The organism is Streptomyces sp. NPDC005752, assembly GCF_040630715.1.
Taxonomy (GTDB): domain Bacteria; phylum Actinomycetota; class Actinomycetes; order Streptomycetales; family Streptomycetaceae; genus Streptomyces.
On sequence record NZ_JBEXYB010000003.1, the window covers coordinates 112,372 to 169,802 of the forward strand.

Annotated in this window: 49 protein-coding genes, 1 pseudogene and 1 riboswitch (2 of these 51 only partly in view); of the genes and pseudogenes, 26 read left to right on the top strand and 24 right to left on the bottom strand. The window is 72.1% G+C overall.

Features of this window, described 5'->3' with window-relative positions:
- Window positions 1-321, top strand: partial view of a hypothetical protein gene (locus tag ABZ441_RS03700; protein WP_358967853.1) — the 3' portion only. It extends 90 nt beyond the left edge of the window; the window shows 321 of its 411 coding nt (coding positions 91-411); its start codon lies beyond the left edge, outside the window; its stop codon occupies window positions 319-321.
- A gap of 80 nt (window positions 322-401) precedes the next feature.
- Here the strand turns inward: ABZ441_RS03700 and ABZ441_RS03705 are convergent, their stop codons facing one another.
- Together ABZ441_RS03705 and ABZ441_RS03710 are read right to left on the bottom strand one after the other, a co-directional pair.
- Entirely contained in the window at window positions 402-1,196 is a 795-nt protein-coding gene (locus tag ABZ441_RS03705; RefSeq protein ID WP_358967856.1) for a tyrosine-protein phosphatase, read from the bottom strand.
- Between the two features lie 106 nt (window positions 1,197-1,302).
- Entirely contained in the window at window positions 1,303-1,797 is a 495-nt protein-coding gene (locus ABZ441_RS03710; protein ID WP_358967857.1) for an SHOCT domain-containing protein, read from the bottom strand.
- A gap of 371 nt (window positions 1,798-2,168) precedes the next feature.
- Between ABZ441_RS03710 and ABZ441_RS03715 the strand changes: the two genes are divergently transcribed.
- The 4 genes from ABZ441_RS03715 to meaB all read left to right on the top strand — a co-directional run bounded on the left by ABZ441_RS03715 (window position 2,169) and on the right by meaB (window position 9,803).
- Window positions 2,169-4,553, top strand: a complete 2,385-nt coding sequence (locus ABZ441_RS03715; RefSeq protein ID WP_358967860.1) for an excinuclease ABC subunit UvrA — start codon at window positions 2,169-2,171, stop codon at window positions 4,551-4,553.
- Window positions 4,554-4,717: 164 nt separating this feature from the next.
- Window positions 4,718-6,574, top strand: coding sequence for a methylmalonyl-CoA mutase small subunit (gene mutA / locus ABZ441_RS03720; RefSeq protein ID WP_358967862.1), 1,857 nt, complete (start codon window positions 4,718-4,720; stop codon window positions 6,572-6,574).
- A complete protein-coding gene (scpA, locus tag ABZ441_RS03725) occupies window positions 6,574-8,802 on the top strand; it encodes a methylmalonyl-CoA mutase (RefSeq protein WP_358967865.1) in 2,229 nt (742 codons plus the stop codon). Before mutA ends, scpA begins: the two co-directional genes overlap by 1 nt.
- Before the next feature lie 11 nt (window positions 8,803-8,813).
- On the top strand, window positions 8,814-9,803 hold the full coding sequence (gene meaB / locus ABZ441_RS03730) for a methylmalonyl Co-A mutase-associated GTPase MeaB (protein ID WP_358967867.1): 990 nt from the start codon (window positions 8,814-8,816) through the stop codon (window positions 9,801-9,803).
- A gap of 34 nt (window positions 9,804-9,837) precedes the next feature.
- On the opposite strand, the gene pgm is transcribed toward meaB, so the two are convergent.
- Window positions 9,838-11,484 (bottom strand): phosphoglucomutase (alpha-D-glucose-1,6-bisphosphate-dependent), encoded by a 1,647-nt coding sequence (gene pgm / locus ABZ441_RS03735; protein ID WP_358967870.1) that lies wholly within the window; start codon window positions 11,482-11,484, stop codon window positions 9,838-9,840.
- A gap of 618 nt (window positions 11,485-12,102) precedes the next feature.
- Between pgm and ABZ441_RS03740 the strand changes: the two genes are divergently transcribed.
- The 9 genes from ABZ441_RS03740 (at window position 12,103) to ABZ441_RS03780 (ending at window position 21,869) form a co-directional block, all read left to right on the top strand.
- A complete protein-coding gene (locus tag ABZ441_RS03740) occupies window positions 12,103-13,278 on the top strand; it encodes a glycosyltransferase family 4 protein (protein ID WP_358967873.1) in 1,176 nt (391 codons plus the stop codon).
- Window positions 13,275-14,765: a sugar transferase gene (locus tag ABZ441_RS03745; RefSeq protein WP_358967876.1), complete on the top strand. Its 1,491-nt coding sequence runs from the start codon at window positions 13,275-13,277 to the stop codon at window positions 14,763-14,765. Before ABZ441_RS03740 ends, ABZ441_RS03745 begins: the two co-directional genes overlap by 4 nt.
- 3 nt (window positions 14,766-14,768) lie before the next feature.
- On the top strand, window positions 14,769-16,130 hold the full coding sequence (locus ABZ441_RS03750; RefSeq protein WP_358967879.1) for an O-antigen ligase family protein: 1,362 nt from the start codon (window positions 14,769-14,771) through the stop codon (window positions 16,128-16,130).
- An 83-nt stretch (window positions 16,131-16,213) separates the two neighbouring features.
- The gene (locus ABZ441_RS03755; RefSeq protein ID WP_358968195.1) at window positions 16,214-17,743 is read left to right on the top strand and encodes a lipid II flippase MurJ; all 1,530 of its coding nucleotides are present in this window, start codon (window positions 16,214-16,216) and stop codon (window positions 17,741-17,743) included.
- Window positions 17,733-18,503 carry a polysaccharide deacetylase family protein gene (locus ABZ441_RS03760; RefSeq protein ID WP_358967882.1) on the top strand — a complete coding sequence of 257 codons (771 nt, stop codon included), beginning with the start codon at window positions 17,733-17,735 and terminating at the stop codon, window positions 18,501-18,503. The genes ABZ441_RS03755 and ABZ441_RS03760 overlap by 11 nt, the downstream gene beginning before the upstream one ends.
- Window positions 18,500-19,651: a glycosyltransferase gene (locus ABZ441_RS03765; RefSeq protein WP_358967885.1), complete on the top strand. Its 1,152-nt coding sequence runs from the start codon at window positions 18,500-18,502 to the stop codon at window positions 19,649-19,651. Before ABZ441_RS03760 ends, ABZ441_RS03765 begins: the two co-directional genes overlap by 4 nt.
- Complete coding sequence (locus ABZ441_RS03770; protein ID WP_358967888.1) at window positions 19,648-20,316, top strand: lipopolysaccharide biosynthesis protein; 669 nt, start codon at window positions 19,648-19,650, stop codon at window positions 20,314-20,316. The genes ABZ441_RS03765 and ABZ441_RS03770 overlap by 4 nt, the downstream gene beginning before the upstream one ends.
- Window positions 20,313-21,476: a GNAT family N-acetyltransferase gene (locus tag ABZ441_RS03775; protein ID WP_358967890.1), complete on the top strand. Its 1,164-nt coding sequence runs from the start codon at window positions 20,313-20,315 to the stop codon at window positions 21,474-21,476. Before ABZ441_RS03770 ends, ABZ441_RS03775 begins: the two co-directional genes overlap by 4 nt.
- Before the next feature lie 111 nt (window positions 21,477-21,587).
- A complete protein-coding gene (locus ABZ441_RS03780) occupies window positions 21,588-21,869 on the top strand; it encodes a chaplin (protein ID WP_358967893.1) in 282 nt (93 codons plus the stop codon).
- A gap of 87 nt (window positions 21,870-21,956) precedes the next feature.
- Here the strand turns inward: ABZ441_RS03780 and ABZ441_RS03785 are convergent, their stop codons facing one another.
- Together ABZ441_RS03785 and ABZ441_RS03790 are read right to left on the bottom strand one after the other, a co-directional pair.
- The gene (locus tag ABZ441_RS03785) at window positions 21,957-22,817 is read right to left on the bottom strand and encodes a tyrosinase family protein (protein ID WP_358967896.1); all 861 of its coding nucleotides are present in this window, start codon (window positions 22,815-22,817) and stop codon (window positions 21,957-21,959) included.
- Window positions 22,818-22,835: 18 nt separating this feature from the next.
- Window positions 22,836-23,309, bottom strand: coding sequence for a tyrosinase family oxidase copper chaperone (locus ABZ441_RS03790; protein ID WP_358967897.1), 474 nt, complete (start codon window positions 23,307-23,309; stop codon window positions 22,836-22,838).
- A 190-nt stretch (window positions 23,310-23,499) separates the two neighbouring features.
- On the opposite strand from ABZ441_RS03790, the gene ABZ441_RS03795 reads away from it, so the two are divergent.
- From ABZ441_RS03795 to ABZ441_RS03820, 6 genes are all read left to right on the top strand, one after another.
- Window positions 23,500-24,789, top strand: a complete 1,290-nt coding sequence (locus ABZ441_RS03795) for a cytochrome P450 (RefSeq protein ID WP_358967900.1) — start codon at window positions 23,500-23,502, stop codon at window positions 24,787-24,789.
- 111 nt (window positions 24,790-24,900) lie between these two features.
- Window positions 24,901-26,094, top strand: coding sequence for a glycosyl hydrolase (locus ABZ441_RS03800; RefSeq protein WP_358967903.1), 1,194 nt, complete (start codon window positions 24,901-24,903; stop codon window positions 26,092-26,094).
- A gap of 348 nt (window positions 26,095-26,442) precedes the next feature.
- The gene (gene dhaK / locus ABZ441_RS03805) at window positions 26,443-27,435 is read left to right on the top strand and encodes a dihydroxyacetone kinase subunit DhaK (protein WP_358967906.1); all 993 of its coding nucleotides are present in this window, start codon (window positions 26,443-26,445) and stop codon (window positions 27,433-27,435) included.
- A 34-nt stretch (window positions 27,436-27,469) separates the two neighbouring features.
- Window positions 27,470-28,087, top strand: coding sequence for a dihydroxyacetone kinase subunit DhaL (gene dhaL, locus ABZ441_RS03810; protein WP_358967909.1), 618 nt, complete (start codon window positions 27,470-27,472; stop codon window positions 28,085-28,087).
- On the top strand, window positions 28,084-28,494 hold the full coding sequence (locus ABZ441_RS03815) for a PTS fructose transporter subunit IIA (protein ID WP_358967911.1): 411 nt from the start codon (window positions 28,084-28,086) through the stop codon (window positions 28,492-28,494). The genes dhaL and ABZ441_RS03815 overlap by 4 nt, the downstream gene beginning before the upstream one ends.
- A gap of 389 nt (window positions 28,495-28,883) precedes the next feature.
- Complete coding sequence (locus tag ABZ441_RS03820; RefSeq protein ID WP_358967914.1) at window positions 28,884-29,354, top strand: ATP-binding protein; 471 nt, start codon at window positions 28,884-28,886, stop codon at window positions 29,352-29,354.
- Window positions 29,355-29,574: 220 nt separating this feature from the next.
- Here the strand turns inward: ABZ441_RS03820 and ABZ441_RS03825 are convergent, their stop codons facing one another.
- Window positions 29,575-33,066 carry a phosphodiester glycosidase family protein gene (locus tag ABZ441_RS03825; protein ID WP_358967917.1) on the bottom strand — a complete coding sequence of 1,164 codons (3,492 nt, stop codon included), beginning with the start codon at window positions 33,064-33,066 and terminating at the stop codon, window positions 29,575-29,577.
- A gap of 208 nt (window positions 33,067-33,274) precedes the next feature.
- Between ABZ441_RS03825 and ABZ441_RS03830 the strand changes: the two genes are divergently transcribed.
- Entirely contained in the window at window positions 33,275-33,781 is a 507-nt protein-coding gene (locus ABZ441_RS03830) for an NUDIX domain-containing protein (RefSeq protein ID WP_358967920.1), read from the top strand.
- On the opposite strand, the gene abc-f is transcribed toward ABZ441_RS03830, so the two are convergent.
- The 3 genes from abc-f to ABZ441_RS03845 form a co-directional block, all read right to left on the bottom strand.
- The gene (gene abc-f / locus ABZ441_RS03835; protein ID WP_358967923.1) at window positions 33,760-35,430 is read right to left on the bottom strand and encodes a ribosomal protection-like ABC-F family protein; all 1,671 of its coding nucleotides are present in this window, start codon (window positions 35,428-35,430) and stop codon (window positions 33,760-33,762) included. The genes ABZ441_RS03830 and abc-f overlap by 22 nt on opposite strands.
- Window positions 35,431-35,740: 310 nt before the next feature.
- A complete protein-coding gene (locus ABZ441_RS03840) occupies window positions 35,741-36,913 on the bottom strand; it encodes a PP2C family protein-serine/threonine phosphatase (RefSeq protein WP_358967926.1) in 1,173 nt (390 codons plus the stop codon).
- A 24-nt stretch (window positions 36,914-36,937) separates the two neighbouring features.
- The gene (locus ABZ441_RS03845; protein ID WP_358967929.1) at window positions 36,938-37,780 is read right to left on the bottom strand and encodes a GNAT family N-acetyltransferase; all 843 of its coding nucleotides are present in this window, start codon (window positions 37,778-37,780) and stop codon (window positions 36,938-36,940) included.
- A 534-nt stretch (window positions 37,781-38,314) separates the two neighbouring features.
- Between ABZ441_RS03845 and ABZ441_RS03850 the strand changes: the two genes are divergently transcribed.
- The 4 genes and pseudogenes from ABZ441_RS03850 to ABZ441_RS03865 all read left to right on the top strand — a co-directional run.
- The gene (locus tag ABZ441_RS03850; protein WP_358967931.1) at window positions 38,315-39,187 is read left to right on the top strand and encodes a SigB/SigF/SigG family RNA polymerase sigma factor; all 873 of its coding nucleotides are present in this window, start codon (window positions 38,315-38,317) and stop codon (window positions 39,185-39,187) included.
- 205 nt (window positions 39,188-39,392) lie between these two features.
- Entirely contained in the window at window positions 39,393-40,754 is a 1,362-nt protein-coding gene (locus ABZ441_RS03855; RefSeq protein ID WP_358967934.1) for a bifunctional o-acetylhomoserine/o-acetylserine sulfhydrylase, read from the top strand.
- Window positions 40,751-41,899 (top strand): homoserine O-acetyltransferase, encoded by a 1,149-nt coding sequence (locus tag ABZ441_RS03860; RefSeq protein ID WP_358968197.1) that lies wholly within the window; start codon window positions 40,751-40,753, stop codon window positions 41,897-41,899. Before ABZ441_RS03855 ends, ABZ441_RS03860 begins: the two co-directional genes overlap by 4 nt.
- A 126-nt stretch (window positions 41,900-42,025) precedes the next feature.
- Window positions 42,026-42,247: pseudogene (locus ABZ441_RS03865) on the top strand (sulfite oxidase); the annotation flags it as partial.
- 4 nt (window positions 42,248-42,251) lie between these two features.
- On the opposite strand, the gene ABZ441_RS03870 reads toward ABZ441_RS03865, so the two are convergent.
- Window positions 42,252-43,139, bottom strand: a complete 888-nt coding sequence (locus tag ABZ441_RS03870; RefSeq protein ID WP_358967936.1) for an NAD(P)-dependent oxidoreductase — start codon at window positions 43,137-43,139, stop codon at window positions 42,252-42,254.
- A 47-nt stretch (window positions 43,140-43,186) separates the two neighbouring features.
- A complete protein-coding gene (locus ABZ441_RS03875) occupies window positions 43,187-43,840 on the bottom strand; it encodes an adenosylcobinamide amidohydrolase (RefSeq protein WP_358968199.1) in 654 nt (217 codons plus the stop codon).
- Window positions 43,841-44,150: 310 nt separating this feature from the next.
- Here ABZ441_RS03875 and ABZ441_RS03880 point away from each other — a divergent pair, with 310 nt between their 5' ends.
- On the top strand, window positions 44,151-45,164 hold the full coding sequence (locus tag ABZ441_RS03880; protein WP_358967939.1) for a PRC and DUF2382 domain-containing protein: 1,014 nt from the start codon (window positions 44,151-44,153) through the stop codon (window positions 45,162-45,164).
- A 57-nt stretch (window positions 45,165-45,221) separates the two neighbouring features.
- Here the strand turns inward: ABZ441_RS03880 and ABZ441_RS03885 are convergent, their stop codons facing one another.
- The 13 genes from ABZ441_RS03885 to ABZ441_RS03945 form a co-directional block, all read right to left on the bottom strand.
- Window positions 45,222-46,067: an ABC transporter ATP-binding protein gene (locus ABZ441_RS03885; RefSeq protein WP_358967942.1), complete on the bottom strand. Its 846-nt coding sequence runs from the start codon at window positions 46,065-46,067 to the stop codon at window positions 45,222-45,224.
- A complete protein-coding gene (locus ABZ441_RS03890; protein WP_358968201.1) occupies window positions 46,064-47,113 on the bottom strand; it encodes an iron chelate uptake ABC transporter family permease subunit in 1,050 nt (349 codons plus the stop codon). The genes ABZ441_RS03885 and ABZ441_RS03890 overlap by 4 nt, the downstream gene beginning before the upstream one ends.
- Window positions 47,114-47,148: 35 nt before the next feature.
- Complete coding sequence (locus tag ABZ441_RS03895; RefSeq protein WP_358967945.1) at window positions 47,149-48,195, bottom strand: ABC transporter substrate-binding protein; 1,047 nt, start codon at window positions 48,193-48,195, stop codon at window positions 47,149-47,151.
- A gap of 57 nt (window positions 48,196-48,252) precedes the next feature.
- Window positions 48,253-48,440: riboswitch (cobalamin riboswitch) on the bottom strand.
- An 82-nt stretch (window positions 48,441-48,522) separates the two neighbouring features.
- Window positions 48,523-48,693 carry a hypothetical protein gene (locus ABZ441_RS03900; RefSeq protein WP_358967947.1) on the bottom strand — a complete coding sequence of 57 codons (171 nt, stop codon included), beginning with the start codon at window positions 48,691-48,693 and terminating at the stop codon, window positions 48,523-48,525.
- On the bottom strand, window positions 48,690-50,540 hold the full coding sequence (locus ABZ441_RS03905) for an acyl-CoA dehydrogenase (RefSeq protein ID WP_358967949.1): 1,851 nt from the start codon (window positions 50,538-50,540) through the stop codon (window positions 48,690-48,692). Before ABZ441_RS03905 ends, ABZ441_RS03900 begins: the two co-directional genes overlap by 4 nt.
- A gap of 45 nt (window positions 50,541-50,585) precedes the next feature.
- Complete coding sequence (locus ABZ441_RS03910) at window positions 50,586-51,536, bottom strand: carbohydrate kinase (protein ID WP_358967952.1); 951 nt, start codon at window positions 51,534-51,536, stop codon at window positions 50,586-50,588.
- 113 nt (window positions 51,537-51,649) lie between these two features.
- Window positions 51,650-51,910: a type B 50S ribosomal protein L31 gene (locus ABZ441_RS03915; RefSeq protein ID WP_358967955.1), complete on the bottom strand. Its 261-nt coding sequence runs from the start codon at window positions 51,908-51,910 to the stop codon at window positions 51,650-51,652.
- A gap of 201 nt (window positions 51,911-52,111) precedes the next feature.
- On the bottom strand, window positions 52,112-52,993 hold the full coding sequence (locus ABZ441_RS03920) for an ABC transporter substrate-binding protein (RefSeq protein ID WP_358967957.1): 882 nt from the start codon (window positions 52,991-52,993) through the stop codon (window positions 52,112-52,114).
- A 164-nt stretch (window positions 52,994-53,157) separates the two neighbouring features.
- Window positions 53,158-54,069 (bottom strand): YihY/virulence factor BrkB family protein, encoded by a 912-nt coding sequence (locus ABZ441_RS03925; RefSeq protein WP_358967960.1) that lies wholly within the window; start codon window positions 54,067-54,069, stop codon window positions 53,158-53,160.
- Window positions 54,070-54,196: 127 nt separating this feature from the next.
- Entirely contained in the window at window positions 54,197-54,514 is a 318-nt protein-coding gene (locus ABZ441_RS03930; RefSeq protein ID WP_358967963.1) for a cupin, read from the bottom strand.
- 32 nt (window positions 54,515-54,546) lie between these two features.
- Complete coding sequence (locus ABZ441_RS03935) at window positions 54,547-56,181, bottom strand: glycoside hydrolase family 13 protein (protein ID WP_358967966.1); 1,635 nt, start codon at window positions 56,179-56,181, stop codon at window positions 54,547-54,549.
- A 109-nt stretch (window positions 56,182-56,290) separates the two neighbouring features.
- Window positions 56,291-57,241, bottom strand: a complete 951-nt coding sequence (locus tag ABZ441_RS03940; protein ID WP_358967969.1) for a carbohydrate ABC transporter permease — start codon at window positions 57,239-57,241, stop codon at window positions 56,291-56,293.
- A gap of 16 nt (window positions 57,242-57,257) precedes the next feature.
- Window positions 57,258-57,431 carry the end of a sugar ABC transporter permease gene (locus tag ABZ441_RS03945; protein ID WP_358967972.1) on the bottom strand. Its footprint extends 789 nt past the window's final position, so 174 of the gene's 963 nt are visible here — the last part of the coding sequence; its start codon lies off the right edge, out of view — the gene reads right to left on this strand; the stop codon is at window positions 57,258-57,260.

Here is a 57,431-nt window from a genome sequence, read left to right on the forward strand (position 1 = left end):
GGCGCTTCGCATGCCGAGCGGGCCGGCCACCACGAGGCCCACGGCGCCGGACAGCCCCTGGTCCCCCAGGGTGCACGGGACCAGCTGGCGCAGCGCATGCAGCAGGCGGTCACCGACTTCGTCGAGAGCCCCCGCCGTGCGGTCGAGGAGGCCGACAGCACGTTCGACGAGATCGTCGCGGGACTCACCCAGGCGCTCACGGAACGCAGGCGGGTCCTGCGCGCCGGGTGGCAGGGACAGGACACCGAGGCGCAGACCGAGGAGTTGCGCGTGGCGCTTCAGCGCTACCGCGACGTCAGCGAACAGCTGCTGAGGATCTGAGCGCCACCGCCGCAGCTCACCGGCCCGGGACCGCGTCACTACGACGCGGTCCCGGGCCGGGCCGCGTCCCGGGCAGTCCGTCAGACGGCGACGGACAGGTCGGCACGGAGCCGGTCGGCCACCGCCGGAGGGAGGCGCAGCGCCTTGCTCAGATAGCCGTCGAGCCCGCCCCAGCGCTCGTCCATCGCGTCCAGGGCCGCCTCGAGGTAACGGGGCCGGGCCTCGATGACCGCGTAGGCGATGTCCGGGTCACCGCCGTCGTCGAGGAAGCGCCGTACGGCGGGCCCGAAGGCGGCGCGCACGGCCCGGTTGACCGCGAGGAACTCCGCGCGTACGACCTCACGTGACGCGCCCGCCATCATCAGCAGCAACGTGGTGGCCCAGCCGGTCCTGTCCTTGCCCGTGGCGCAGTGGAAGAGCAGCGGTCTCGCCCGGGGATCGGCGACGGTGTCCAGGAAGGCACGGTAGGCCGCCGCCGCGCCCGGCGAGAGGACCATCCGCCGGTACGTCTGCGCGAACAGGTCCTCGGCCCGCCCGCCACCGAGCACGCGTGCTGCTCCGTCCGGGTCATCGAGCAGCGCCTTGAGCCGCGCGGGTGTGACGCCGGGATCGTCGCCGAGGACGTCGGCCACGAAGAGCCGCGCGCCCGCAGGAAGCCGGTCCGGCGCCCATCGGCGCTCGTCGGCGGTGCGCAGGTCCACGACGGTGCGCAGGCCGAGTGCGGCGACCGCCATGTCGTGCTCCTCGAAATCGCTCAGCTGGCCCGAGCGCAGAAGGATGCCCTGACGCAGTCGCCTGTGGCGGCCAAGGGCGATACCGCCCAGATCGCGCAGGTTGACGACGGTTGACGCGGGGACGGCCCGGGCGGTCTGCACGATGAACTGCCTCTTTCCCGACAGACTGCAGGTCGGAATCAACGTCGCACGACGTGCGGATATCGACAAAGGGAACGTGGGGTACCAGGGCACCGGCCGAGGGGGATCAGTCGGCGAGGATCCGTGTCTTCTGCTCCGCGAACTCGGCGTCGGTGAGGACCTCGCGCTGCCTCAGGTCGGCGAGCCGCTCCAGCAGCGTGATGACATCGTCCCCGCCGTCGGCCGGCACCCGCTCGTGCGCCAGGAGCCGCCCGCCGGCTGCCTGCACCGCCCGGGTGAGAGGTACCGACCACAGGTCCTCCCACACGATCAGCGCGGCGGAGTTCTCCTCCGGCAGACGGTCGAGCGCGTCGAGGTCCGTGATCCGCGGCATTCCTGGCGGAGTGTCGTCCGGCGGGTCGAACGACACCAGCCCCTGCGGGTCCATCTCCCGCAGACCGACAGGTTCCGGCGCGCCGCCCGCCGCCCTGCGGGCGAAGGCCAGATCGAGGATGCGTACCGTCTCGGACGCGACGGCCTCGGCCAGTACGGGCGCGATGACGTCGGCGAAACGGCCGCCGGGAAAGGTGACGACGAGGTACTCCACGGGTCCCACGGCCACGATGCGTCCTTCCCCTGAGGTTCTGGATCAGCAGCAGCTTAACTTCGGACGATCAGTGACGCACTGTGAGAAACAAGGACAGAAGGGATGCGCTGCCGGGGCGTATGCCCTCCCGGACCCGGAGCGGCCTTGTGCGGCGGGCCGGATTCCGCGCGGGGAGGCCGGCGACCGGTCAGGAATGAAGAAGCGAAAGCTTCCCGTCGCCCGTAGCGTCGTTCGTACGGAGATCAACGACGTCGGGCCGGCGCAGGGTGATTGCGCCCCGGAGGGCACCGCTGGTCTGCTGAACGACGATCGTCTCCGCGAGCGCGCGGGCGACGCCGACGGCGACCGCACAGGCGGCCCCGTGAACGGATGGAGAGACGACGAGCATGACCACGAAGCCGGACACGCGGTCGACCGCGCCGCATGTTTCCGACAGCCACGACCTGATCCGCGTGCACGGTGCGCGCGTCAACAACCTCAAGGACGTCAGTGTCGAGATCCCGAAGCGCCGGCTGACGGTGTTCACCGGCGTCTCGGGCTCGGGCAAGAGTTCGCTGGTGTTCAGCACCATCGCGGCGGAGTCGCAGCGGATGATCAACGAGACCTACAGCGCCTTCGTCCAGGGCTTCATGCCGACCCTGGCCCGCCCCGAGGTCGACGTGCTCGAGGGGCTCACGACCGCGATCATCGTCGACCAGCAGCGGCTGGGCGCCGACCCGCGCTCCACGGTCGGTACCGTCACCGACGCCAACGCGATGCTGCGCATCCTCTTCTCCCGCCTCGGCACACCGCACATCGGGCCGCCCGGGGCGTACGCCTTCAACGTCCCGTCGGTCAGGGCCAGCGGGGCGATCACCGTCGAGCGGGGCGACAGGAAGACGGTGAAGGCGACTTTCAACCGCACCGGTGGCATGTGCACCCGCTGCGAGGGCCGGGGCACGGTCTCCGACATCGACCTGACGCAGCTCTACGACGCCTCCAAATCGCTCGCCGAGGGCGCTTTCACCATTCCCGGGTGGAAGTCGGACAGTTTCTGGACCGTGCGGGTCTACGCCGAGTCCGGCCTGCTCGACCCGGACAAGCCGATCAGCGAGTTCACCGAGCAGGAGATGCGGGACTTCCTCCACCGGGAGCCGACCAAGGTCAAGGTCGAGGGCGTCAACCTGACCTACGAGGGACTGATCCCCAAGATCCAGAAGTCGTTCCTGTCCAAGGACAAGGAGGCGATGCAGCCGCACATCCGGGCGTTCGTGGAGCGGGCGGTCACCTTCACCACCTGCCCGGACTGCGGAGGCACCCGGCTCAGTGAGGGCGCACGGTCCTCGAAGATCAAGCGGATCAGCATCGCGGACGCCTGCGCGATGCAGATCAGCGATCTGGCGACCTGGGCAGGCGGCCTCGACGAGCCGTCGGTGGCACCACTGCTCGCCGCGCTGCGCCACAGCCTCGACTCCTTCGTGGAGATCGGCCTCGGCTACCTGTCGCTCGACCGGCCGTCGGGCACCCTCTCGGGCGGCGAGGCGCAGCGCGTCAAGATGATCCGCCACCTCGGTTCCTCGCTCACCGACGTCACCTATGTCTTCGACGAGCCCACCATCGGACTGCACCCCCACGACATCGAGCGGATGAACAGGCTGCTGCTGCGGCTGCGGGACAAGGGGAACACCGTGCTCGTGGTGGAACACAAGCCGGAGACGATCGTGATCGCCGACCACATCGTCGATCTCGGCCCCGGCGCGGGCTCCGCGGGCGGCACCGTCTGTTTCGAGGGCACCGTCGAGGGGCTGCGGGCGGGCGACACCGTCACCGGCCGTCATTTCGACGACCGGGCGTCCCTCAAGGAGGCGGTACGCGAACCCACCGGCACGCTGGAGATCCGCGGCGCCGACACGCACAACCTGCGGGATGTCGACGTCGACATCCCGCTCGGGGTACTCACCGTCGTCACCGGTGTCGCCGGTTCGGGCAAGAGCTCCCTGGTGCACGGGTCGATCCCTCCGGGCGAGAACGTGGTGTCGGTCGACCAGGGTGCGATCCGCGGCTCACGGCGCAGCAACCCCGCGACGTACACCGGGCTGCTCGACCCGATCCGCAAGGCGTTCGCGAAGGCCAACGGAGTGAAGCCGGCGCTGTTCAGCGCGAACTCCGAGGGAGCCTGTCCGGAGTGCAACGGTGCCGGCGTGGTCTACACCGACCTCGGGATGATGGCCGGCGTCACCACGACGTGCGAGGAGTGTGAGGGCAAGCGGTTCCAGCCGGCGGTGCTGAAGTACCGCTTCGGCGGCCGCGACATCAGCGAGGTGCTCGGGATGTCCGTGACCGAGGCACAGGAGTTCTTCGGCGAAGGCGAGGCGCGCACACCCGCCGCGCACCGCGTCCTCGGCCGGCTCGTCGACGTGGGGCTCGGCTATGTCAGCCTGGGGCAGCCGCTCACCACGCTGTCGGGGGGCGAGCGGCAGCGGCTCAAGCTGGCCACCCACATGGCCGACAAGGGCGGTGTCTACGTCCTCGACGAGCCGACCGCCGGCCTCCACCTCGCTGACGTCCGGCAGTTGCTCGGCCTGCTCGACCGGCTCGTCGACTCGGGCAAGTCGGTCGTCGTCGTCGAGCACCACCAGGCGGTCATGGCGCACGCCGACTGGATCATCGACCTCGGTCCCGGTGCGGGTCACGACGGGGGCACGGTCGTCTTCGAGGGCACCCCTGCCGGCCTCGTGGCCGGCCGCTCCACCCTCACGGGCGAGCATCTCGCGGCCTACGTCGGCGCCTGAGCGAGGCGGCCCGACGCCAACGGCCCTGCCGGGCGTCGGGCTTCGCCTCCGGCACCGGTGAAGGACAAGGCCCCTCCACCCAGGGGATTCCGCTCATTTCGGAGAGTGCAAGGTCACAGCCGGTGGCCCTGCTGCTCGTCAGAGTGCTGACCTAGCATCTGACCATGACGGTCCAGCCTGCTGACGGGCTTTCCCCGGCCACCGAGTTCCCCGCTCCTTCCCACGACCAGTGGCAGAGCCTCGTAGAAGGCGTACTGCGCAGGTCGGGCAAGGACGTGACGGGCACGGACGCCGAGGAGGCGCTGTCCACCGCGCTCGGGGACGGGCTCACAGTCCGCCCTCTGTACACCTCCGCCGACGCGACGGCGGACCCGGGTCTGCCCGGCTTCGCGCCCTTCACCCGGGGAAGCAGGGCCACGGGGAACACCACGGACGGCTGGGACGTGCGTCAGCACCACCAGCTGGCCGATCCCGTGCGCCTGAACGAGGCCGTACTCGGGGACCTGGAGAACGGCGTCACATCGCTCTGGCTCGCCGTCGGCGGGCCCGGCGGGGTTCCGGTCTCCGGCCTCGACCGTGCGCTCCAGGGTGTCCATCTCGACCTCGCGCCCGTCGCGCTCGACGCGGGCGCCGATCCCGGTCCCGCCGTCCGGGAGTTGCTCGGGCTCTACGCGGCCCGGGGAGTCGCCAAGTCGGCCGTGCGGGGCAGCCTCGGAGTGGATCCACTCGGTCAGGCCGCACGCACGGGCACGGAGCCGGAGACGGCGGACGCCGTCCACTGGGCGCGGCTGTGCTCCCGCGAGTACCCCGGGCTGCGTGCCCTGGCCGTGGACGCACTGCCGTACCACGAGGCGGGGGGCTCCGCCGCCGAGGAGCTCGGGCTCTCGCTGGCCACCGGTGTCGCCTATCTGCGAGCGCTGACGGCTGCGGGCCTCTCCGTCGAGGATGCCTGTGCACAGCTGGAGTTCAGGTACGCGGCGACCGCCGACCAGTTCCTGACGATCGCGAAGCTGCGCGCGGCACGGCGGCTGTGGGCCCGTGTCGCCGAGGTCTGCGGGGCCCCGGACGCCGGGGCGCAGCGGCAGCACGCCGTGACCTCGCCGGTGATGATGACGCGCCGCGATCCATGGGTGAACATGCTGCGGACGACGCTGGCCTGTCTGGGCGCTGGTGTCGGGGGCGCCGAAGCGGTCACCGTACTGCCGTTCGATCACGCACTGGGCCTGCCGGACGCGTTCGCCCGGCGGATCGCCCGCAACACCTCGACGATCCTCGTGGAGGAGTCGCATCTGGCCCGGGTGACGGACCCCGCGGGCGGTTCCTGGTACGTCGAGCGGCTGACCCACGAACTCGCCGCGGCGGCCTGGGCGTTCTTCCAGGAGGTGGAGCGGGCGGGCGGTCAGGCCGCCGCCCTTCGCTCCGGCATGGTCCAGGAACGGCTCGCGGACACCTGGGCGGCCCGGAGCAGGGATCTGGCGCGGCGCAAGGAGCCGGTGACCGGGGTCAGTGAATTCCCGACCCTCGACGAGCGGCCGGTGGAGCGCGAGCCCGCGCCCGCCGCGCCGTCGGGCGGCGGGCTGCCCAGGGTCCGGCGTGACGGGGCGTTCGAGGTGCTGCGGGCCCGGTCGGACGCGCACCTGGCGGCCACGGGGAGCCGGCCCAAGGTGTTCCTGGCGGCGCTGGGGCCTGCCTCGGTGCACACCGCGCGGGCCTCCTTCGCGGCGAACCTCTTCCTGTCGGGTGGCATCGAGCCGGTCCACGAGCCGGTTTCCGTGGACGCGTCGACCGCTGCCGCGGCCTTCGAGGCCAGCGGGGCGGCGATCGCCTGCCTGTGCTCGACGGACACGCTCTACGCCGAACTGGCCGACGACGTCGCCTCCGCCCTCAGGGCAGCCGGCGCGGACCGGATCTTCCTCGCGGGGCGGCCGGGCGAGTACGCCGGCGCGGACGTCCACGTGTTCGCCGGCTGCGATGTGGTCGCCGTCCTCTCCTCCGAACTCGACCGCATGGGAGTGGCGTGATGCAGAACCCCGAGACAACCGCCGGGACCCCCGTACCCAACTTCTCCGACGTCCCGCTGACCGGGGGCGCCTCCACCGAGGTCTCCGAGGAACAGTGGCACGCCGCGGTGAAGGAGTCGGGCGGCAGGTCCGAGGACGAGCTGCTCTGGGAGACCCCGGAGGGCATCGAGGTCAAGCCGCTGTACACCGGGCGCGACCTGGAGGGGCTCGACTTCCTGGGGACCTACCCGGGCATCGCGCCGTATCTACGCGGTCCGTACCCGACGATGTACGTCAACCAGCCCTGGACGATCCGTCAGTACGCGGGTTTCTCCACGGCGGAGGAGTCCAACGCCTTCTACCGGCGCAACCTCGCCGCCGGGCAGAAGGGTCTGTCCATCGCGTTCGACCTGCCCACCCACCGCGGCTACGACAGCGACCACCCCAGGGTGACCGGCGACGTCGGCATGGCGGGCGTGGCGATCGACTCGATCTACGACATGCGTCAGCTCTTCGACGGCATCCCGCTGGACAGGATGTCGGTGTCGATGACGATGAACGGCGCGGTGCTGCCGGTCCTCGCGCTCTACATCGTGGCCGCCGAGGAACAGGGCGTGGCACCCGAGAAGCTGGCCGGGACCATTCAGAACGACATCCTCAAGGAGTTCATGGTCCGCAACACCTACATCTATCCGCCCGGCCCCTCGATGCGGATCATCTCCGACATCTTCGCGTTCACCTCGCAGAAGATGCCGCGCTACAACTCGATCTCGATCTCCGGCTACCACATCCAGGAGGCCGGCGCGACGGCCGACCTGGAGCTGGCGTACACGCTGGCCGACGGGGTGGAGTACCTGCGGGCGGGTCAGGCCGCCGGCCTGGACGTGGACGCGTTCGCCCCGCGCCTCTCGTTCTTCTGGGCGATCGGCATGAACTTCTTCATGGAGATCGCGAAGCTCCGGGCGGCGCGGCTGCTGTGGGCGAGGCTGGTCAAGGAGTTCGGTCCGAAGAACGCCAAGTCGCTCTCCCTGCGCACCCATTCGCAGACGTCCGGCTGGTCGCTGACGGCACAGGACGTGTTCAACAACGTGACGCGCACCTGTGTCGAGGCGATGGCCGCGACCCAGGGCCACACCCAGTCACTCCACACCAACGCACTCGACGAGGCACTGGCCCTGCCGACGGACTTCTCGGCGCGGATCGCCCGCAACACCCAGCTGCTGCTCCAGCAGGAGTCCGGCACCTGCCGGGTCATCGACCCGTGGGGCGGAAGCGCGTACGTCGAGAGGCTGACGCACGATCTGGCGCAGCGGGCCTGGGAGCACATCGAGGAGGTCGAGGCGGCCGGCGGTATGGCCAAGGCCATCGACGCGGGCATCCCGAAGCTCCGGATCGAGGAGGCCGCGGCGCGTACGCAGGCCCGGATCGACGCCGGGCGCCAGCCCGTCATCGGCGTGAACAAGTACCGCGTGGAGACCGACGAGAAGATCGACGTGCTCAAGGTCGACAACTCCTCGGTACGCGCCCGGCAGCTCGAGAAGCTGCGCCGGCTGCGCGAGGAGCGCGACGAGGCGGCCTGCCAGGACGCGCTGGCCGCACTGACCGCCGCGGCGGAGCGGGACCCCGGGCCGGGGCTCGAGGGCAACCTGCTGGCGCTGGCCGTCGACGCCGCCAGGGCGATGGCCACGGTCGGGGAGATCTCGGACGCTCTGGAGAAGGTGTACGGCAGGCACGCGGGGCAGATCCGTACGATCTCCGGGGTGTACCGAAAAGAGGCAGGAGAGTCTCCGTCCGTGGACCGCACCCGTACGCTCGTCGATGACTTCGAGGAGGCGGAGGGGCGGCGTCCGCGCATCCTCGTCGCCAAGATGGGCCAGGACGGGCACGACCGCGGCCAGAAGGTGATCGCGACGGCCTTCGCCGACCTCGGATTCGACGTCGACGTCGGCCCCCTGTTCCAGACGCCGGGCGAGGTCGCACGGCAGGCGGTCGAGGCGGACGTGCACATCGTGGGCGTCTCCTCGCTCGCCGCCGGCCACCTCACGCTCGTACCCGCGCTGCGGGAGGAGCTGGCGGCCGAGGGCCGGGAGGACATCATGATCGTGGTGGGCGGGGTGATCCCGCCGCAGGACATCGACGCGCTGCACGAGGCCGGTGCGGCCGCGGTGTTCCCGCCGGGCACGGTGATCCCGGACGCCGCCCACGACCTGGTCACGCGGCTCGGCGCCGCACTCGGCCACGAGCTGTGAGCCGCTGACGGATGGCGCGCGACATCGACACCGACGCTTACGTCAAAGGTGTGCTCGAAGGGAAGCGGGCGTTCGTGGCCCGCGCGATCACTCTCGTCGAGTCGACCCGGCCCGATCACCGGGAGCAGGCGCAGCGGTTGCTGAGCGAGCTGCTGCCCCACTCGGGGCGGGCCCGGCGTATCGGTATCAGCGGGGTGCCGGGGGTGGGCAAGTCCACGTTCATCGACGCGCTGGGCACCCTGTTGACGGGCCTGGGGCACCGGGTCGCGGTGCTGGCCGTGGACCCGTCGTCCAGCCGGACCGGCGGTTCCATCCTGGGTGACAAGACCCGGATGGAGCGGCTGGCGGTGGACCCACGGGCGTTCGTACGCCCCTCCCCCACCGCGGGGACGCTCGGCGGGGTGGCCAAGGCGACCCGCGAGTCCGTCGTGGTCATGGAAGCGGCGGGCTACGACGTGGTGCTGGTGGAGACGGTGGGGGTGGGGCAGTCGGAGACGGCGGTCGCCAACATGGTCGACACCTTCCTGCTGCTCACCCTGGCCCGTACGGGCGACCAGCTGCAGGGCATCAAGAAGGGCGTCCTGGAGCTGGCCGACGCGATCGCGGTCAACAAGGCCGACGGCCCGCACGAACGCGACGCCCGTGCGGCGGCGCGCGAACTGGCCGGCGCTCTGCGGCTGATGCACCCCGTGGACGCGGCCTGGACTCCACCGGTGCTGACGTGCAGCGCCAGGGAATCGACGGGACTGGACGCACTGTGGGAGCGGCTGGAGCAGCACCGTACGCTCCTCGAGTCCACCGGACGGCTGGCCGCCAAGCGCCGCGAGCAGCAGGTGGACTGGACCTGGGCGATGGTCCGCGACGAACTGCTGGACAGCCTGCGTGGCCACCCGGCGGTGCGCGCGCTCACTCCGGAGCTCGAACAGCACGTCCGTGAAGGCGAGTTGACGGCGACGCTGGCCGCCGAGCGGATCCTGCGGGCGTTCCGCGGCGAAGGCTGAGGGCGGGCGGGCCGTGGCCCGCCCGCCCTGCGGGTCAGCCCGTGGCACCCAACGCGTCGGAGACCAGGGCCCGGGCCTCGTCCTGGACCCTGGCCAGGTGTTCGGCGCCCTGGAAGCTTTCCGCGTACACCTTGTAGACGTCCTCCGTGCCGGAGGGGCGGGCGGCGAACCAGGCGCTGTCGGTGCAGACCTTCAGACCTCCGACGGCCGCGCCGTTGCCCGGCGCCTCGGTGAGCACGGCGGTGATCGGCTCACCGGCCAGGGTGTCCGCGGTGACCTGCTCCGGGGAGAGTTCGGCCAGCACCGCCTTCTGCTCGCGGGTGGCCGGTGCGTCGATGCGGGCGTAGGCCGGATCACCGAACCGGGCGGTGAGTTCGCCGTAGTGCTGGGAGGGGGTGGAGCCGGTGACGGCCGTGATCTCGGAGGCGAGCAGGGCGAGGAGGATGCCGTCCTTGTCCGTGGTCCACACCCGGCCGTCGCGGCGAAGGAACGATGCTCCGGCGGACTCCTCGCCGCCGAAACCCAGGGTGCCGCCGAACAGCCCGTCGACGAACCACTTGAAGCCGACCGGGACCTCCACCAGCTGCCGTCCGAGGTCTGCGGCGACCCGGTCGATCATGGAGGAGGAGACCAGGGTCTTGCCGATGCCGGCGCCCGCCGGCCAGTTCTCGCGGTGCGAGTAGAGGTAGCGGATGGCCACGGCCAGATAGTGGTTGGGGTTCATCAGCCCGCCGTCGGGCGTGACGATGCCGTGCCGGTCGGCGTCGGCGTCGTTGCCGGTGGCGATGGTGTACGCGTCGCGCCGTTCGATCAGGGAGGCCATGGCGTAGGGCGAGGAGCAGTCCATGCGGATCTTCCCGTCCCAGTCCAGCGTCATGAAGCGCCAGGTGGGGTCGGCGAGCGGATTGACCACCGTGAGGTCGAGCCGGTGCCGCTCGGCGATCCGCCCCCAGTACGCGACCGAGGCGCCGCCGAGGGGGTCTGCGCCGATGCGGACCCCGGCGTCGCGTACGGCGTCCAGGTCCAGGACCGCCGGGAGATCATCGACGTAGCCGGTCAGGAAGTCGTGCCGCCCGGTGGTGTCGGAGGCGAGGGCACGGGCGTAGGGGATCCGCCGGACCTCTTTCAGGCCGCTCTCGATCAGGGCGTTGGCCCGGTCCTGGATCCAGGAGGTGGCGTCCGACCCGGCCGGCCCGCCGTGGGGCGGGTTGTACTTGAACCCGCCGTCGGCGGGCGGGTTGTGCGAGGGCGTGACCACGATCCCGTCGGCGAGACCGCCGGTGCGGTCCCGGTTGTGGGCCAGGATCGCGTGCGAGACGGCCGGGGTGGGGGTGTAGCCGTCGTCGCTGTCGATCAGGACGGTGGCACCGTTGGCCGCCAGAACCTCCACGGCCGTGATCCGGGCGGGTTCGGACAGTGCGTGGGTGTCCGCGCCGAGGAAGAGGGGCCCGTCCGTCCCCTGCCGCTCCCGGTAGTCGCAGATCGCCTGGGTGGTGGCGGCGATGTGGTCCTCGGTGAACGCCGCCGCGAAGGCCGAACCGCGGTGCCCCGAGGTGCCGAAGGCCACCCGCTGGCCGGGCTCGGCCGGGTCGGGGTGGGCCGTGTAATAGGCCGTCACCAGCCGTGCCACGTCCACCAGGTCTCCCGGCTGCGCCGGCTGCCCGGCCCGTTCGTGAACCATCGCTTCTCCTCTGTCCTCATCGGCCGTTCGCGGACCGCCACAGGGCGGACGATCATCACGAGTTGTACCCGATAGTGCCTCTTCGACCGCCCTTGCGGGTGCGCGGCCCGGACCGGCAGTACATCGGGCGCGCGGCGGATCCCGGGGTCGTTTCGCCACGGTTGGCCGATTCGCACGGAAAGGGTGCGCCGGGACGACGGGGCCGGCGAATGACGCGCCGGGCATCCGGAACACGGGAAGTCAAAATCCCGGATGCCAACTCGACGGAAATGGATACCCATTTCGTCGGGCACATCCGGGGACCTCGGGACACGTTCCCCGACCCACCCCCGGGATACGCCCCGAATGGGAGCAGGGGCGCACGGCACGCCATCATGCGACACACCGGCAGACAAAGGGAGTCATGCTCGTCTGACACGCCGCAGAATTCGAGGAAACCTCGATCGGCGGCCCGGCCGAGGGTAATTCACCGGGACACGAGCGCGAGTAGGCGTGTTTTCGTACGCACGGTCTGCGACAGTTCAGTTCGGTTTCACCCACTTGATCTCCGCCGCCATATTCAACGCCGCCGGTGTTTACCGGAACCGGTCTTCGGGGGCATGCGAAAGAGAGCCGTGTGTGCTGCAGAAGAGTTTCACCGACGGAAGTCGCCTGACGGTCCTTCACCTGGTCCAGCCGGTGGAGGGGGGAGTCGCACGGGTCGTGACCGATCTCGTCGCGGCGCAGGTGCGGGCGGGGCTGCGGCCCGTCGTCGCCTGCCCGCCGGACGGGCCTCTGGCGGCGGGGGCCCGCACCGCCGGAGCGCGGGTGTGCGCCTGGCCGGCGGAGCGTTCCCCCGGTCCGCGACTGGCACGGGAAGTCCTCACGGCGGGCCGTCTGATCCGCGCGTGCGCTCCCGATGTCGTTCACGCCCACAGCTCCAAGGCGGGGCTCGCCGGGCGCCTGGCCGTGCGCGGCCGGGTTCCCACGGTCTTCCAGCCGCACGCCTGGTCGTTCGAGGCCCTGGAGGGCAGGGCGGCCGGGCCGGCGATGGCGTGGGAGCGGTTCGCGGCGCGGTGGAGCGACCGCATCCTCTGTGTCAGTGAGTCGGAGCGCCTGACAGGGCAGCGTGCGGGCATCACAGCACGCTGGTCGGTGGTCCACAACGGCATCGACCTCGGCCGCTTCCGGCCCGCGTGCGAGGATGCCGCCGCGTCGGTCCGGGCCTCCCTCCCGCTGCCGGGCGGATGCCCGCCCGGCGAGCCGCTCGTGGTGTGCGTCGGCCGTCTGAGTCGGCAGAAGGGCCAGGACGTGCTGCTGCGAGCGTGGCGGAAGGCGGCGGTGGGCGGTGCCCGGCTGGTTCTGGTCGGCGACGGACCGTACGGGGAGGAGCTGCGGCGCGCCGCGCCCCCCGGGGTGCTGTTCGCGGGGGCCCGCACGGATGTGGGGCCCTGGCTCCAAGCAGCGGACCTGCTGGTCCTGCCTTCACGCTGGGAGGGGATGGCGCTGGCCCCCCTCGAGGCCATGGCCTGCGGCACACCCGTACTGCTGACCGATGTCAACGGGGCCAGGGAAAGCCTCCCGCCGGGACAGCTGTCCCACTGTCTCGTGCCTCCGGACGACCCCACGGCCCTTGCGGCTGCGCTGAGCGCCCTGCTGGACGATCCGGCGCTGCGGGCCGAGCTGGGCCGCACCGCGCAGGTCCGCACCCGGTCGGTCTTCGACGTGACGAAGACCGCCGCATCGGTCCTGTGCCTCTACGAGGAACTTGTCGGCATGTCCCGCCCCACGACGAGGAAGCGCACCGAGCGATGACGACGGAGAGTGCACCTGCCCCCCGAGCCGCCCAGGCGACCGCCGTACGGCGTGCCGCTGACGTGATCCGCCCGCCGCGCAGCGGCAGGGACGGCACCCAGGTACCCCGGACCGCACGAGGAGTGCCGCGTCGGCGGCCACCGGTGGCGCTGATGGCCTGCGACGTACTCGCGCTCGGTCTGGCCGTGGCGCTGGCCGGCCCCGGGTCGTGGCCACCGGTCGCCCTCCTCCTGCTGCCGGCTGTCCAGTTGCTCCTGAACGCCTACCGGGGCCTCTACACGACCGGGCTCTCCCCCTCGGCCCTGGCGGAACTGCCCGCGCTGGCCGGACTGGCCGCGGTGCAGTGGTACGCCGTCGCCGAGGCGGTGAGCGCGTACGGCCCGCGCCATGCCATGGGGTGGGCGGCGCTCGGCTGCGCGGCCGGCGTCCAGGCCGTGGCGAGCTGCGGCGCACGCGCCTTCGTCCACCGGTTCCGGATGTGGTCGGCCGCACGCGATCCGCAGTCCACCCTGGTGATCGGCGACGGCCAGGTCGCGGGCCGTGTCGTCGCCGTCCTGCAGGAGCACACGCGCTACGGGATGCGGCCGGTCGGCCGAGTGGTGAGCTCCGGCACGGACTCGGAACAGGCCGAGACGTCGCCGCCGGGACACGTGCCGCTGCCCGTGCTCGCTTCGGTGCGGGACGCCGCACGGGCGGTCGTCCAGAACTCCGTGCGGCACGCCGTCTTCACGGCTCCGCCCGAGGCCACGCCTGACGGGGCGGAGCTCTTCGCACTGTTCGCGGGGTACGGCTGCCGCATGTGGCTGATCACCGATCAGGAAGCGGTCACAGACTGCAGGACCGCGCCCCGCCCGGACCACGTATGGGGATTCGCGGCACACCCGCTGCGTCCCCGGCCGCAGCGGCCGGTGGCTCACCGCGTGAAGCGGACGATGGACGCCGTCCTCGCCGCGGTCGCCCTGGTCGTGGCCTCCCCGGTGATGGCCGCCTGCGCACTCGCCGTACGCGTGTGCGACGGTCCGGGCGTCGTCTTCCGGCAGGAGAGGATCGGCGAGCACGGACGGCCGTTCGTGCTGCTGAAGTTCCGCACCCTGCGCCCGGGCGACGCCCACGAGTCGGCCACCCGGTGGAACGTCTCGTCGGACCGGCGCATGAGCCGCGTCGGCCGGGCGCTGCGCAGGACTTCCCTCGACGAGCTTCCTCAGCTCTGGAACGTCGTACGCGGCGACATGAGCCTGGTCGGACCGCGCCCCGAACGCCCCTACTTCGTCGCACAGTTCAGCCGTATGCACCCCGGCTACCGGTCCCGGCACCGGATGCCCGTGGGCATTACGGGACTGGCCCAGGTGCACGGACTGCGTGGTGACACCTCGATCGAGGACCGGGCGCGCTTCGACAACCGGTACATCGAGACGTGGTCGCTGTGGCAGGACATGTGTGTGCTGGCGCGCACGGCCGGCTCGGTGTTCCGGCTCGGAGGCAGCTGAGCCGTGACACTCACCGTGACCGCGGCGCCCGCCGTACCGGTCGGCCGGGAGAAGGAGCCCCCTCGCGGATGGCTCCACCGATGGCCGTTGCTGCCTTTGATCGCGACGGTCCTGCTCGTCGGGGTACCGGCAGACGGCACGGGTGCCTGGACCGTGCTCGGCGTACCGGCCGCCGATCTCCTGTCGGGGGCGGCCGTGCTCGCCTGCGCGGGCCACCTGTTGTTCCTGCGCCGACGCCCGCTCACTCCTGCGGCGGCGGCCGTGCTGGGGCTGCCGGCCGTGGGACTCGCCCTGGCCACGGTCACCGCCGCGGACCCGGTGGCGGCGCTGCCGGGGTTCGTGCGGTATCTGCAGATCTTCGTCCTGGTACCGGCCGCCGTCCTCCTCCTGGTCAGGGACGCCCAGGGTTTCCGGGCCGTCGCCGGCGCGCTGGTCCTGCTCGCGGCGGTCCAGGGCGCGACGGGTGTCCACCAGTACGTCACCGGGTCAGGCGCCTCCTACATGGGGGAGGACATCCGTGCGGTCGGTACGTTCGGCCCGGGTGATGTGATGGGCATGGCGACGGTCGTCGGCTACGGTCTGGTCGCGGCCGCCGCGTACGCGCTCCGCCCCCCGCTCGGCACACCTCGTCGGCTGAAGCCGTGGGCTCCCCTGACCGCCGTGCTGCTGGTCGTCCCGCTGACGCTGTCCTTCAGCCGGGGAGCGTGGATCGCGACGGCGGCCGGAGTGCTCGCGGTGATCGCGCTGACCGGGCTCCGGCAGGCCGTCCGCGCGCTGGCGGTGCTGGGCGCGGCAGGAGTCGTGCTGGTCGGCGGGGTCGGCGTCGGCTCCGAGATGATCGCGCAGCGGCTCACCAGCATCACGGAGGTGACCAGTGCCCCCGACCGGTCGGTCAACGACCGCTACACCATGTGGGCGGCCGCCGTGGGAATGTGGCGCGAGGAGCCCGCGACCGGAGTCGGTCTCAAGGGCTTTCCGGCGCACCGGGACGGGCACGCGTCGATCGGGCTCTCGGCCGGGAGCGACACGGCGGGGGCGGGACAGGAGTTCCGCAGGCAACCGCTGCTCTCCCCCCACAACATGTACCTGCTGGTACTCGCCGAACAGGGCCTCATCGGCTTCATCGCGCTGGTGGGCTCCTGGGCGGCGCTCCTGGTGGGCGGGGTGCGCAGGCTGGTGCTCGCACGCGCCCGGGGGTCCGCGGCCGTCGACTGCGGTCTGGCCGCCGTGGGGCTGATGACCTGGCAGACCGTCGACTTCCTGTACGCGGACATCGGCGGCCCCTCCACCGTGCTCACCGGGATCGTGCTCGGCCTCGCCGCCTGGTGGGCGCTGGCCGGACCGGAGAGGACGAGCGCCGGGTGAGCGGGACCGCCACGGATCCGGCCGCGGAGCCGACGACCGCCGTAGCTTCCGCGCCGGAGGCTCCGGAGCGGTCCGGTGGCTTCCTGGCCAGGGCGGCCGGCGGAGCCGCGGTACTGACGGTGATCGCCGCCCTGCTGGGACTCGCCCGGGACCAGGCCATCGCCCGGTTGTTCGGGGCCAGCCATGCCAGCGACGCCTTCCTCATCGCATGGACGGTGCCGGAGATGGCGGCCACCCTGCTGATCGAGGACGGCATGGCGCTGCTGCTGGTTCCGGCGTTCAGCCTGGCGCTGACGCAGCGGACCGCGGGCGGCCACGCGACCGATCCGGTCCGCGCCCTGGTGGCCGACACCTTCCCCCGGCTGTTCGCCTCACTGGCCTGCGCGGGCGGGCTGCTGGTCTGGGGCGCCCCGTGGGCCGTCGGCGTCCTGGCTCCCGGACTGGACGATCCCCGGCTCGCGGTGGACTGCACGCGTCTGACGGCCGTCACCGTGCTCACCTTCGGTATCACGGGGTACTTCAGTGCGGCGCTGCGGGCGCACAGCCGGTTCCTGGCCCCGGCCGGCGTGTACATCGCGTACAACGTCGGCATCATCGGCATGACCCTGGCGCTGCACTCCGTCTGGGGTGTGCGCGCCGCGGCCGCGGGGGTCGCCGTCGGCAGCCTGCTGATGGTCCTCACCCTGCTGCCCACGTTCCTGCGGCTGGTGCCGGGGCCGGGCGGGAAGCCGGCGGCGCGGGAGCGGGGTCCGGCGCTCTTCGGCGCCACGGTCCTGGCACCGGTCGTGCTGTTCGTGGTGAGCCGTCAGTCACAGGTCCTCGTCGAGCGTTTCTTCGCCTCGTCGCTGCCGGACGGGGCGATCTCCCACCTCAACTACGCGCAGAAGGTCGCGCAGCTGCCGATGGTGCTGTCCATGATGATCTGCACGGTGACCTTCCCCGTCGTGGCGCGGGCCATGGCTGCCGGGGACCGGGAGGGTGCCCGGCGGCGGGTCGAGCGTGACCTCGCGCTGGCCGGGGCGGTGGTGCTGCTGGGCACGGCGACGGTGCTCGGCTGCGCACCCCTGATCGTCGAAGTCCTTTTCCAGCGCGGCGCGTTCGATGCCGCGGACACCACCGCCACGGCCGGTGTCATGCGGGTCTACGCGCTCGGTCTGCTCGGCCACACACTGGTGGGCGCCCTGTGCAGGCCGTTCTTCTCGGCCGGTCGTCCCACCTGGTACCCGCTCGGCGCGATGTGCTGCGGCCTGCTGGTCACCACCGCGGCCGCGCTGCTCCTGACCGGCCCCTTCGGTGTGGACGGCATCGCGGCGGCCAATGCCGTCGGCATCAGCACGGCCGCCGTACTGATGCTCGTGGGGCTGGGCTCGCGAGCCGTCGCCGTACGGCCCGGAGCCGTCGCCCTCTCCCTCGCCAGGCCGGCGGCGGCGGCGGCGGTCGCCGCGGCCGCCGGCGCGCTGGCCACCCGGCTGGTGCCGGGACCGGTGCAGGGCCTGGCGGCCGGCTGCCTCGTCGTACCCACGGCATTCCTTCTCACCGGGTTCCTGCTCCGGGCCCCGGAAGCCGTTCATCTGCTGGCACTCATCCGACAGAGGTTCTCCCATGGCCGCTGACACCTCGGCACCCCGTGCCCGTACGCTCCCCCTCCGGTCCCGGCCGTGGATCCTGACCTATCACTCGGTGAGCGATCCCACGGACGATCCCTACGGCATCACCGTCTCCGCCGACCGCCTGGACGAGCAGCTGACCTGGCTGCGGCGACGGGGGCTGACCGGCGTGGGCGTCGCGGCGCTCCTGGGTGGGCGGTCCGCCGGGAAGCGGGGACTGGTCGGACTCACCTTCGACGACGGGTACGCGGATTTCGTCGACGAGGCGCTCCCGGTGCTGCTCGCCCACGGCTGCACCGCGACGGTGTTCGTCCTGCCCGGCCGTCCCGGTGGCTCCAACGCCTGGGATCCGCTCGGACCGCGCCGGCCGCTGCTGACCGAGGAGGGCGTCCGTACCGCCGCCGCCGCGGGGATGGAGGTCGGCTCGCACGGGATGCTCCACCAGGATCTGACGACGCTGTCCGACGACGATCTGCGCCGGGAGACCCACGGCAGCCGGGACGCGCTGCGCCGCATCGCCGGTGATACGCCTTCCGGCTTCTGCTACCCGTACGGCACGGTCGACCGGCGGGTGGCCGAATCCGTACGGGATGCGGGCTACGCCTACGGCTGCGCGCTCTCTCCCGGCGCCCTTTCAGGGCCGTTCGCCCTCCCCCGTACGCACGTCAGCCACGCGGACCGGGGCGCGCGCCTGCGGGCGAAGGAGGTTCGGCACCGGCTGCGGTACCGCTCGGCCGGTACCGCGGTTCCGGGTGAGGCCGGGTGAAGGCACTGCACGTCATCACCGGACTCGGCATCGGCGGTGCCGAGCAGCAGTTGCGGCTGCTGCTGCGTCACCTCCCGGTGCGCTGCGACGTCGTGACGCTCACCAACGCGGGGGCGGTCGCCGAGGGGCTGCGCGCGGACGGCGTCCGTGTCAGGGACCTGGGAATGCGGAGCAACAGGGACCTCGGTGCGGTGCCCCGGCTGGCCCGTCTCATCCGCCGGGGTTCGTACGACCTCGTGCACACGCACCTCTACCGGGCGTGTGTCTACGGCCGGATCGCCGCGCGCCTCGCCGGTACCACCGTCGTGTCGACGGAGCATTCCCTGGGGCGCGCGGAGATCGAGGGTCGCCCCCTCACCCGTGGCACCCGGGAGCTCTACCTGCGCACCGAGCGGCTCGGGGCGGCGACGGTCGCCGTGTCCGACACCGTCGCGGGCAGGCTTCGCGACTGGGGTGTGCCGGCCTCCCGGATCCACACCGTGCCCAACGGCATCGACGCGGCCGCCTTCCGCTTCGACCCCCTGCGACGGCGCGCCACACGGGCCCTGCTCGGTCTTCCCGACGCGGCCTTCGTGGTGGGCGGCGTGGGAAGGATGGTCCCCGGCAAGCGTTTCGGCCTGCTGATCCGCGCCATCGCCTCCCTTCCCGGCGCCCGGCTCGTGCTGGCCGGGGACGGCCCGGAGGCCGGGGCCCTGCGCGCGCTGGCCGCCCGGCTCGGTGTGACCGGCCGTGTCACCTTCCTCGGCGAGTGCGGCACCACGGATGCCGCTCCCGGCATCCCCGCGGTGCTCAGCGCGGTCGACGCCTTCGTCTCGGTGTCCCGCGAGGAGTCCTTCGGTCTCGCCGTCGTGGAGGCCCTGGCCGCGGGGCTCCCCGTGGTGCACGCGGCCTGCCCCGCCGTCGAGGACCTCCCCGGCGGCCACGTACCCGGTACCACCCGTATCGGAGGTGCCGACGGCTCCGCCGATCCCACGGACGAGCTCACGGCCGCGCTGCGGCACCGCATGGAGAGCGGTGCCCGCAGGCTGCCGCCGCCCTCCGCCGTGGACCACTACGACATCAGGCTCAGCAGCCGTCGCCTCGTGGACGTCTACGCGCAGGCCGTCGGCACCGCACCCGTCCCTCCGACCGAGAGAGCACACCCATGACCGAGTCTCCCCAGCAGCGGCGGGCCGTCCCCGGACGGTTCCGCCGGCTCCGCCCCGCATTCGTACGGCCCAGCTGGTGGCCGCTGCCGGCCTGCGTCCTGCTCGGAGCCGCCGGCGGATTCTCCTACGGCATGCTCGCCCAGCCCGAGTACGCGGCCACCAGCTACGCCGTGGTCACCGCAGGGAAGGACGTCGATCCGGCCGCCGCACTGGGCTACGCGCAGTCGTACGGCCGCCTGGCCACCAGCGACGCCACCCTGGCCTACGCCAAGGGGGCGGCCGGGGAGCCCGTGCGTGAACTGCGCACGCACGTACGGTCCGAGACATCCCCGGACTCGCCCATGATCGCGGTCACGGGCACGTCGACCGACCGGGACCGGGCCGCGGACATCGCGAACGCGGTGACCGAGGCGGTGGTCGTCAGCAGCGGACACGTGGCCAAGGACACCGGGGTCAAGCTGATCAAGTTCTCGCACGCCGTGCCGCCGGCCGACCCCGTGTCCCCCTCCGCGCCGCTCGGCACGGCCGTGGGCGCCGGCGCCGGCGGGCTGGTCGGCGGGCTGGTCCTGCTCGTCCGCCCCCGTCCCGGACGCCGGGGCGTCACAGTTCAGGTACCGGGACCCGCGCAGGGCGGCACCACCGACGAAAGGGAGCTCGTCCGATGAACACCGACCGTCATGGGCGGCTCGACGTCACCCTCTGCCGCGACCTGTCGGACTTCGCCGACCTCGCCGGGGAGTGGGGTGAACTGCATCGCAGCTGCCCCACCGCCACGCCCTTCCAGAGCCATGCGTGGCTCCACTCCTGGTGGCTCTCCTACGGCACCCCCGGCCGGCTCCGCGTCGTACTGGCACGCCGGGCAGGACGTCTGATCGGCGCGGTCCCGCTGATGCTCGTGCACCGTCCGATGCCTCTGCTGGTCCCGATGGGCGGCGCCATCTCCGACTTCTTCGACATCCTGGTGGACGGCGAGGACAGCCGGGCGGCCGTCACGGCGCTGGAGCACGGGCTCCGGCGGGCGGCCGCGCACACGGTCGTGGACCTGCGGGAGGTACGGCCCGACGCCTCGGCGCACCTGCTGTTCGAGGCGTGGTCCGGGGCCCGGAGCAGCCGCACCGACTCGACCTGCATGGAACTGCCCGCAGAGCCGATCGACGCCCTCGTCGGACGGATGCCCGGTTCGCGTGCCCAGCGGACGCGGGCCAAGCTGCGCAGGATCGACGCGCTGGGCATCGAGTGCCGCACGGCCTCCGTCCACCGGGTGTCGGTCGCGATCGGGAACCTGCTGCGGCTCCACGAGCTCCAGTGGCTCGGCAGAGGGGTGAACCCGGAGCACCTGCGGCCACGCTTCTGCGCGCATCTGGTGCGCTCCGCCCGCCGGATGGTGCGCGACGGCGAGGCCTCGGTCAGGGAGTTCGTGCTCGACGGGGAGGTGGTGGCCGCCGACCTGTCGTTCCGGTCCGCGCACCTGACCGGGGGGTACCTCTACGGCGCCGACCCCCGGCTCCGGGAGAGGAAGGTGGATGTCTCGTCGATGCTGCTGCGTGAGATCGCGCGGGAGACGGAGGGCCTGGACGGCGGCGTGCTCAGTCTGCTGCGCGGATCGGAGCAGTACAAGAACCACTGGGGTCCCGTTCCGGTCGTCAATCAGCGTCTGCTGCTGGCCCGTTCCTCGCTGGAGCCGCTGCTGCGGCTGCGCGAGACGCAACTGACCGTGCGGGACCGGGCTGCGGAGTCGGTGAAGTCGCGCATTCCCGCCGCGCGGGACTGGCGGGGGCGGCTGAGCGAGCTCCCGGACCGGCTGGCGTTCATCGGCCGGAGTTGACCCGGGATGATGACTTTTGAGTTGGTCCGTTACCGTCTGTCGACTTCCGCGTTCTCAAGGCATACCGGCCGCACGCTCGGCAGCCGGTCTCGACCCTCTCAAGGAGAACTGATGTCGCGTATCTCGAAGGTGGCCGCCGTCATGGCAGGTACCGGTGCCCTGATCGCCGGCGGTGCCGGCATGGCTACCGCCGACTCCGGAGCGGAGGCCGTCGCGGCCCACTCCCCCGGTGTCCTTTCGGGCAACGCCGTCCAGGTGCCCGTGCACATCCCGGTCAACGTGTGCGGCAACACGGTCAACGTGATCGCCCTGCTGAACCCGGCGTTCGGCAACACCTGCGCGAACGTGTCGGACAGCCACGAGGACAAGGGCGACTACGGCTACGGCCACTGATCTCCCTGGCACCGGTCCGGGCCTCCCCTCTCCGCTTTCCGGCGGAAGGGGGAGGCCCGGCCTCGTTCAGGGCACGGCCGGCCGTACTCAGACGTACCTGTAGTACCGGGTGTGGTCCATGAGCTGGGAGGGGGGCACGTCCCACGGGGGCATCGGCTGATCGAGCGTGAAGATCCGGCCCCGTTGCGGGTCCTCGGCGGGCAGCGCGCGGGCCGGCAGGTAGCGGGAGCGCGGGTGCGCTTTCTGCCAGCGGGCCCAGAGCAGGTCGATGAAGGCGTGGTGCAGCCAGAAGACCGGGTCGTCGGGCGATGCCGCACCGGCCATCGACCCTCCGATCCAGCGGTGCACCCGGTTGTGGTTGGCCACACCGCGGCCCCCTCGGATGCCCCAGCCCTCGATCCTGTTGCGGAAGCCGGTGGTGCTGACACTGTTCCAGGGCGCGGCGTCGTACACCGGATCCCTCAGCGCGCGCTCCACGTCGGCGGCCACGGGGAGTGCGACGGGCGCGGAGGGCCGGCCGAAGTTGCGCCGCAGGAAGGCGTCGTCGGTGACTCCCGCGCGGATCCGCCAGTTCCCCCGCCGGTAGGCGAACGGGCCGGTCATCACCTGCCGGTCGCCCGGCCTGCCGTTGCCGCCGAGGAAGTCCGCCGCCCAGAGTGACGCGCTCGCCGTGCCGTCCCGGGTCCAGTCCCAGTACGGAATCGACACACGGGAGTCGACCGCCTGCAGCGCCCTCTCGAACTCCAGGAGGTATCTGCGGTGCCAGGGGAAGAAGGACGGGGTCATATGGGCGGGCCGGGGCCCGCTCTGGGCGTCGGTGACGTAGTAGCGCCGGTGCTGGGTGACGAAGTCGTCGTAGCGCCCCGTGCGTTTGAGCTCCAGGATCGCGTCGACCAGACGTTTCTTCTCGGTACGCGTGAGGTCTCGCTGATTCTTGCGGCTGTACACCCGTGCTCGCCCTTCGGCTCAGATGGTGTGCGGGGAGACGGAGGACAACTGGGCGGTGCCGAGCTCGTCGACCGCCGCGCGGGCCGTTTCGAGGAGTGTGGGGAACGACTCGTAGTGGTTCACGGCGCTCAGATAGCTCCCGTCCGCGCGCTCCATCACGTGCAGTGCCCTCCCGTCGACGCGGACATCGATGCCGGGCGCCGCGGCGAGGACTCCGGCCTCACCGGCGTCCCGCTGGGCACCGGCCGCCACGACGGACGTGGCCGTGCCCTTGATCTCCCGGCCCTTGTACAGCTCGGAGAACCGCTCGGGGCCCACGGCGTCGCGCTCCTGGATCCGTTCCGTGGACCCGTGGCCTCCGAGAAGCACCGGTGCGAGCGCGCCGCCGGTGCCGGCGATCACGACCGCGGTGAAGACGGTGCGCAGCACTGCGCGGCGGGCCGGGCGCGGGGCGCCGGCCGGCTCCACGGACGTGCCGGTGTTCGGATTCATGGTGGGGGTACCTCCCTCTCGTCCGCTCATGCGAATTGTCTCGCTCGCATGGGCAACGAGACGGGGCCCGAACGGTTCTCGTCCGGGGCCGTCACGCGACCGTGGGAATTCTCCGGCCGGTCCGGCCGCGTCGGCCCTCCCACGCCGCCCGCCGGGCCAGCATGGCGGTCCGAACTCCCGGAGGTTGTGCATGAACGCGCCGACGCAGGTGCCCACGGACCGTGTGCGAGTGGCGGGCGGCGCCGATCTGGCCGATCCGGCGTTCTGGCGTCTGCCGCGGCCCGAGCGGCTGTCCGCGTTCACCCGCTTGCGGGAGCTGGACGCACCGGTCCGGTTCGTCCCTCGTACCGGACCGCGCGCGCCGTTCTACGCGTTGGTGAAGCACGCGGACGTGAGGGCGGCCAGCCGGCAACCGCATGCCTTCGCCAGTGCGCCCGGTGTCACCACACCGGAACCGGCTCCCTGGGCCAAGGCCGTGTTCGGGAACTCCATGGTCAACATCGACGGCGCCGAGCACGCGGGGCTGCGCAGGACCATCTCCCGCGCCTTCACACCGAGGCTGCTCGCCGCCGCCGAGGCGAACATCGACGCCGTCGCCCGGCGGCTGGTGGACGAGACGATCACCGAGGGCCCGGGAGACTTCATGCGGTCGGCGGCCTCGCGCATGCCGTTCGAGGTGATCTGCGACCTGATGGGCATCCCCGCGTGCCATCGGGCCGGCATCGCGGCGCGCATCGATCACGCCTCGGAGTACGTCGGTGTCCAGCGGCGTGGCCGCGCCCGGCTGCGGGTCCCGGGGCGTGGTCTGCGCTCACTGGCCCGCATGCAGCTGGAGATGGCGGGCATCGCACGTGAGCGGCGTCGCGTCCCGGCGGACGACGTCATCTCGGCGCTCGTGAGCGCGGATGTCGACGGACGGGCGCTGTCCTCGCGCGAGCTCGGCGCCTTCTTCTCGCTGCTGCTCGTGGCCGGCGTGGAGACCACCCGGAACGCGATCGCCCACGGACTCGTCCTGCTGACTGCGCATCCTGGGCAGCGGGCCCTGCTGGAGTCCGACTTCGACCGCTATGCCGACGGTGCCGTCGACGAGATCGTGCGCCACTCGACACCGATCATCCAGTTCCGCCGGACGGTGACAGCCGAATGTGCGCTCGGTGGCCACACCTTCCTGCCCGGGGAGAAGGTCGTGCTCCTCTACGCGTCGGCGAACCGGGACGCCTCCGTCTTCGACGACCCCGACGCCTTCGACATCACCCGGTCGCCCAATCCGCACCTCGGATACGGCGGCGGAGGTCCGCACCATTGTCTGGGTGCGCACCTGGCGAAGCTGGAGATGAAGGCTCTGTTCCGCGAGATGCTGACACGGCTGGGCGGTGTGCGGGCATCGGGCGAACCCGGTCTGGTCGATTCGAATTTCGACAACCGTGTCGGTTCCCTTCCGTTCGCCTTCGGAACGTCCCACCCGAACGGCCCATCCTGAACCGTCACACGTCGCGAATGGTCTATTCACGGGCGGTACCACAGCCCATTGTTGAATCCTTCTCCATAGGGTCGGCAGGGTCGCAGTCAGGCCGCAATCCTAGGAGGAGCCGTGCCCGCACAGCGCCGTCTCATCAACTTCGGCATCGGGGCGACCGCTCTCTGTCTGCTCGTCGGCGGCGCGGTCATCGCCGACCGCGACGCGGCGGACACCCAGACCGGCAAGGGGGCCACTCGGGAAGCGCCCGAGCCGGAGAGGGCCACCGCGATCGGCGCCTACCTGGATTACGGGCCGGAGGGCGTACAGCGTATGGAGGAGCTGTCGCGGTGGCTCGGAGGTACGGAGCTGCGAGTCGGGCACAGCTATCTGCCGGGCGACCTGTGGGAGAACATCGAGGGGCGTCCCGGCTTCCTCGCCTCGTGGGCGGACTGGCGCAAGGCCTCGGAGGACCGGATGTTCGTACTGAACACGCCGATGCTGGAGCGCAACGAGGAGCGTGTCTCCGACGACGAGGTACGCGGCCTGCTGCGGTCGGGCGCGGAGGGGCGGTTCGACGAGCACTTCCGCGGACTGGCCGAGCGCCTGGTCCAGCTGGGAGTTCCCGACACGGTGATCGTCCTCGGCTGGGAGATGAACGGTACAACGTACACACACCGGTGCGGACCCGATCCCGCCGCGTGGAAGACGTACTGGAAGCGCATCGTCACGGCGATGCGGTCCGTGCCCGGCCAGAAGTTCCGCTTCGACTTCGCACCGAGCAGGGGGACGGACGCCGTGCCCTGGACGGAGTGCTATCCGGGCGACGACGTCGTGGACATCATCGGTATGGACTCCTACGACCAGCCTCCGGCTCGGACCTTCGACGAGCAGGTGAACGAGCCGTACGGTCTGCGGAAGCAGGTGGACTTCGCGGCCGAGCACGGCAAACCGATCTCGTTCCCCGAGTGGGGCCTGTTCCGCAATGGCGACAACCCCGAGTACATGCGCCGCATGCTGGAGTGGATGGAACAGCACAAGCCGGTGTATCAGACGATCACGGACTACTGCCCGCACGGAGTGTGGCAGTGCGCCGACAACCCCCAGTCCTCCGCGGTGTTCCGCGAGAAGCTGAGTGGGCTGCCGGACGCCGAACCGTCCCTGCCCGCTCCGGACCCGAGCGGGTCGCCGACGACGCCCGGGCCCGACGAGCCCGCACCGACCGTGCCGGCGCCGGACACCGACGATGCGGGATGGTGCCTCACCGTCCCGCTGAACGACTGGTTCGACCAGTGGCTCGTCGACCGCGAATTCTGCGGACGCGACTGAGGGCTACGGCTACCGCCCTCCCGGCCTTCCTTCCCCGGACGGTGCCCCGCTCGTCGCGCATCACCCGGTCCACGGGCAGTCGTTGACGAGCAGCGCCACGCCCGGCGGGCGTGGTCGGCCGACCGTGCCGGCCGGTTCCCGGGAAGGGAAGCGGTGGCAGGGGCGGTCGACGAGGCTGCGGCAGACGAACTGACGCCGACGTGGCTCCCGGGCGACTCGGGCGGCGCGCCCCGACGCGTCGCTTCCCGATCATCCCGGTCTCTTCGATACTGGTGGCGTACGCACCTGAGACAGGAAGACCGGATTCACGCTGACGGCCGGCCGTCACGCTCTCCCCAGGAGGAACCGTTGCGCATGCTCATCAACGTGCCTGAGACCGTCGTCGCCGACGGACTTCGCGGAATGGCCGCCGCCCACCCGGAGCTCGTCGTGGACGTCGAGAACCGTCTCGTCGTCCGGCGTGACGCGCCGGTGGCCGGGAAGGTGGGGCTCGTGTCGGGAGGCGGATCGGGACACGAGCCGCTGCACGCGGGGTTCGTCGGGCCCGGGATGCTGTCCGCGGCATGTCCCGGGGAGGTGTTCACCTCACCGGTGCCCGACCAGATGGTGCGGGCAGCCGCCGCCGTCGACAGCGGTGCGGGCGTACTTTTCGTCGTGAAGAACTACACGGGTGACGTGCTGAACTTCGACATGGCGGCCGAACTCGCCGAGGACGAGGGCGTCCAGGTCGCCCGGGTCCTGGTGGACGACGACGTGGCCGTGGCCGACAGCACGTTCACCGCGGGCCGCCGCGGCACAGGGGCGACGCTGTTCGTCGAGAAGATCGCCGGAGCCCTGGCCGACGAGGGTGCACCGCTGGAGCGGGTGGAGTCCATGGCCCGGCGGGTGAACGAGTCCTCGCGGAGCTTCGGGGTGGCGCTCAGCTCCGTGACCACTCCGGCGAAGGGCACTCCGACGTTCGACCTGCCCGCCGGCGAACTGGAACTGGGTATCGGCATCCACGGCGAGCCCGGCCGGGAGCGCCGCCCGATGATGACCTCCGGGGAGATCGCCGATGCCGCGGTTCACGCGGTGCTGGAGGATCTGCGCCCCGACGGTCCCGTGCTGGCGCTGGTCAACGGCATGGGCGCGACCCCGCTGCTGGAACTGTACGGATTCAATGCCGAGGTGCAGCGGGTGCTGTCCGAGCGAGGGGTGACGGTCGCTCGTACGCTGGTGGGCAACTACGTGACGTCGCTGGACATGGCAGGCTGCTCGGTGACGCTGTGCCAGGTGGACGAGGAGATGGTTCGGCTCTGGGACGCACCGGTCCAGACGCCCGCGCTGCGCTGGGGCCGGTGAACGGACTTCCACCGTACGAGGAACAGGAGATCTTGTGCTCGACACCGATTTCTTCCGTCGCTGGATGGCCGCCACCGCGGCTGTCGTCGACCATGAGGCGGACCGGCTGACCGAGCTCGACGCCGCGATCGGGGACGCCGATCACGGGAGCAACATGCGGCGGGGCTTCACCGCCGTGCGCGACGAACTGGAGAAGGAGGCCCCCGCAGCGCCGGGGGCCGTACTGACGCTGGCCGGCCGTCACCTGATCTCGACGGTCGGCGGGGCGTCCGGGCCGCTGTACGGGACCCTGCTGCGCCGCACCGGCAAGACGTTGGGTGATGCGCCCGAGGTGACCCCGGACCAGCTGGCCGAGGCCTTCGGGGCCGGGGTGGCCGCGGTGGCACAGCTCGGTGGGGCGCAGGCCGGCGACAAGACCATGCTCGACGCTCTGCTCCCGGCGGTCGAGGTACTGGGCAGCTCGTTCGAGGAGGCTCGGGACGCGGCGCTGGCCGGTGCTCTGGCGACCGTGCCGCTGCGGGCCCGCAAGGGCAGGGCCAGTTATCTGGGCGAGCGCAGCATCGGACACCAGGACCCGGGGGCCGCTTCGGCGGCGCTGCTGGTCGGGGCCCTCCTCGAAGCAGCGGAACCGAAGGACGGGAGCGACGCATGAGCGAGGAGAAGCAAGTAGGGATCGTGCTGGTCTCGCACAGCGGGCCGGTCGCGCAGGCCGTGGCCGATCTGGCGAGAGGGCTGGCGGCCGGTGGTGCGACCGCCCCGGTGGCTGCGGCGGGCGGCACCTCGGCCGGCGGGCTGGGGACGAGCACCGAACTGATCGCCGAGGCCGCGAGGACGGTGGACAGGGGCGCCGGGGTCGCACTCCTCGTGGACCTCGGGAGCGCGGTGCTCACCGTGAAGTCCATGCTGGCGGAAGGTGACGAACTGCCCGACGGATCACGGCTGGTGGACGCCCCGTTCGTGGAGGGCGCGGTCGCCGCGCTGGTGACGGCGTCGGCGGGGGGCGATCTGGAGGCGGTCGAGGCGGCGGCCACGGACGCCTACGGATACCGGAAGGCCTGACAGGCCGTCGGCCGGGGCCCGGATATTCCGCCGCTTGCCCGCCCTTCCCCCGCCGGACGGACCGCGCACGGCACTGTCCCGTTGTTGAAGGGAAGGGGCGGACAGGCGTAGGCGACTCCTGTGTTCCGCCGGCTCAGTTCTGTGTTGCCCCCTGCCCCCTGCCGCGCGGCGGCAGGGGGCAACACAGTCCTCCGAGGTCCGCCGGACCCACGCGTCCGACCGCGTCGGGCGACGCCCGGACGCGACCGGACGTGGAGCGGGCCGCACGGCGGGCCGATCGCCAGGGTGGGAGTGCCGGTGAGGTGGGACATCGCTCCTCTTCCTCGCTGCTCAGGGCACGTCCGCGGATCCGGCATAGGACGGCGGGAAGAGGGCAACCGAACCAGACGATGACAGACACAGGTGCGTTCCCCGGGGGCAGCGAAGTGCCCGAGGCGTTCCCGGGAAGCAGCGTCGGCGGCAGCGATCACGTTCTCGCTCGGCAAGCCGTGCCCCGGACCGCGGGTGAGGCGCGCGAACGCGTCACCGAACTCCTCGACGCGGCGTTCCGCGGCCTGAAGAACGAGGATCTCGACGTCGTCGTCGCGGACGCACTCCTGGTGACCTCGGAGCTGGTCACCAACGCGATGCGGCACGGCAGGGGCCTCACCGGCTTCAGGGCCGCACTCGTCGACGACGGGCTTCTCCTGGACGTCGAGGACGCGTCCCCGGAGGAACCGGCGACGCAGGTGTCGTCCGCCTCGGACGGTTTCCCGCCCGGTGGGTTCGGATGGCCGCTCGTCTGCCGTCTCGCCAGGCACGTGGCCGTCACCCCGCGCCCGGGCGGCAAACAGATCACCGTCCTCGTTCCCCTCATGTGAACCCGCCCCCGCGATGATCTCCAGAGGGCCCACCCGCGCGATCGTGGTGCGGGGAGGAGCGGGGTGGTCGCCGCGCTGCCGCGGGTGGTGAGTCCGAGCGCGTGCTTGGTGCAGATGAGTGCGTGGCATCACGTGTCCCCTCGGCAGGGCCGAGCCCTCCGCACGGCTTCCGGACGAGGTCCGAGAGCCGTGCGGAGGAGGTGAGGCACTCCGAGGAACGTCAGGCGGCGGGCTTCACCGCCGCGGCCGCGATCCGGATCTGTGCCTGCCGGGTGACGCCGTTGACCGTCACCGCGAGCGTGACGGTGCCCGGCCGGAGCGCGGTGAACGTGCCCGTCGCGGGGTCCAGCGTCGCGATGTGACGGGGACGTGCCCCGTCCGGCTTCCCGATGCGGACGTTCGGCGACCCGGTCCAGTCCGCGCTCAGCGGATAAGCCGCAGGCACGGTCCGCGCGCCTTGGGTGACATGCGCGCCGATCGTCGTGCGCTCCCCCGCGACGAGCGCGGAGGGGGCGTCCGGAGCCAGCGCGTCGACGTGGGCGCGTGTCTGAGCGGAGACCCAGTCGGGTCCGCCCCTCCACGGCTGCCGACGTGCCGCCGCCTGTTCGCCCGATGTCACGCGGTCCGCGCCGATGAGGGACCAGCCGGTGAATCCGCCCTCGTCCACAGGCCCTGCCGGTGCCTTGCCGGAGTTCCCGTTGATCAGACAGGGGACTCCGTCGACGTGCGCGGCGTCGAAGACTCCCACGTGGCTGCCGATGAAGGCCGCGCCCTTGCCCGTCGTACGGCGGAAGCCGGCGAGCCACTGTTCGACGAGGGCCGCCTCCTTGCGGTCGCTCAGCTGACTGCCCTTCTGCACGGTCGGATCGCGTGGGGGCACGTGCTCGATGAGCATCACCGCGCCGACGGACCGGTCCTCCGCCGCCGCGTCCAACTGGGCACGCAGGTCCTTGATCTGGGCGAGACCGCCGCCACGCAGGCTGAGACTCGACGTGTCGAGCGTGATGACCCGGGTGCCCTTGTGGTCGAACGTCCGCCGGGCCGGGCCGAACTCGGTGATGAAGTTGTCGATCTTCCCTCCCATCACCTCGTGGTTGCCCGGTACGTAGTACCAGGGCAGGGAGTCTCCGAGTTCCTCGTCGAGGACCTGGCGGGCGAACGCGAGGTCGGCGGGTGAGCCCTCGTCGACGAGGTCACCGTTGACGACCAGGAAGTCGGGGCGCGCAGCCCTGATCTCGCGCAGAGTGCGGCGGGCCTGCTGGACGATTGCGCTGTCCGGGTCGCGTGCGACGAACTGGGCGTCCGACATCACGGCGAATTGCCAGTCCCTGCCCTCGGTGACGGCAGCGGTGTCGATCAACGGATCCGGGGCTTCGGTCTGTTCGGGCAATTCGACGGTGGGAGGCACCTGGGCGGTCAGGTCGTCGATGACGATCTCGCCGGTGTACTGCCGGGCCGCCGCCGTCTCTGCCAGGTAGAAGCGGTGCACCGACAACGGCATCGCCGCGCCCGGCGGCACCGCGAAGGTGACCTGGCGCCAGCCGGTCCAGGTGATGTACGGACCCCGCAGGAGCTGGTCGCTGCCTGCGGCGTCCTTGAGGTGCAGCGTGGGCCAGGCGCCGTTGCCGTCCCCCTTGATCCAGAGGGTGTACGCCTGCGGCTGGCCGGGCACGGTGAGGGACTGCGGCGGAGCTGCGTAGGCGGCTCGCGTCGCCGTCGACCGGGTGAAGTCGTAGGTGAGGCGCAGGCCGGTGTTCGTGTGCCCGTCCGGGGTCGCGGCGAGCGCGCCGTCCGCGCGGGCCTGGCTGAACTTCCAGGATCCGGCGTCCTCGAAGTCCGACACGGGCTGCTCGGTGAGACCGACGCTCACGGCGAGGATCGTACTGACGCCCCCCACCGTGGCCTTGATCTGTCCCGCTCCGGAGCCGGTCAGGGACCTGACGGTGAAGGACCCCCGGCCGTCGTCGGCGACGGCGAACAGCGTGCGGTCGTAGTCGAGGGTGAGGTCGTCCGGCTCGACGGGAGCACTCGTGCCGTGGGCGTCGAGACCGACGATGCCGAAGCCACCGGTGGCCTCCTTGTCCGCCAGTCCGACGCGCGCGGTGGTGGGCCGGATGCGGGCCAGCCGGTCGAGGACGGTGAGCCGTGTGTCGCCGTGGGCGCCGGCCCGTTCCGCCCGGACGTCGGTGGTACCGCTGCGCCGGGCGGTGAACGTGCCCCGGGCGTCCACGCTGCCGACCGCAGGGCTGACGGCACGCCAGCGCGGGGTGCCCGCGGCGGGGCCGTACGTCTCGTCGTAGCCGACGGCGGTGAGCTGCCGGGTCAGGCCGGGGAAGACCCGCTCGGGGTGACCGCCGCCGACCGGGTCGTCGCCGGGGGCGGCACCGGCCGGTGTGCGGGTCTCGACCCAGAAGCCTTCGAGTCGCCCACTGCCGTCGGGGGCGGTCAGGGCGAGCCCGTTGGGGACCGTGCGCTCGCTGCCGTCGGACGGGCTGTTCTCGACCTGGAGCGCGTCACTGCCCGGCTCGCGCGCGACAAGGGTCGATGACCCTCCCCCGTCGAGGTTCAGGGCGCTGTGCGAGCCGGCCTCGCGCATCATCTCGCCCAGTTCCGTGAGGGTGACACCACCGCTGTCGGCCTGTCGGCCGTCGACCGTGACGACCTGCATGGTCCGGCCGTCCTCGGAGAACCCGACCGCGGTGCGGGGCGCCGCGGTGTTGTTGCCCTCACCGTCGTGGTTCTGTGCCTTCCCGTCGACGACGAGCAGTTCCCGGCCGCCCACGGCGGTGCGCGGGACGACCCCGCTGTCGGTGCGGGCACGGTATTCGATGCCGACCCGGTCACCGGGTTCCAGCGCGGCCAGCGGTCCCGCTCCCGCCTCGCGGCCGACGAGGACCACGGTGTCCTCGGGCACCGGGCCCGAGCCCGGGGCGTCCGACACGGAGACGACCTCGCCGTCCCGCACCGCGACTTCCGCGACGGGCCGTGCGCCGTCGACCGTGAGCGCACGGTCGGCGCTTCCCCAGGCCGAGGTGTAGGCGCCCACGCCCTGGGCCGGTACGTTCGCCGCGTTGTACGCCGCGAGCGGGTGCGCGCCCGAGGGGAGGGTGAGTGTCCCCTCGAAGTAGAGCTCCAGGATGCGGCCGGCGTTCTGCGGGCCGATGCCCACCGCGCGGTTGACGCCCGGGGCCGGGGAGTGCACCGCCCGGCCGTCCTTGATCCCTGGGCCCTGGGGCGCTCCGGTCTGGTTGATGTCGAAGAAGTCCGCGTTGATCGCGGCGACGGTGCGGCGGCCCGGCCCCGGGTCGTGTCCGGCGGCCAGCTCGGAGACCGTGTGCCGGTCCGAGACCTTGCCCGAGGACAGGTAGTCGGCGCGTACTCCGCTGCCTCCCAGATCCACCGAGAGGGTGTCGACACGCAGCCACTTGTCGGACTCCAGGCGGTCGTACGAACTCAGGCGCACGCCGGGTGCCAGGGGGCGTGAGGCACGGGCGGTCTCGATGCCGTCGCCGTCCACGACGGATCTCGCTCCGCCGGGAGGGCCGCTCGCGGCCGGCGGGGCGACGGGTCTGAGGATCTCGGTGGTGTTGTGCGGGCGGGGGTCCGGAGTCGAGTCGGCTGCCGCGGGTGCGACGGCCCCGGCCGCCGTCGCCGCCACGGCCGCCAGCACCACGAGTGAACGCCGGGTGCCGCGGAAAGTGCCTGTGCCCACAAATCCTCCTGGTGCGGTGCGGATTGGGCGCGGAACGCGCTGTCGGCGGACAGCATGACCGGGCTCAGTGGGACGCACCAGAGGACAACGGGGACATCAGGCGGAACAGTGTGCGGCAGAGGGGTGGCTACGGCGGTCCCGGACCACGGGGGTTCACGGCTGCCCGCGCCGGTGGCCTTCCGCCGGGCGGTCCCGCACACTTGACGACATGTCGACAGCCAAGCGCAGTGCGGGGATCCTTCTCTTCCGGGTCGTCGCCGACGGGGACGGCCACCCGGACGTCGAGGTGCTGATCGGCCATATGGGCGGACCGTTCTGGGCCCACCGTGAGGCGGCCGCCTGGTCCATCCCCAAGGGCGAGTGCGAGGCCACGGAGGAGCCCGCCGCCGCCGCGCGGAGGGAGTTCGAGGAGGAGGTCGGCCTGCCCCTCCCGGACGGCACCTGGGTGTCACTGGGCGAGTCGCGGCAGTCCGGCGGCAAGACCGTGACCGTATGGGCCGTGGAAGCCGGTCTGGACCCTGACGCGGCGGTTCCGGGCACCTTCAGCATGGAGTGGCCGAGGGGATCCGGCGTGCTGCGTGAGTTCCCGGAGATGGACCGGTTCGCCTGGTGCTCACCGGACGTCGCCCTCGCACGGCTGGTGGCGGGTCAGCGGGTCTTCGTCGAGCGGTTGCGCGTCCACGTGCGGGAGGGTCACGCCCCCTCGGAGGCGTAGACGTCCGCCACGGCGCGGCCGGCCCGGAGTTCGAGGCGTTCGCCGGCGAACCGGCGGCGGAAACTCCGGTCGTGCGAGACGACCACGACGGCGCCCGCGTACCGGTCGAGCGCGGCTTCCAGTTCCTCGACCAGACCCAGCGCGATATGGTTCGTGGGCTCGTCGAGGACCAGCAGATCGGCCGGCCGGGTCACCAGTCGCGCGAGGGCGAGCCTGCGCTGCTGCCCGACGGAGAGAGCCGCCACCGGCACGGTCAGGTCGTCCGGACGGAACAGGCCGAGAGCCAGCAGTTCGTCCTCGTACTCCTCGGGAAATCCCGGCCGCCCCGCGGCGAAGGTGGCCAGCAGCGCCCGGCGGGTCGGCCTGACCGGAAGTTCCTGCGGGAGGTAGCCGACGCGGCCCCGCCACCGGACCACGCCGGTGTCCGGCGCCAGGTCACCGGCCAGGACACGCAGCAGCGTGGACTTCCCGGCACCGTTCGGTCCGGTGACCAGGAGCCGCAGGCCCGGCGGGACGCGCAGGGAGGGCAGATCCAGCCGTTCGCCGACGCGGACGGAATCGAGCTCGGCCAGGGGGGCGGGGCCGCCGGCCTCCTTCCCCGCCGGGTCGGCGGCGAGGGCGAGGTCGGCGGTGAAGCGCAGCAGGCGAGGAGGCGCGGGGACGGGTGAGCGGCGCAGCGCCTCCAGCCGGGTCCTCGCGGCCCTGACCTGACCCGACAGCTTGGCCTCGTGCGACCTCCGGTATTTGCCGAAGCCCTGCCCGGGGTCCTTCCCGGTTCCCGTCAGGCGCCTGCCTGCCGCGGCCGCCGTCTCTTCGGTGCGGCCCAGCTCCGCCAGCCATTCCTGGTGCTGCTGGACCTGGCCGCGGCGTGCGGCGGCCTTCGCCGTGCGGTAGCCGTCCCAGCCGTCCCCGTACCGGGAGACGCCGCGCAGGTCGCGGTCGACCTCCAGGATCACCGTGGTGGTCCGCTCCAGGAACGCCCGGTCGTGGGTGACGGCGACCACGGTGCCCCGGTGGGCACGGAGGTGGTCCTCGAGCCAGGTGACGGCGCTCGCGTCGAGGTGGTTGGTGGGCTCGTCGAGGAGCAGGAGCTCAGGCGCCGCTGCGAGTACGCAGGCCAGGGCAAGCCGGGATCGCTCACCGCCGGACAGGGTGCCGAGCGCGCGGTCCCGGGTGAGGTGGCCGAGCCCGAGACCGTGCAGTGCGGCGGCGGTCCTGGCGTCCGCCTGGTAACCGCCGCGTTCCTCGTAGGCCGTCAGCAGGTCCCCGTACGCGGCGAGCTGTGCCTCGGAGGGATCTTGGTCGGACATCGCTTCCTCCGCCTCGCGGATCAGGCGTTCCAGGGTGCGGAGTCCGGCGAGGGCCGCGTCGACGGCGCCCTGGACCGTGCTGCACGGGTCGAGGTCGAGGGTCTGGGCGAGGTGACCGGTACCGCCCGGGAAGCTGACGGTGACGTCACCGCTGTCCGCAACCTCCGCCCCGGCGATCAGCCGGAGCAGGGTGGACTTGCCGGACCCGTTCTCGCCGATGACGGCGGCCTTCTCCCCTGGGCGGACGGTGAGGGACACCTGGTCGAACACGGACCGGTCGCCGTACGCCTTGGAGACGTCGGTCATCGCGAGCTGGGCGCGGGGGTGCTGAAGAGGCATGGGGGCTTTCCCTGAGTTGACATGCCCTCGGCGGCGCGCACATCGGCGTCATGGACGGAGGCGCACCGCGGGACGTGGGTGTCGGTCAGCGGGGAGGACGGCAGCACTTCGCGTGACCCGGCGGGTCAGCGGCGACGGTTGGCGTCGCGTGGCGGCGTCCTGGCCGCGTGTCAGAGAAAGAAGTAGTACGAACCCATGGCACCGATCGTACCCGTGCGCGTACCGGCACCGCGAGTACGCGTGCCCGTGCTGTGGGTGCGCCCGGCCGACCCCCGAACCTCCGGGCCGCCGACCCACCACCCGGCGGGGTTCACGCCGGAGTGCCGGGCGCGACGGTCCCACCCTCCGGCGGTCTGCTCAGGACGAGTACCGCCACGTCGTCACGGCGCACTCCGCCGGAGAAACTCTGCAGGTCCACCTGGAGCGCGTCCAGGACCTGGCCCGGCTCGCGGCCCACCCATCGCCCCAGCCGCTCGTCGAAGGGGTAGAAGACCCCGGTGGCGTCACGTGCCTCGGTCACCCCGTCGGTACAGACCAGCAGGGCCGCACCGGCGGGAAAGTCGACCCACTCCGCGGCACGCGCCTCACCGCCGAGCTCCGCCATGCCCAGCGGCACGGACGTGGTGTGCAGGGTGACCACCGACGCCGCCCCGTCGCACAGCAGCCGGGGCGGCAGATGACCGCAGTTGACGACCTGCATCCGGTCGCCCCCGTCGAACCCCAGGACCAGGGCGGTCACGAAGCGTTCGGTCTCACCGGTCTCGGCGGAGAAGGAGTTGTGCCGGACGACCGCGTCCTCGACGGAGTCGGCCACGGCGGTGAGCTCGGGCTCCCGTACGGCAGCCTCCCTGAACGCGCCGAGCGCGGCGAAACCGGCCCCGATCGCGGGCAGCCCCTTGCCCTGGACATCTCCGATGATCACTCGGGTGCCGTGGGCCGACTGCACGACCTCGTAGATGTCACCCCCGACGAAGCGGTCCTCCTCGATCGGCTCGTAGAGGCCGTGGGCACAGAGCTGCCGTGTGACGATGGGGAGCGGGCGCAGGATCTGGCTCTGGAGCGCGACGGCGGCCGAGCGCAGCCTCGCCACCTCGGTGGCGTGCCGGATCCGCGCGGCACAGGCGGCGACTCCCAGGGCACTGGCGAGGGCCGTGAAGCCGATGAGGAAGAGCACGTCCCAGAAGGGGCCCCTCGAGGCGATCCGGGATGCGACGACGACCAGCATCACCCACACCGCCACAGCGGTGGTCTGGCGGACCGTGCAGAAGACCGACGTCAGGGCGGGGAGCACGACCAGGAGCGGGATCAGGGGGAGGTCGTTGCCGGTGAGGGCGTCCAGGAGGACGACCGCCACGGTCAGCAGAACCATCCAGAACGCGAGCGCCCAGTTCCCGATGCGGGCGGCGCCCGCATCCGTCTCACCCGGATCCGAGCCGGGCAGCGGCCTGTGCGTCGTAGACGGGCGCAGGAGCCCCATGACCACGCCATGCCTCCCGCCTGCTCGCCCTCATCGCCCCACGTGTTCCAAGCTACCCGCCCCCGGGCCACGGGTCTCGGCGTCGGTGTGCGGCTCCGCGCCCGCCGGGACGATCACGGAGAGGAAGGAGGTCCGGCGGCGCAGGGTGAAGCCGATGGATTCGTAGAGGCGGACGGCGGAGGTGTTCGACGCGGCGGCGTGCAGGAAGGGCGTCTCGCCCCGTTCCCTGATGCCGTGGGCGACGGCCCCGACGAGGCGCGTCGCGAGCCCCTGGCCCCGTACGGAATCGTCGGTGCAGACGCCGCTGATCTCGGTCCAGCCGGGCGGATGCAGCCGTTCCCCCGCCATCGCGACGAGGACGCCGGCACGTCGGATACCTAGGTAGGTGCCGAGCTCCACGGTGCGTGGCAGGAACGGGCCGGGCCGGGTGCGCTCGACGAGGTCGAGCATCTCCTGCACGTCCGCCGGGCCGAGTGGCACGGCCTCCGGGTCGGGTACGGCGCCGGCGGCGTCGGTCACCATCTGGACGCCCTCGGCCTGGAAGACGATCTCCCAGTCGGACGGCGGGGGCTCACGGAAGGCCGTCACCGTGACCGATCCGCCGGGGCCCGCGAGTGCGGCGACGTCGGCCCAGTCCTGGGCGCCGGGGGCGTCCGGCAGAGCGAGCCAGGGGGTGACGTCGGGGTGGTAGCGCAGGATGCGTCCGCGCCGCTCGGCGAAGTGGGCGTGCGGACCGGTCAGGGCGGCGCGGACGGGGTTGTCCAGCGGATGGGGCCTTTCGGCTGCCGCAGCGGGGGCGGGTTCCACCGTAGGTGACGGGGGCGTGGTCCCCTCCCCTGGCAGGTCCACGGGCAGGGGTGTGGCCTCGGGCATGGTCTCTCTCACTCCGGTTCGGATCGGCGGCCGGCGACAGGCGACAGGCGACAGGCGACAGGCGACAGGCGTGTAAGGCTGATCCACCCCGTCCCTATTCCCTGGCCCTCGTCCCGCCGGGCCGCACACGAGCGCGCAGCCGAGGCACCGGACCGCACCGCGCCCTCCACCCGCCCTGCGAGGTCCGGCGTGTGCGGGAGATGACGCCGGTCGGGCCGGCGGCCGCACCCTGGTGTGGGCACGCGGAGCGGCCGGTCAAGCGAATAGTGACCGCTGCGCGGGATACCGCCCCAACAGGCATCGGCTTGTGGCACTCTGGACGTGACCGCCCCACCGGGCTCCCCCGTACCGGTGGGGCGGTTCTTGTGCTTCCGGGTTCACGGGGCTCCGCGGGCATGTCTTCCGCGGACGATCAGTGCCGTCCCCGGTCGATCCCCGTGTCCCTTGTCTCAAATCCTCCTGCTTGTGCATGAGTTGCGTCCCATCGGGCAGGCGCCCAGAACTCACGGCCCACAATCTGAGGAGCGTGACGGGATGACCACGCACACTGCACCGGCCGCGACTGCGGAACGAGCAGGTTCTCCGGACGGACTTCCCTGGATCGAAGACGCGGGGCGGATCGCCCCGAGGGACGCACGGAAGCTGTCGAAGCTCTTCTTCGACCGTCTGCAGGTGCTCGACGAGGGCACCCCCGAGCACCAGTACACCCGGAACACCCTGATCGAGATGAATCTGTCCCTCGTGCGATTCGCCGCCGGGCGCTTCCGCAGCCGGGGCAGCGGCGAGATGGAGGACATCGTCCAGGTCGGCACCATCGGCCTCATCAAGGCCATCGACCGCTTCGACCTCGCACGCGAGGTGGAGTTCACCTCGTTCGCCGTTCCCTACATCGTCGGCGAGATCAAGCGTTTCTTCCGCGACACCACCTGGTCCGTTCATGTGCCCCGGCGGCTCCAGGAGTTGAGGGTCGACCTGGCGAAGGCGAAGGAAGTACTGGCGGCGGACCTCGACCGGGACGCCACGGTGCGGGAGCTCGCCGATCACCTCGGTCTCGGTGAGAAGGAGGTCACCGAGGGCCTGGTCGCCGCCAACGGCTACACGGCCGGATCGCTCGACATCCCGGCCGACACGTCGGGCCCGGCCGGCGGCGCGACGGCCGGGCGCACCTACGCGGACGTGCTGGGCGAGCCCGACCCCGCCATGGAGACGGTGGAGAACCTCAATGCACTCGCCCCGCTGCTCGACGAGCTGGACACACGGGAGCGACGCATCATCGACATGCGGTTCGGCCAGGAGATGACGCAGGCCCAGATAGGCGACGAGCTCGGCATCTCTCAGATGCACGTCTCCCGGCTGCTCGGCGGCATCCTCCGGAGCCTGCGCAGCGGGATGCTCACCCAGGACTGACGCACGACACGACCGGCACCGGGCCGGCTCCGCATGCGGCGGGGCCGGCCCGGCACGTCTGTTGCGGCGGCGTTGCAGCTTCGTGGCCACCTGCGCGAATGGCTTCCATCCCGGCGCCGGCGCGCTCTACGGTCCGTAGCCAGTAGGCCGCCACGTCGCCACCGCGCTCGGGCGGACATCCCCGAACGACCGTGCGAGGTATGACATGAGCCAGCCCGTCGACGCCGTCACCGCGGGGCACGCCCCGCAGGACGAGGACCGTCAGGACGCCGGGGCCGCCTGGTCCTTCGAGACGAAGCAGATCCACTCCGGCGCGGTGCCCGACCCGACGACGGGCGCCCGAGCCGTGCCGATCTACCAGTCGACGTCCTTCGTCTTCAAGGACACCGGTCACGCGGCCGGCCTCTTCTCCTTGGCCGAGCCCGGCAACATCTACACCCGGATCCACAACCCGACGCAGGACGTCCTGGAACAGCGCATCGCCGCACTCGAGGGCGGGGTCGCCGCAGTCGCCCTCGCCTCCGGCCAAGCCGCCGAGACACTCGCCCTTCTGACGCTGGCGGGCGCCGGGGACCACATCGTCTCCTCCGCCTCCCTCTACGGCGGAACGTACAACCTGTTCCGCCACACGCTGCCCCGGTTCGGTATCGAGGTCTCGTTCGTGGAGGACCCCGACGACATCGAGGCCTGGCGGGCTGCCGTCAGGCCGGGCACCAAGGCCCTGTTCGCGGAGACGCTCGGCAATCCGCGCGGCGACGTCCTGGACATCCGTGGCGTCTCGGACGTGGCGCACGCGGCCGGCGTTCCGCTCGTCGTCGACAACACCGTGCCCACGCCCTACCTCCTGAGGCCGCTGGAGCACGGGGCGGACATCGTGATCCACTCCGCGACGAAGTTCCTCGGCGGTCACGGCACCACGATCGGCGGTGTCGTCGTGGACGGCGGCACCTTCGACTTCGGTGCGCACGCGGAGCGCTTCGCGGACTTCCACGCCCCCGACCCCAGTTACCACGGCCTGCGGTACTGGCCGGACCTCGGGCACGGCGCCTTCGCGGTGAAGCTTCGGGTCCAGCTGCTGCGCGACCTCGGGCCGGCGCTGTCTCCCCACTCGGCCTTCCTGCTCCTCCAGGGCGTGGAGACGCTCAGCCTGCGTCTGGAGCGGCACACGTCCAACGCGCTGACGCTCGCCCGCTGGCTGGAGAGCCGCGACGAGGTGTCGGCGGTGCACTACGCGGGCCTCGGGTCGAGCCCTTGGTACGAGGCGGGGCAGCACTATCTGCCGCGCGGCGCGGGCGCCGTGCTCGCCTTCGAGCTCCGGGACGGGGTGGAGGCCGGTAAGCGGTTCGTGGACGCGGTGGAACTGTTCAGCCACCTCGCCAACATCGGGGACGTGCGGAGCCTGATCATCCACCCGGCGTCCACGACCCACAGCCAGCTGACCGAGGAGCAGCTGGCAGCCACCGGGGCCACCGCGGGACTGGTGCGGCTCTCCGTGGGCCTGGAGAACGTGGACGACCTCAAGGCGGATCTGGAAGCAGGTTTCCGTGCCGCGAAGGCCGCGTCCTGAACCGGGCCGCCGCACCCCTGCCGCCGGCCACCGGTGGCCGGCGGGAGGGTGATCCGCCCGGCGGTCGTTCGTGGGCGGTGCTCGACGCCGCCCTCGGGCTCGAGTCCGGTGGGAAGCTGCCGGACGTACGGCTGGCGTACGAGACCTGGGGCCGGCTCGCGCCGGACGGCGGCAACGCGGTGCTGGTCCTGCACGCGCTCACCGGTGACAGCCACGCGGCGGGCCCCGCCGGGCCGGGGCATCCGTCGGCCGGCTGGTGGGACGCGCTGATCGGTCCGGGGCGGGCTCTGGACACCGACCGCTGGTTCGTCGTCGCCCCCAACGTGCTGGGCGGCTGCCAGGGCAGCACTGGCCCGGCCTCCCGGCGCCCCGACGGTGTTCCTTGGGGCTCCGCCTTCCCGTACCTCACGGTCCGTGACCAGGTGACGGCGGAGGCACGGCTGGCCGATGCGCTGGGGATCGGCCGGTGGGCCTCGGTGATCGGCGGTTCGATGGGCGGCATGCGGGCGCTCGAATGGGCCGTGAGCCACCCCGGCCGCACGGGGTCGCTGCTGATGCTCGCCGCTCCCGCCGCGTCCTCGGCCGAACAGATCGCCTGGGGCAGCATGCAGATCGCCGCCATCCGGAGCGACCCCGGCTGGCGGGGCGGCTGCTACCACGACGCACCGGCCGGCTCCGGCCCGCACCGGGGACTCGGACTGGCCCGGCGGATCGCCCATGTCACCTATCGCAGCGAGACGGAGCTGGGAGCGCGGTTCGGCCGGCGGGCGCAGCCCGGTGAACTTCCCTCGCTGGGAGGGCGGTACCAGGTGGAGTCGTATCTCGACCACCACGCGGACAAGCTGGTGCGCCGGTTCGACGCGGGCAGTTATGTGGTGCTCACCGAGGCGATGAACGCTCACGACGTGGGCCGGGGACGTGGTGGTGTGGCGCGGGCGCTGCGCCGCGCGGACATGCCGGCCCTGATCGCCGGCATCGATTCCGACCGGCTCTACCCGTCGGCGCAGCAGGCGGAGCTGGCAGCCCTGCTGCCCGGCGCCGACCATGTCCGGATCATCGAATCCCCTTACGGGCACGACGGGTTCCTCATCGAGACCGAACAGGTGGGAGTTCTCGTCAGGGAGCTGCTGTCTGCGGACCGCTGATCCGGATCGCCCCCGGCCCCGACCGCAGACCTCTGCCCCTGGAGTCTCCATGAGTTCCGAACCCCTGTCCGAAGCCGCGTACGACCGGAGGCGGCTGCGTCAGTGGACAGCCGGTCGAGCGAGGCCGACGGTGGTGGCCGGTGGCGTCCCGCGCGGCTGCGCGACGATCCCAGGCCGGGGAGCTGGGTGCGCTGGAGCGCCGACCGGGTTCCGGAGGGGGCGGGGCCAGGAGTGCTGCTCGCGAGGGCGACGGACCGCTCGGGCCGCACCCAGCCGACGACGACCCGGCACCACACGCAGGGGTACCTCTTCGACGCGGTGGTGCGGCATCCGGTGACCGTCGTCTGAGCGGCTATGCGGGGCGGCCGGCGAAGTACGTGGCGATCATGTCCTGACCACCGTGTCCGGCCGCCTCCGCCCGGGTGAACCGCTCGGCGGAGGCGGCGACCAGGTCGAGAGTCACCCCGGCCGCCTCGGCCGCCTCCAGGATCAGCCGGGAGTCCTTGAGCGCGGTGGAGAGCGCGAAGCTCGGGCTGAGGTCGCCGGAGAGCACCGCGGCGGACTTGCCCTGGAGATACGGGGTGTCCAGTGGGCCGCCCTTCATCGCGTCGAGGAAGAGCTGTGGGTCGAGCCCGAGCCCCTCGGCGAGATTCAGGCATTCCGCCACGCTGTTGACCATGTTGATCACCCAGGTGTTGGCGACGAGCTTGAGCCGGGTGGCGGCTCCCGGTTCCTCGCCGATCCATACGGTGCGCTGCCCGATGGCGTCCAGGACGGGCCGTGCGGTCGGGCGGGCAGCGGTCGGGCCGGACACGAACACCGTGAGTGCGCCCTGCTCCGCGGGCTGCTTCGTGCCGGAGACCGGGGCGTCGAGGTAGACCAGCCCCAGTCCGGCGGCGCGGTGAACGAGGTCCGCCGTGGCGTCGAGGCCGACGGTGGAGCTCTGCAGCCAGACCTGCCCGGGGCGCAGGCCGGGCGCGGCGGCGGTCAGGGTCTCCGCCACGGACCGGCCGTCGTTCAGGGCGGTGAGGACCACGTCGGCTCCGCGCACCGCTTCCTCGGCCGTGTTCGTCACGGTGGCGCCCTGGGCGGCCAGCGGCTCGGCCCTCGACCGCGTGCGGTTCCAGACCCTGACGGGAAGCCGGTCCCTGAGCAGGCTGCGGGCCATCCCTGATCCCATGATCCCGGTGCCGAGGACCGCGACGGTCGGTGTGCCCGGGGCGGCGGAGGCGGTGGTCATGGGTGGTTCCCTTCGTCGGTACGGGGCGGTCTTCGTGACCGGTGGTCTCAAGACTCCCTCAGCGCACTCTCCAGAACGGCGCGGTGCACGGCTCTGGCGAGTCGCGCGCCCCAGCGCGAACGGGGTCCCGCGAACGGCTCTCCCGGCTGCTCTGCCGGGTCGGGCGCGGCCACGCACACCGCGTCCGTCGGTGTCCCCGAGCAGTCGAGTCCCGCGTCCACGAGCGCCTGGACCTTCGCCTCGGTGGCGGTGGCCACCGCGTTGACCAGGGCTGCGTCGGAGAGGGCCACGGGGAGCGTGACGACGATGTTGACGGTGCCCGGTGGCAGCGGGCCGTCGGTGCCTTCGGGCGGGGCGGCGGCCCATCCCCGTACGCCGAGGCCGCTGGTCACCGTCGCGGTCGCACCGCCGTCGTCGGCGACGGTGTACGCGGTGACGTCTGCGGCGGTCATCAGTCCGGCACCAGGGCCGTCGAGCGCCTCGGCGGCCGCGATCTCCGCGAGGTGCCGGTCGGGGTCGAGACGGGGATAGCCGCCGGGCACCTGGGCGTTCAGGATCCAGGCGCGCGGGCCGAGCCCGCCGCCGAGCACCGCGCTGCTGCACACGCGCCAGCCCGGTCCGAGCCGCCAGACCAGGTGGTGCAGTCCGAGACCGCCTTCGCGCCGGTCCAGCAGTTCGCCGTGCTGCCGGGGCGGGCGGATGCCCACGGATCCGATGGCGCACCCCCCTGACAAGCCTGCCGGCGGTCGGCAGCGGCTGGTCGATCATACGGGCGGGCCAGGGTCCGCACGTCCGGCGCACCCGTGCGGGTGCTCACCCGAATGGCGTAACGCGTGTGGCGGACCGATAGGGGCGTGAAACGGGGCCACCGCCCCGCCCAGGTGTTCTGGGCCGCTCAGCGCCCGGGCCGGGAAGTTGCAGCGTCCATCCGGCTGAGGCGCGATGGAGACCGGACGCGCCACCCCTGGTGGATCCACCCACAGGACGCGCCCGGGCGAGGAGGAATCGGCCATGGGAGCCGCTGACGGTTTCACGGATTCCGGAGAACTCGACGGTCTGACCGTCTACGACAGCGACGGCGAGAAGGTCGGCACTGTGGGACGGGTGTACGTCGACGACGACACCGGCAAGCCCGACTGGATCACCTGCAAGACCGGCCTGTTCGGCATGAAGGAGAGTTTCGTTCCGCTGGCAGGAGCCCGCCGCGTGGGCTCTGACCTGCACATCTCCCATCCGAAGGACCGCGTCAAGGAGGCCCCTCGGGTGGACGCGGACGCGCACCTCTCCGTATCGGAGGAGGAGGAGCTCTACCGGCACTACGGCATGACCAGGAAGGGCGGCGGAGCGGGCGGCGACGCGCGCACCACGTCCGGGACGGGCACGGCAGCCATGGGTGCTGCGGGCGCGGCCGGTGCCGCCGGTACCACTTCGGCCGACCGGACGAAGGCGACCGGCACCGCGGCGGGCACCACCGGCTCCGCGGCCGGGATGGGCACCACCGGTGCGGGCGCGGGCAGGCACCGCGACACGGACGCCTCCTCCACGTCCCGGCCGCTCGCCGGAGCCGGAGCCGGAGCCGAGCGGTCCGCCGCGGGGGCCGGCGGCCGTGAGGAGATGGTCCGGTCCGAGGAGCAGCTCCAGGTCGGCACTGAGGAGTACGAGAGCGGAACGGCCCGCCTGCACAAGTACGTCGTGACCGAGAACGTCACGCGGACGGTGCCGGTGTCCCACGAGGAGGTACGCGTGGTGCGCGAGCCCATGAAGCCGGGTGACAAGGGCATGGGTGCGAAGGGCACGACCGACCTCGGCGAACAGGACGTCGAAGTCACCCTGCACGCCGAACGAGCCACCGTCCGCAAGGAGGCGGTCCCTGTGGAGCGGGTCCGTCTCGAAACCAGCAAGGTCACCGAACAGAAGGAAGTCTCCGCCGAGGTCCGCAAGGAGAAGATCGACTACGCGGACGGCAAGGACACGGGCAGCGGCAAGGACACGGGTGGCGAATTCGGCCAGGGACGTCGCCGCTGACCCCTCCCACAGCGGCGAAAGGCCGCGCGACAGAAACGAGGGGCGGTCCCGGGCATCTCACGGGCCCGCCCTCTCGTCGCGTCCCGACCGCCCGTGGGCGGCTCCACCCGGCAGGAACCGCACCGAAGGGCGTCCCTCCGGTCCTTCCGGCGTCACCACCGCGCGCACCCGGTAGACCTCGGCGATGAGGTCCTCGGTGATCACCTCCGAGGGCGGTCCGCCGGCCACCACACGGCCGTCCTTCATGACCGTGACGCGGTCGCAGAACATCGCGGCCAGATTGAGGTCGTGCAGTGCGACCACGGCGGTGACGGGCAGCGCGGCCACCAGGGACATCAGGTCCAACTGGTGCTGGATGTCCAGGTGGTTGGTGGGTTCGTCCAGCAGCAGTTCGCGTGGCTGCTGGGCGAGTGCGCGGGCGATCTGGACGCGCTGGCGCTCTCCGCCGGAGAGGGTGTGCCAGGACTGCGCGGCCCGGTCGGCGAGTCCGGTGCGCGCCAGCGCCTCGTGCACGGCGTCCTCGTCCTCGGGGCCGGGCGCCGACCAGGCCCGCCGGTGCGGGATCCGGCCGAGGCGCACGACGTCGAGGACGCTGAGATCGACCTGGGTGACCGCGTGCTGGTCGACGACGGCCACACGCCGGGCGACGCCGCGCCTGCCGGTCTCGGCGAGTGTCCGGCCGTCGAGGGTGACGACGCCCGCACCGGGGGCGAGTACGCCGGCCATCACCCGCAGCAGCGTGGTCTTGCCGGATCCGTTCGGTCCCAGGAGCCCGACGGTGGTGCCGGGCGGCGGCGCGACGCTCACTCCGTCGAGGACGATCCGCCCGCCGGCCTCCCTGCTGACCCGCGCGGCCCGCAGCCCGTCACCGGGCGTGCCGGTTCCGGGCTCGTCCCTGTTCATGAATTCCTCCGCGTGCGGTAGAGGACCAGGACGAAGGCGGGCACCCCGATGAGAGAGGTGACCACACCGACCGGCACCTCCTGCGGGTCGAGGGCGGTCCTGGCCAGGGTGTCGACCCAGACCAGGAACACGGCTCCCGCGAGCGCGGTCACCGGCAGCAGCCTCCGGTGCCCGGACCCCGTCAGCGCCCGGGCGGCGTGCGGAAGGACGAGGCCGACGAATCCGATGGCGCCCGCGGAGCTGACGAGGGCCGCAGTCAGCAGCGCGGTCGTGCAGAGCAGCACCAACCGGGTGCGGACCACATGCACCCCGAGGGCCGCCGCGGCGTCCTGGCCGAAGGCGAAGGCGTCGAGGGTACGGGCATGGCCGAGGCTGATCAGCAGCGTCACGGCCAGCACGGCGGAGCACATCCACACGTCGCTCCAGCCGACCCCGCTGAGCGAGCCGAGCAGCCAGAACAGCACGCCCCGGGTCTGTTCGGCGTCGGCGGCGGTCATCACGACGAAGGAGGTGAGCGCGGAGAAGAGCTGCATGGCCGCGACTCCGGAGAGCACGACCCGGTCGGTCGATCCACCGAGCGTGTGGCTGAGCAGCAGGACGAGGGCGAAGGAGCACAGGGCACCGACGAAGGCACCGCCCGAGATCGAGACCGCTCCCCCGCCGACACCGAGGACCGCGACCACGACCGCTCCGGTGGACGCCCCCGAGGAGACGCCGAGGACGAACGGGTCGGCGAGCGGATTGCGCAGCAGCGACTGCATCACGGTGCCGCACACCGCGAGTCCGGCCCCGCACACCGCGGCGAGCAGCGTGCGGGGCATGCGCAGGTTCCAGATGATCCCGTCCCGGATCGGGGTCAGCCGCCCTTCGCCGAGACCGAGGTGCGAGGCCACCGCCGACCACACGTCCGGGACGGAGATGCGGGCGGGTCCGATCGTGACGGCGACCGCGACGGACAGGAGCAGCAGGGCCACCCCGCAGCTCCACAGGAAGCCGTCGCGGAGGATGCGGGCTCCGGCGGCCGGCCGGACCGGGGACGGCGGCAGCTCGGCGTGCACGTCCGGAGCGTGGTCGGTCCTCGTCACCCCGCGAGTCCGAACGAGCGCAGCCCCTCCGCGACGCGCTCCACGCCCTCCACGGTCCGGATGGTCGGATTCATCGCCTGGCCGCTGAGGAGGATGTACCGCTTGTTCCGGACGGCCTCCATGTTCTTCGTGGCGGGGTCGGACTCCAGGAACTCGATCTTCTTCTCGGCGCTCTCGGCGGTCTGCGACCTGCGGGTCAGATCACCGATGACGAGCACGGAGGGGTCGCGGTCGGCGACGGTCTCCCAGTTGATCCGGGGCCACTCCTCGTGGGTGTCGTCGAAGACGTTCTTCGCGCCGAGCTCCTCGGTGATGATGCCGGGGGCGCCGCAGCAGCCGGCGAGGTAGGGGGCCTCGGCATTGGCGAACCAGTAGAGGAGGGTGGCGTCGGACGCGTCGATGTCCGCGGTCGCCCTTTCGATGCGGGCCCGGAGACTCGTGACCAGTTCCTCGCCACGCTCCGGGACTCCGAACACCGCTGCGAGATCGCGCACTTCGCCGTAGACGCCGTCCATGGTCAGACGCTCGGTGCGGGAGCCGTCGCTGCTGCCGGTGTTGTCCTTGCCCGCGCAGTCGGTGGGTGAGAGGTACGTCGGCACGCCGAGTTCCTCGAACTGGTCGCGGGTCGCCACACCGCCCTTGCCGAGGGTCGAATCGAACGAGGCGCTGACGAAGTCCGGTTCCTCGGCGAGGACCCTCTCGGAGGAGGGCTGGTTCCCGGCGATGCGCGGCACGGTGGCTTCGTCCTTCTCCAGGCCCTTCATCACCGGGTCCGTCCAGGTCGCGGTGGCGGCCAGCCTTCCGGCGAGGCCGAGGGAGAGCAGGATCTCCGTCGATCCCTGGTTGAGGGAGACGGCGTGACGCGGGGCGGCGTCGACGGTGACCGTGCGGCCGCAGTTCTTCAACGTCACGGGGAAGCCGTCCGCGGCACCGTCCGCCGCGGCGCCGCCGGGCACGCTTCCCCCTCCGCCGCAGGCGGTCAGGAGGACAAGTCCCGTGATGAGCAGGGCGGTTCGGCGTACGGTGCTGGCTATGGGCGGCACGGAGTCCCTCGGCGTCTCTGGGCTCTTGCGCGAAGCCCGGTACGGTGGCCCGCTCCCGGTACGGAAGCGGGTGCCAGCAGGTCTTCGGACTCGGGTTCGTCCGGACGGGGCGCCTTCCCGGTGCACCCGAAGGTGCCCCAGTGGCCGTGGCCCCGCCCGTCCCCCTCACCGCTGCGCGTCAGCTCCGGATTCTCACCGGATTCCCTGACTCCACGTGGAGTGTGACTGGCGTCTGCAAGCTATCACGCGGTGTGTCGGCTCCCCGGGGCCCGTCGCCGGTACGGCGGGGGCGTCCTCCCTCCGTACCGGGCGGGTGCCGACGGGCGGTCAGCTCTTGGGGGGAACCGATTCGCCACCGTCCGTCCGTGGCTTCCCGCTCCGGCGTGCGAGCACGGACGTGGTGCCCCAGTAGGCCAGCAGGACGGTGCGCAGACCCAGTACCTCCAGGCTCTCGCCGATGCGGCCGCGGACGGTCCGGCCCCTGCGTACGTCACTCACCGGGCGTCCTCCCGGCCGGTGTTCCAGGGGCCCTGGGGATCGTCGTACGCGTGCGCGTAACCAGGGCCGGCGATCGGCCAGTCGGCGAGCAGTTCCTCGGGCAGGGCGAAGGAATCGGCCAGTTCGCGGGCGTGCGCGGCGACAGCCGCGACCAGGTCCTCGGTCGTCTCGGCGAGAGCGTCGACCTGATCGGCGCTCAGCAGCCCGGCGGCGAGCAGATCGCCGCTGTTTCGGGCCACCCGTTCGACGGCGAACAGTCGCTCCAGCTCCCCCAGCCGGTCCCTGGCGGCCCCCTCGGGCAGCGCCGCGCGGGCCTCGGCGTAGGCCTCGGCGGCCTGCCGGTGCGCGTAGGCCTCCACCCCGCGCAGGGCCGGGCCCGAGGCCGCGTTCCACTGACCGAGGGTGTCTGCGTCGGCGGCCCGCAGCACGCGGGCTCTGGCCCGGGCGAACCAGATGTCCTGTACCGAGGCGAGGAGCCCGCCCAGGAAGCGCGGATCGCTCAGGTCACCGGCGCGGGGCGCACGCTCCGTCGGGTCCTCCCGGCCGGGCCCGGCGGCGAAGAGCATGTCGGCCGCCGCCTTGGTGTACAGGGCGATGTTGTCGCCCTCCGCCGTGATGGCGCCCTCGACGCCCGTGACCAGTTCGGTCATGCCGTTGTTCTCCAGCAGCGCCTGCGCGCCGCAGCGTTCACGGCTCTCGACGATGACGTCACGGGCCCGCCAGGTGATCCACGCCTTGGCGACGTCGACCAGCCTGACCGCGTCCGCCCGGCTCTCCTCGTCCGTGCAGGTTTCCCACCGCTCCTGTGCCCTGCGGTACAGCAGGCTCATGGCGAAGACGGTCGCCATGGCCGAGGCGAGCGGTCCGTGATGGGTCCGGTGGGAGCTGACGGGCACGGGCGGCGCGCCCCGGGTCCCGGAGATCAGCCGGTGGCCTCCGTAGCGCACGGCGACCGCCAGGGTCGCCCGGGCCGATCCGGCGGCACAGGCGCTCATGGAGATGCGGCCGGGGACGACCCGTCCGATCGAGGTCAGGAAGCGGCGCCTCCTGTCTCCGGGTCCGGTCCGGAACTCCCCTGGGGTGTCGCCCTCCTCCCCGGGGCCCAGCAAGGCGTCCCGACCCACGAAGAGCCGGTCGAAGGAGGTCAGGCAGTGGTCCACCGGACTGCCCATCCGGGCGGGAAGCCGCCGTACCCGGATGCCCGGCAGTGTCTGCCTGTCGTCGGTGAGCGGCACCAGGAAGAGGCGCACCCCGTGGTCCGATCCGTCGGCCACCAGGCGTGCGGCCACCAGTCCGGACTTCGCTCCGCCCGCCGGGCTGGTGTTGGGCATGAACTTCTGCGCGCCCGCGTTCGGGGTGTGCAGGACGAAGCCGTCCCTCCCGCGGTCGTACGTCGCGGTGGTCTCCATGGCCGACGCGTTGTTGCCGTGCGCCACCTCCGTGCAGAGGAAGGTACCGATCCGCCGCATCGTCAGGTAGTCCGACAGGTCACGGCGGCCGACGCAGTCGTGGTCCAGGAGGCTGCCCAGGAAGAGGTTGTAGTGGATGCCTGCCACAGTGGTGAGCGCGGGGTCGACCGGGCCGAGCCAGGCGTGCAGGGCGGCCAGAGCGCGTGGGTCGGCGGCGAGGCGGGCTCCGCTGTCGAGGGAGAGGTTGAGGATCCGCAACCGGTCGTAGGCGAGTTCCAGCCGTTCCTCGGGCGTTCCTCCTGCGGGGCGGCGGAACGGTTCTGTACTGATCAGCCGCTGCCAGAATCCGTGTTCGCGGAGGTGGTCCGGACCGAGGAGGACGCCGGTCAGCAGTTCGGTGGTGGACGGTGGGGCGGTGTCGGTAAGGGTCACGGTCATAACGAAATCAACGACCGTGGTACGGGCGAGGACACCCTGCCCGCGCTACGCCTGGGCTACCGGCGCGTCGGCCAGGGCGGCTGCCAGTTCCGCCGCGTCCGGGGGCCGGGCACCGGCCCTTTCGACGGTCACGGAGGCCGAGGCCACGGCGTGGCGCAGCACCTCGCCCAGGACAGCGGTGTCCAGGGAGCGCAGCCCCGCACGGCCCCGCTCCCCGAGCAGTCCGTACGAGGCCAGGGCGTGCAGCGTGCCTGACATGAAGGCATCGCCCGCCCCCACGGTGTCCGCGACCCGGACGCTCGGCCCGCCGATGCTCAGTGTCGTGCCCGGCACGAGGGCCAGTGCCCCCTCGGCACCCCGGGTGACCAGGACGACCGGCGGCCCCGAGCGCAGCCACCGCTCGGCGGCCTGCTCCGGGGCCTCGCCCGGGTACAGCCATCGCAGGTCCTCGTCGCTGGCCTTGACGATGTCACTGAGCGCGACACAGCGCTCCGCGCGGCGTACGGCGTCGGCGTGGTCCCCCATCAGCGCGGGCCTCACATTGGGGTCGTAACTGACGGTCGCCGCCGCCCGGAGTGACCGGAGGAGGTCCACGACGGTCTCCGCACCGGGCTCCAGGGCGGTGGCGACGGACCCGGTGTGGACGTGCTGGGGCGGCTCCAAGGGATGCTCCGGCGGCCTCAGCGTCCAGGTGATGTCGAAGGTGTAGGCGGCGCGGCCCGCGTCGTCGAGCTCGACCGTGGCGGCCGGAGTGGGTGTACCGCTCCCGTCCGTCAGGACCCGCACGCCGGCCGAGGCCAGGTGGTGTCCGATCAGCCGCCCTCCGGAGTCAGGGCCGAGCTGGGTGACCAGGGTGGTGGCCCGGCCCAGTCGGGCCAGACCGTAGGCGACGTTCGCGGGGCTGCCGCCGGGATGGACCCGGTCCGGCTCGCCCGGCAGCCGGACGATGTCGGCGACGCATTCGCCGATGACCAGCAGGGCGGGGCTGTCGGGCATGGGGTGCGGGGCTCCTGGAGGTCGCGTGCGGGGGCGCCCCTGCGGGGGCCGGCAGTGACGGGACACGGTGCCGCCGGTTCTGCCTGGTGCGGGTGCCCCGCCGGGCGCAGGACTCAGGCGTCCCCATGCCCTTCGTCACCGTAGCGCCGCTCGAACTTGGCGACCTGGCCCTCGGTGTCGACCACCCTCGCCTTGCCCGTGAAGAACGGATGGCTCTCGGCGGAGATCTCGACATCGATGACCGGGTAGCTGTTGCCGTCGTCCCAGTCGATGGTCTGCTCGCTCGACGCGGTGGACCGGGTCAGGAAGGCGTACCCGGCGGAGCGGTCGCGGAAGACCACGGGACGGTACGACGGGTGCTTGTCCTGCTGCATGTCTGCTCCTGGGGGTTACGGGCATCTCGCGTCCCGCTTCGGGCCAGCGTCCCGAACGGCGGGGGCGGGCGCGAACCGGGGCGTCCGTACGGAGCAGCGGATCTCGCGTCCCGCCTCACCCGGGGTCCGGGGCCGGCGGCGCTCGGAGGTGTGCCGGGGCGGGGCTGCGGCGGGGCCAGGTCCCTCGCGCGGAAGGCCCGTTCAGTCGCTCGCCGCCCCCTCCAGCGCCTCCGCCACGAGCCCGAGGAAGCGCGCACGGGCCTGCGGGCTGCACAGGGGTTCCGGGTTCCACGGCACGATCCTCGCGCGGCGCCGGGCTTCCTCCCAGGCGGGGGCGGCGATCTCGTCGAGCGGCATCGCGTTGGCCCGGACGTCCGTCAGGATGATGCCGGGCCGCAGAGCCGCCACTTCCGCCCAGCCGACGGTGGCCCAGTTGACGCCGGCCCCTTCGGGCGGGGACACGAGGGCGACGCCCAGTTCGGCCAGGACGCGCAGCTCCGGCCACATCTGGGGGCGGGCGGCATAGGCCTGTTCCTGACTCGCGGGCGAGAGGGCCGCCACCGCCGGACCGCGGGGAGTGGCACCGGCGGCCGAACGGAGCCGCTCCCGGGCGGCCCGCAGGTCATCCGCGGCGTCCGGGGCCGGCGCGCCGCCGAGCGAGACCGCGAGTTCGGCGAAACGCTCGGCGACCCGGTCGAGGGTGCGCGCCTGCCCCACGTCGATCACGACGACCGGGACGCGCTCCTCCAGGTGCTTGGCGGTGTCCGGGTCGAGCCCGTAGAGCTGGCCGTGGCCGTAGCTGACCGCGACGACCAGGTCGGGCCCGCCGCGTAAGAGCGTCTCCACGTCCAGGTCGCCGCCCGCGCCCCGGTAGTCCACGGCGTCCAGCGGGAGCGTGCCCGTCTTCGCCTGGTCGGGCTCCGCCCCGTCGTGCCCGGAGCCGAAGATCCCTTCCGGGACTATCCCGTAGTCCCACAGCGTCGCTCCCGCCTGGACGTACGCGAGCACCCGCGCCGGTCGGCGGTCCGCCACCACCACACGGCCCCGGTCGTCCGCGAACCGCCACGCGCTCTGCTCCGTCATGTCGCCCACCCCTCCGAACCGGCTGCCCGGGCCCTTTCCCTGGCTCGCCCCTCACTACCTGCCCAGCTCGCCGGCTCCACACCCTCCGTGAAACGCCCCGGACAGGTCCGGTTCATCGCCCCGTCGTCCTCGCTCAGGAGTGCTCCCGCACGGGCCCGGAGGCCTCAGGTCACCTCGCTCTGCCGACGGACCTCCGTGCGTGCCAGTTCGACGTTGAACTGGGCGCCGGCCAGCAGCGCGAGGTTGGTGAACCAGATCCAGATCAGGAAGACGACCAACCCGGCCAGCGAGCCGTACAGCCGGCTGTAGGTGCCGATCTGCGTGGCGTACAGCGCGAACCCGGCCGAGGCGACCAGCCACAGGAACGCGGCGAGCACACCACCCGGCAGCCCCTTGCGCACGCCGCGCGCCGAGCGCGGGCCGGTGCTGAAGAGGACCACGATGAGGAGGACGACCAGACAGAGCAGCACGGGCCACTTGAGGCCGGCCCAGAGCGTCTCACCGGCCTGGGGCAGGCCGGCGATGCGTCCGAGCCAGCGCGCCAGCGGTCCGGTGAGCACCAGGGCGAAGGCGCTCGCCATCAGCAGGACGAGCAGGCCGACGGCCGAGGCCACGATGATGGGCGCCTGGCGCAGCGGGGGCCTGGTGTCCTTCACGTCGTGCATGGCGTGCATCGCCCGCCGGAAGACCGCCAGATAGCTGGAGGCGGACCACACGGCGCTCACGCTTCCCGTGGCGACGAGCAGCCAGACCGCGGTGCGCTCCTGGGTCGCCGCCTCCAGCGGCCGGCGCAGGGCGGTGCCGGACTCGGCCGGCGCGATGGCGGTGATGTCGGCGATCAGGGCGTTGGTCGCGCCGGGGTTGGCCAGGCCGATGACGGACACGGTGACCAGGAGCGCCGGGAGCAGCGCGAGGATCGCGTAGTAGGTGAGGGCGGCCGCCCAGTCGGAGAGGTCGTCGTTCCACAGGGAGACGGGGGTACGGCGCAGAGCGGTGCGCCATCGCTTCCTCGTCCCGCCGGGGCCGCACGTGGGCGGGGTCCGTTCCGCGAGGGGTGAGTGGGTCCTGCTGGGCACGCGGAATCTCCGGGGGACGTAGGAAGAGCGGAGCGGATGGGCCGGACGCGGTCCCACGTGCTCGGACGTCCCCGGCTCACCCCCTTTCTCTCATGCCTCGATCCCCCGGGTGTACTCCCGGGTCGGATCAGTCGTTGACTGCGGTGAGCAGCACCACCGCGTCCTCCAGTGCGAGCAGCCCGTGCCGTTCCCGGGGAATGGGGTGCAGGACGCCCGCCGCGAGGTCCACGTCCCCGGACCCCGCGGTGAGCCGCACCGCTCCGCGCAGCACCTGGAGCGAAGCGGCGGGCGGCGCGTTGTGCTCGTCGAGGGCGGAACCCTCGGTGAGCGCGATCACCGTCTGCCGCAGCGGCACCTGGCGCAGCAGCAGATGCGCGCTGCGTCCGTGCGCGTCGGCCCGCGCTGCGGCCAGGTGCTCGTCGGCGAGAGCGTTGAGATCATCCATACGACCACTCTGCCGCAGCCTCCGCTCCCCCGCTATAGCTCCTCGCGCAGCCAGGCCGCGGTGTCGACCGGCAGCAGACCGGCGACGTCCAGCGGGCCGCTGGTCAGGAGAACCCCGTCATGGCCGGGCAGCGCGACCGGGCCCCCTGAGAGGTTGACGACACAGATCAGGCCGTGGGCCCGCGAGAAGGCGAGGACACCCGGTGACGAAGGCAGCCAGTTCAGCCGGCCGTCGGCCGTCTCGCCCGGGGTGGCGGCGAAGCCGGGCTCACCGCGGCGCAGTCGCAGCGCCTCGCGGTAGAGGGTGAGCATGGAGCCCGGGTCGGCGGACTGCTCGTCCGCGGCGTACGAGGGCCATGCCGCGGGCTGCGGCAGCCAGGGTTCCGCGGTGGACCCGAATCCCGCGTACGGCTCACCGGCGGACCAGGGCAGGGGCACCCGGCAGCCGTCCCGCCCGGGGTCGATGCCGCCGGAGCGCAGGTGCATGGGGTCCTGGATCCGGTCGCGGGGGATGTCGGCCTCGGGCAGTCCGAGCTCCTCGCCCTGGTAGAGGTACACGGCGCCGGGCAGCGCGAGGGAGAGCAGGGCGGCCGCCCGTGCCCTGCGGGTGCCGAGCTCCAGGTCGGTGGGCGTGCCGAAGGCCTTGGCCGCGAAGTCGAAGCCGGTCGTCTCACGTCCGTAGCGGGTGACCGTGCGGGTCACGTCGTGGTTGCACAGCACCCAGGTGGCGGGAGCTCCCACCGGGGCGTGTTCGGCGAGCGTGTCGTCGATCGCCGAGCGCAGCAGCCCGGCGTCCCAGGGGCAGGCCAGGAAGTTGAAGTTGAAGGCGGTGTGCAGTTCGTCGGGCCGGAGATAGCGGGCGAAGCGCTCGGAGTCGGGGAGCCAGACCTCGCCGACGAAGACGCCGTCGTACCGGTCGGCGATGGCACGCCACGAGCGGTAGATGTCGTGGAGTTCGTCGCGGTCGACGTACGGGTGGGGGTCGGTGCCCTTGACGAAGTCGGGCAGGGCGGGGTCCTTGGCGAGCAGGGCCGCCGAGTCGATCCGTACGCCGGCGACGCCCCGCTCGAACCAGAAGCGCAGGACGTCCTCGTGCTCCTGGCGGACCGCGGGGTGCGCCCAGTTGAGGTCGGGCTGGCCCTGGGCGAAGAGGTGGAGATACCACTGGCCGTCGTCGATCCTGGTCCACGGGGTTCCGCCGAACTCCGAGACCCAGTCGTTGGGCGGGATCTCCCCGTGTTCGCCGCGTCCTTCCCGGAAGTGGAAGAGCTCGCGCTCGGGGCTGCCGGGGGCGGCGGCCAGCGCCGCCCGGAACCAGCTGTGCCGGTCGGAGACGTGGTTGGGGACGATGTCGATGATGGTGCGGATGCCGAGCTCACGGGCCTCGGCGATGAGCTTCTCCGCCTCGGCGAGATGGCCGAAGGCGGGGTCGATGACCCGGTAGTCGGCCACGTCGTAGCCGCCGTCGGCCAGCGGGGACAGGTACCAGGGGGTGAACCAGAGGGCGTCGACGCCCAGTTCGACGAGGTAGGGCAGTCTGGCCCGCACTCCCGCGAGATCGCCGGTGCCGTCCCCGTCGCCGTCGGCGAAGCTGCGTACGTAGATCTGGTAGATGGCGGCGTCGCGCCACCACGGTGCGGTGGCCTCGGTCGGACGGATGGCTGCCACGTGGCGTTCCTTTCGGGCAGGTGGTACTCCGCCCCCGGCCCGGACGCGGGGCGTGCGAGGGGAGGGCCGGCGGCGGAGTGCTGGTGTGAGGCGGTGGTTCGTGGTGGGGTCAGCCCTTCAGGCCGCCCGCGGTGAGACCGCCCATGATGTTGCGCTGGAAGAGCAGGAAGATCAGCAGCGTCGGGACGGACGCGATGGTGAGGGCGGCGATGAGGACGTTCTGCGGTACCCCGTTGGACAGCGAGTAGATGCCGACGTTGAGGGTCTGCTTCCCCGGGTCCGGCAGGGTGAGCATGGGCCAGAGGAAGTCCTTCCAGACCCCCACGACCGCGAAGATGGAGACGACCCCGAGGATCGGCCGGGAGATCGGCAGGACGATGGAGCGCAGGGTGCGCAGGGGTGAGGCGCCGTCGATGGCCGCGGCGTCGAGGAGTTCGCCCGGGACGGAGTCGAAGAACCGCTTCAGCAGAAAGATGTTGAATGCGTTGGTGACCGACGGCAGCCAGATCGCCCAGGGCGAGTTGAGCAGGTTGCGCTCGAAGATCGGTACGTCGAGGACCGTGAGGTACTGCGGCACGACCAGGACGGCCGCCGGGATCATCAGAGTGGCGAGCATCATGCCGAGGATGGCCTTGCCCAGGACCGGCCGCAGCTTGGACAGCGAGTAGGCGGCGGCCACGTCCAGGACGAGCTGGAAGGCGAGTGCCCCGAACGCGTAGTAGAGGGTGTTGAAGAGCAGTTGAGCCAGGTCCATCACGGTCCACGCCTGGGAGTAGTTCTCCGTGTGGATCGAGGAGGGGAAGGCGGTGGGCGGGCTCTGTACGACTTCCTGGGTGGTCTTGAGGCCGCCGGTGACCATCCAGTAGAGGGGGCCGAGGAACACCAGGGTGAAGCCGGCGGCCACCAGCGCGAAGACGATCCAGTAGACCAGCTTCCCGCGGGGCCGGCCGAGCTGGGCCGGTGAGATCAGCGTCCTCTGGCGGCCCTGGTCCGTGTCCCGGCGGCGGGCCTTGCGTCCGCTGCCGGTTCCCTGCCGGGAGACAAGCGTGTTCGATGCCATCGTTCGTTCTCCCGTCCTAGTCTTCGCTGCTGCGGCTGAGGCGTACGTACACCGCGGAGAAGCCCGCGAGGACGACCAGCAGGAGGAGGCCGAGGGCCGCCGCTCCGCCGTAGTTGTTGAAGTTGAAGGCGTACTGGTAGATGAGGTAGACGACGGTCGTGGTGGAGCCCTCCGGGCCCGCGCCGTTGGT

Bases quoted from the DNA above. Each gene is read 5' to 3' on its own strand.
- ABZ441_RS03770 (WP_358967888.1), top strand. From the start codon at position 19,648: ATGACCGAGTCTCCCCAGCAGCGGCGGGCCGTCCCCGGACGGTTCCGC.
- ABZ441_RS03715 (WP_358967860.1), top strand. From the start codon at position 2,169: ATGACCACGAAGCCGGACACGCGGTCGACCGCGCCGCATGTTTCCGAC.
- mutA (WP_358967862.1), top strand. From the start codon at position 4,718: ATGACGGTCCAGCCTGCTGACGGGCTTTCCCCGGCCACCGAGTTCCCC.
- ABZ441_RS03845 (WP_358967929.1), bottom strand. From the start codon at position 37,780: ATGCCCGAGGCCACACCCCTGCCCGTGGACCTGCCAGGGGAGGGGACC.
- ABZ441_RS03910 (WP_358967952.1), bottom strand. From the start codon at position 51,536: ATGCCCGACAGCCCCGCCCTGCTGGTCATCGGCGAATGCGTCGCCGAC.
- ABZ441_RS03940 (WP_358967969.1), bottom strand. From the start codon at position 57,241: ATGGCATCGAACACGCTTGTCTCCCGGCAGGGAACCGGCAGCGGACGC.
- ABZ441_RS03795 (WP_358967900.1), top strand. From the start codon at position 23,500: ATGAACGCGCCGACGCAGGTGCCCACGGACCGTGTGCGAGTGGCGGGC.
- ABZ441_RS03815 (WP_358967911.1), top strand. From the start codon at position 28,084: ATGAGCGAGGAGAAGCAAGTAGGGATCGTGCTGGTCTCGCACAGCGGG.
- ABZ441_RS03775 (WP_358967890.1), top strand. From the start codon at position 20,313: ATGAACACCGACCGTCATGGGCGGCTCGACGTCACCCTCTGCCGCGAC.
- ABZ441_RS03870 (WP_358967936.1), bottom strand. From the start codon at position 43,139: ATGACCACCGCCTCCGCCGCCCCGGGCACACCGACCGTCGCGGTCCTC.
- ABZ441_RS03880 (WP_358967939.1), top strand. From the start codon at position 44,151: ATGGGAGCCGCTGACGGTTTCACGGATTCCGGAGAACTCGACGGTCTG.
- ABZ441_RS03930 (WP_358967963.1), bottom strand. From the start codon at position 54,514: ATGGATGATCTCAACGCTCTCGCCGACGAGCACCTGGCCGCAGCGCGG.
- ABZ441_RS03760 (WP_358967882.1), top strand. From the start codon at position 17,733: ATGGCCGCTGACACCTCGGCACCCCGTGCCCGTACGCTCCCCCTCCGG.
- ABZ441_RS03920 (WP_358967957.1), bottom strand. From the start codon at position 52,993: ATGACGGAGCAGAGCGCGTGGCGGTTCGCGGACGACCGGGGCCGTGTG.
- ABZ441_RS03820 (WP_358967914.1), top strand. From the start codon at position 28,884: ATGACAGACACAGGTGCGTTCCCCGGGGGCAGCGAAGTGCCCGAGGCG.
- meaB (WP_358967867.1), top strand. From the start codon at position 8,814: ATGGCGCGCGACATCGACACCGACGCTTACGTCAAAGGTGTGCTCGAA.
- ABZ441_RS03905 (WP_358967949.1), bottom strand. From the start codon at position 50,540: ATGACCGTGACCCTTACCGACACCGCCCCACCGTCCACCACCGAACTG.
- ABZ441_RS03780 (WP_358967893.1), top strand. From the start codon at position 21,588: ATGTCGCGTATCTCGAAGGTGGCCGCCGTCATGGCAGGTACCGGTGCC.
- ABZ441_RS03830 (WP_358967920.1), top strand. From the start codon at position 33,275: ATGTCGACAGCCAAGCGCAGTGCGGGGATCCTTCTCTTCCGGGTCGTC.
- ABZ441_RS03790 (WP_358967897.1), bottom strand. From the start codon at position 23,309: ATGAATCCGAACACCGGCACGTCCGTGGAGCCGGCCGGCGCCCCGCGC.
- ABZ441_RS03855 (WP_358967934.1), top strand. From the start codon at position 39,393: ATGAGCCAGCCCGTCGACGCCGTCACCGCGGGGCACGCCCCGCAGGAC.
- ABZ441_RS03915 (WP_358967955.1), bottom strand. From the start codon at position 51,910: ATGCAGCAGGACAAGCACCCGTCGTACCGTCCCGTGGTCTTCCGCGAC.
- pgm (WP_358967870.1), bottom strand. From the start codon at position 11,484: ATGGTTCACGAACGGGCCGGGCAGCCGGCGCAGCCGGGAGACCTGGTG.
- ABZ441_RS03850 (WP_358967931.1), top strand. From the start codon at position 38,315: ATGACCACGCACACTGCACCGGCCGCGACTGCGGAACGAGCAGGTTCT.
- ABZ441_RS03885 (WP_358967942.1), bottom strand. From the start codon at position 46,067: ATGAACAGGGACGAGCCCGGAACCGGCACGCCCGGTGACGGGCTGCGG.
- ABZ441_RS03745 (WP_358967876.1), top strand. From the start codon at position 13,275: ATGACGACGGAGAGTGCACCTGCCCCCCGAGCCGCCCAGGCGACCGCC.
- abc-f (WP_358967923.1), bottom strand. From the start codon at position 35,430: ATGCCTCTTCAGCACCCCCGCGCCCAGCTCGCGATGACCGACGTCTCC.
- scpA (WP_358967865.1), top strand. From the start codon at position 6,574: ATGCAGAACCCCGAGACAACCGCCGGGACCCCCGTACCCAACTTCTCC.